Here is a 57,671-nt window from a genome sequence, read left to right on the forward strand (position 1 = left end):
CTTATATAAGTTATCTTCCTAAAAAATAAAGAGACCCCAAAAGCATTAAGCTTCAAGGGTCTCTTGGGTGTAAGTTTTATACTTTGACGGAATTGCTATCAGCAGTGATGCTGCTTAGTCCGTTTACGGTATATTCTTTGTCGTAGATAGTAATAGAAGCAGGGATATCAGTTTCATTCGTAACAGTAACTTGTGCATCCGTAACGCTTACTTTCAGACGGGAGCCGCGGAACATGATTTTAAAAGAGTAAGCGGTCCAGTGACCTGGGTTAGATGGGCTTAGTGTCAGTCTGCCGTCATGCACGCGGAGTCCGCCGAAACCATGTACGATTGACATCCAAGTACCAGCCATGCTAGTGCTGTGCAAGCCGTCTTCTGTATCATTGTTATAGTTATCAAGATCCAGTCTTGAAGTACGCAAGTACATTTCATAGGCCTTATCCTTATATCCCAGCTCACTGGCTAGAATGGAGTGGATACAAGGGGAAAGGGAGGACTCATGAACAGTGATCGGTTCATAAAAGTCGAAGTTACGTTTTTTGGTATCGAGATCGTAACGGTCACCCAGGAAATATAATCCCTGCAGAACGTCTGCTTGTTTAATGAAGCAAGAACGCAGGATACGGTCCCATGACCATTTTTGGTTAAGTGGCAGATGCTCACGTTCCAGATCTTTGACTTGAATGATCTCTTTGTCCAGGAAGCCATCTTGTTGTAAGAAGATACCCAGCTCTTCATCCGCAGGATAATACATCTTAGCAATGATGTCTTTCCATTTTGTAGTTTCGCTCTCTTGCAGCCCTAGTTTGTCAACTAGCTCAGCATAACGAGTAGGCTCATTTTCTTGCAAGTATGCCAGTGCTTCCATGGTATATTCCATAGTCCACGAAGCCATACGGTTCGTATACCAGTTATTATTAACGTTATTCTCATATTCATTCGGGCCCGTTACGCCGAGCATTACGTATTTGTCTTTGCGTGATGCATAGTGAACACGTTCTTCCCAGAAGCGGGAGATTTCCACGAGAACCTCAAGGCCATATTGTCCCAGATAAGCTTTGTCTCCGGTGTAGTTCACATAGTTGTAAATGGCGTAGGCAATGGCACCATTCCGGTGAATTTCTTCAAATGTAATTTCCCACTCGTTGTGGCATTCTTCACCGTTCATCGTAACCATTGGGTATAGCGCACCTTTTTTGAATCCAAGCTTACGGGCATTTTCTTTAGCTTTCTCTAAGTGCTTGTAACGGTAGATCAACAAATTGCGGGCAATGGAGGAGTCCGCCGTACTGAGATAGAAGGGAACGCAATACGCCTCTGTATCCCAGTAAGTGCTGCCGCCGTATTTTTCACCGGTAAAACCTTTCGGGCCAATGTTCAGGCGGTCATCTTCACCATTATAGGTTTGATTGAGTTGGAAAATATTAAAGCGAATCGCTTGCTGAGCCGAAACGTCACCTTCAATGATGATGTCGCTTTCTTTCCATTTTTCTCTCCAAGCTTCAATTTGTTCGGTCAAAAGAGTTACAAATCCGGCTTCCTTAGCAGCTTGCAGAGCAGTTTGGGCGGCGTCGACCAATTGTCCCAGACCGTGATTCCGAGAAGTAACATTGGCTACATATTTATAAATGACGATTTGATTGCCCGCTTGTGCGGTTACGTCCAGTTTGCAGGCTACATATTTCTCTTGTTCGATCGCTTCTGCTTCGGCAGTTACCTTCTCACCATTGACAAGGATATCAAAAGCCATAGCAGAGGTGACATGGAAGTCGAGTTTCTTAGTCTTAAGAGTGAGATGTCCATGATCAGGTCCCGCTTGTTTCTCAACTTCATTCCAGAATTTCTCGTCATAGTTGGAATCCTTGTTCTTCACATCACCATCAAGATAAGGAGTAATCGTAATCTTGCCTGAGAAATTAACAGGAATGATGGAATAGCGAATCGCGCCGATTTCTTGACGAGTCATGCTTACGAACCGGATACTTTCTACTTTAACTTCCTTACCATCTTCGAGAGTGGCAGTGAAGCTACGGGAGAGCGTTCCTTCTTTCATATTAAGTACACGGCGGAATTCGGAAACGGTGCACTTTGCCAGATCAAGGGGGGTACCCTCGATATCAATGTTGATACCGATCCAGTTCGTGCTGTTAAGTACTTTGGCAAAATATTCAGGATAGCCGTTTTTCCACCAGCCGACACGTGTTTTGTCAGGGTAGTAGACGCCCGCCATGTAGCTGCCTTGCAGGCTGTTGCCGCTATATTGCTCTTCGAAATTGGCCCGGCCACCCATAAATCCGTTACCAAGACTAAATACGCTTTCAGAAATTTCTTGCGTCTGTGGATCAAAGGATTCCTCAATAATGGACCATTCATCAATTGTTAAATATTGTTTCACGATAACCGCTCCTTTAAATATGTTAGGGGGATATATAAAATGAACAAATCTTTTGTTAAACTTCCGGTGATATAAAAGTGACTGCGATGAATCTTTGGACTTTCGATCGCTGTTATAATCAGATTTCTATATTTAAACCACATTTTGCAGATGAAATCTGATTATAAAGGCGAACGCTATGCTTCTACAGTTTCAAAATTCCTCTCCGTCACTTCATCACCAGAAAGTTAACGATTAATTATTAGTTCATTTAATCTCTGGTAGGAATGTCCATAACAACTCAAATCAGTACTATTTGAGTTCATTATGTTCACTATATTTATGCAAAAGATTCTTTGAGCATGGACACACTCATATGAGCGAGCGATGGAACCACAATATTCGCTGCACTGAGGGTTTCCGGCGAACCAATGCCAATACTGAACATACCGGCCCGGGTAGCAGCCTCAATTCCCGCTTCCGCATCTTCGAAGACTACACAATGTTCAGGTGCGGCATCCAGTGCTTTGGCTCCTAACAGGAACACTTCCGGATCTGGTTTAGCAGCACTAGTATGAGTTCCATCGATGATTGCATCAAAGTAAGGGGTTAATCCGGTATTATTCAAGATCGTCATAGCGTTTTTACTGGCAGAACCGAGAGCGACTTTAATGCCATTCGTACGGCACTCTTTTAGGAAATCAAGCGCACCTGGCAGAATCTCAGAACTGTCCATTTTCGCAATATATTCGACATAACGATTATTTTTCTGTTCCGCAAGCTTAGCTTTCTCTTCTTCAGCAATCGTTAGTCCACCGATTTCCAGCAAAATATTTAGTGAAGCCGTTCTGCTGACTCCCTTAAGGCGTTCGTTATCTTGTTCTGTGAAAAGAAACCCCAGTCCATCTGCAAGCTCTTTCCAAGCGATATAATGGTATTTGGCTGTATCGACGATTACTCCGTCCAAGTCGAACAAGCAGGCTTTAATTTCCGACATTGTAGTACCTCCTAAAAGTTTTGACAGCGTCGTGATCCAGCGGATGCCGTATTAGAATCTTATTAAACCGTTTAAACTTTGATTAAGATGTGTAAGTTTATCCTAACCTAAGATCCTAGAAATCACCCATAAAGAACTGGATCATTAAGTATTGTATGATTTAGCGCAAACGTTTGTACAGATTTTCAAAAAATAAATGAAGCGATTAAACGCTTCACTTATTCATTCGGTTTTATGCTTTGCCTGAGCGTGCATGGATGACTCTCTCACGATCAGACGATGGGGAATGACAAATCGGTTGGTATGACCTGAACCGTTATCCGGACTCTTGATATTTTGGATAAGTACTTGTGATGCGGTGTAGCCAAGATGATAAATTCCTATATCAATACTGCTGATCGGAGGACTAGATAATTCAGATAATGGAATATTGTTAAAGCTTACAATGGCGAGATCGTCTGGAACCTTGTATTTCAGTTCATTCAACCCGCGCAAAATTCCGAACGATACCATGTCATCCACCGCTACCAGCGCAGTGGGTCGATTCGGCAAATTCATGAAAAAGGACATCGCTCTATAGCCGCTATCCTGTAGAAATTCACCCTCTACAATCCATTCATCCCGCATTTCTAAACCGCTATTCTGCAATGCTTTACGATATCCGGCGAGACGGTCACGAGAAACGATTAGATTAGGTGGTCCACTTACGAAGCCAATACGTTTATGCCCCATGGAAATGAGGTGGTTCGTAGCATCGTATGCTGCCATCACATTATCATTATCGACTGATAAAATATTCTCATATTTATCACTCCGGCCAACAAGCACGAATGGATAATCGTTGCTCTCTAGAAAATCAATAACGGCATCATCCGTACGAGAGTAAAGCAGAATAACGCCGTCAACACGGCGACCCTTCAGAAGTCGTGAAACGGCTTCCAGTTCTTCTTTCTCGTTCGCTCCGGAGCTTATCAGCACATCATAACCGGAACGGCTGGCTTGTGTAACGATCCCGCGAATTAATTCCATAAAAAATAGATTAGAGAACAGCTCTTCAGCAGGTTTAGGAAGACTGAAGCAGATGCTGTTAGTAGTTTTCGACACCAAGCTCTTAGCCATCATGTTAGGGGTATAGCCCATATCCTCCATAATAGCTTTAACTTTGCGGGAAGTTTCCAGGCTGATTCTGGGATGGTTGGACAATACCCGGGATACCGTGGAGGGAGATACTCCCGCTTTCTTGGCCACATCCTTAATGGTAACTGTCATTGAAACCTCCTTATGGAACCGTTTGCTTTACACAGTAATATTAATCTAAGAGTTCTAAATTGTAAATAGATAAAGTCATTCAAAAGGAGGAAATTGCTACTTTTGGAAGGAACACAAGAAATTTCAATGCAATATTGTTGCTTTTCACCAAAAAAGTATGAATGATTCGGGAATTTTGATCTTAATATGTATAAATGCGGTCTGAATTTTGTGAAAAGAGCATTCGCTGAATGCAAACGTATGGCTTAAAGGATGCAAGAACTTAGCTGAAAGGAAGGGAAGAACAAGTTTCGTTTTTATTGCGGCTTTAAATTGAGCTTTTATTTTAGAAAATACTGGTTGACAATACCGTAAATTCGGCATTAGTATGTAAATCAAAATACAGCAAGCGTTTTCATTGGGTATTTTTAGGTTGTAATCAGTTGCACTAACGATCGGGTTTTATGGACTAGTGTTTGTGCATAGCTTTTTGCAAACGATTGCACTAATTTCGACATGATGTATCAAGCTTTTACTTTGATAGAAGGATGGTGACAGCGTTGAATTGGCTTGACGAGCCCTACATATAGACCTTCTTCACCTTCAGAAGGAATTCGCATGATTTATAATCTCATAAATTGGTGGGGTTTGTAAAATCATGTATCCGCTTGCAAAAAGGAATTCATAATTATGGGAGGTTTTGCAAAAATGAAAATAAGTTTATGGGGGAAGAGGGCATTTGCGATCTTTATGATCATTGCTCTCGTGTTCTCTGGTCTTGGACTACATCCTGTTAATGTTACAGCAGCAACGACGAAGGTTGTGTTGGTCGGGGATCTGCAGTCTAAATTTACATCGACAGATGCGGAAACGCCGGGTAAGGATTGGGATGAGACATCGGTAGTTACCCAAATGACCTATTCAGATAATGGCCTATATTCTTTTACAGGCACTCTGCCAGCAGGAGAATATAACTACAAGGTTACTCTAAATGATTTATGGGATGAGAATTATGGATTCACAAGTTACACCAATCCTCAGGGGAGCAATGATGGGGAGAATATCCATATCAAGCTAGAAACAGAGACTGCCGTGACCTTTTATTATAATGACTTAACTCATAAAATAGCCGATTCCACGTATTACACACCGATTGCTTCCGCTAAATTACCAAGATTGACAGGAAACCTGCCGGCAGAAGCACTTACCACATTATCTGATCCTGATTTTGATGATGTTTACAGTACGGTGGCTACCCTTCCTAAGGGAGATTACACCTACCAAGTTTCTGTTCCAGGAGACGGTGAAGCCGGGGATCAATTGTATCCCGAAACTGCTAATAATCTGAGTCTTCCTTCCGATCTGCCGGTTACCTTTAAATTTAATCCACTGGATGGCAGTGTGACAGCTGAATATAAAATTCCTTCTGAACCTGTTGAGGTTACCCCTGTTCCGGCTGGACACATCCGTATTCACTACAATCGGACAGCTGGTGACTATGAGAATCAGGGATTATGGACATGGGATGATGTTCAATCCCCTTCGGCAAATTGGCCAACAGGTGCAACTTCATTTCCTGAAGGGCAAATCGATTCTTATGGTGCTTATGTTGACGTGCCAGTGAAGGATGGGGCCAAGAAAATTTCGTTCCTTGTGGTAAACCGAGTCACTCAGGCTAAGGATGAAGGCGATAAACTCTTTGCCATTAACACGCCTGAGACGAATGAAATTTGGATCAAGCAAGGGTCAAATGATGTAACACCGTATGAACCAGTTGCACTTGCTCCTAATACAGTGCGAATTCACTATACCAGAGCTGATACAAATCATGATCAATACGGACTGTGGCTGTGGGATGACGTCGTAGCCCCATCCGAAAATTGGCCGTCTGGTGCCACTCCTTTTGTGGCAGATCAAACAGATCGTTATGGTGCATATGTTGATGTTCCGCTTATTGAGAACGCGAAGAAAATTGGCTTTATTGTGATGAAACCTTCGAACGGTGATAAGGACGGTGACAATAAAACCTTTAGCCTGCTGGATCGATACAATCAGCTATGGGTTAAAGAAGGAGACAACAATGTTTATGTTTCTCCGTTTGGAGAGACACCAATTGGCTTAGTATCCGCAGAGGTGTTGTCGACGAGCAAAATCCTTCTCGGCTTCACACTGACTGACGGTTTGGATCCAGCAGCCTTAAAGTCAGCAATTACAGTTAAGGATAAAGAGGGTGCTGCAGTCCCGATTTCTGCTGTAACCCTTACAAGCAAAACTTCAATCGAAGTGGATACAGAAGCTTTTGATTTGGAAAAAGTTCCGCTTAGCGTTACCTATTCAGGTAAAACAGTCTCCGCCGCAAGTGGCTGGAGAATGCTTGATGAAATGTACAATTATACAGGAGACGATCTTGGAGCTACGTATAATGCTGACAAAACAGCCACATTGAAATTATGGGCACCTAAAGCAAGCGGAGTCGTTGTAAATCTTTACGATAAGAATGACTCTAACGTGCAAGTGGGTAGTGTTGCTTTAACACTCGGCGAGCAAGGGGTTTGGTCAGTCCAGCTGAAGCCAGCTGATTTGACAGGCACAACGGCAACAGATGTAAGGGGCTTCTTTTATCAATACGAAGTAACGAATGACGGTGTAACCCATAAGGTCCTTGATCCTTATGCTAAATCAATGGCGGTATTCACTGTGGATACCACAGGTGCTGCTGGTGCCGGCGGGGATACAGTGGGCAAAGCGGCTATCGTTGATTTAAGCCAGACGAACCCTGATACCTTTGGGTATGCTGATATAAAAGGCTACGAAAAACGTGAGGACGCCATCATCTACGAAGTCCACGTGAGAGATTTTACATCAGATGTATCGATCGAGGATAGTCTGAGTGGGGAAAGATGGGGTTCTTATAGCGCTTTTGAAAAGAAACTTGATTATATTAAATCTCTTGGTGTAACGCATGTTCAGTTGCTTCCTGTGATGGCTTGGTATTACGGGGATGAGACGAAGATGGGGACTAGAGAGCCAGAGTATTCCGCAAAAAACAATGAATACAACTGGGGGTATGATCCTCACAGCTATTTCTCTCCGGACGGGGCTTATTCACAGAATCCTGCCGATCCAGAAGAGCGGATTAAAGAATTAAAAGGTTTGATTGATGCCGTGCATGAAGCTGGAATGGGTGTCGTTCTGGACGTAGTGTATACTCACATGGCTAAAAAAGAATTTTTAAACGACATCGTACCTAATTATTATGCCTTCCAAGATGCAAACGGCAACTTTATCGGGGGGTTCGGCAACAATTTAGCCACCAACCATAAAATGGCTGAGAAGCTGATGGTTGATTCGGTAAAATACTGGTTTGAAGAGTATAAGATCGATGGAATGCGCTGGGATATGATGGGCGATGCGACAGCTGATGCTGTTCAGCATGCTTATGATGCCGCGGCAGCAGTGAATCCGAAGGCACTCTTTATTGGTGAAGGCTGGAGAACATTCGGCGGCGCTGCGGCTGATCCTTCTCTCGCTGGGCAAGGTGCAGATCAGGATTGGATGGACAAAACGGATAGTGTCGGTGTTTTCTCCGATGAATTCCGTAATGAATTGAAGTCTGGTTATGGTTCCGAAGGTCAGCCTAGATTTATTACCGGTGGAGCACGTCCGATCGCTACAATCCTGGACAATATCAAAGCTCAACCTTCGAATACACCAGCAGATGATCCGGGTGATATCGTCCCATATATCGAAGCTCATGATAATCTGACACTTCATGATGTCATAGCACAATCGATCAAGAAGGATCCGGATATTGCTGAGAATGAGCTTGAAATTCAGCAGCGGATCAGATTAGGAAATATGCTCGTATTAACTTCTCAAGGTACAGCCTTCATCCATGCCGGTCAGGAATATGGGCGGACTAAGCAGTGGAAGGGCACAACGGATCCTGAAGATAAATTCACAGAGATGTTCGACAATAACAACCAATCGTTTGGCTATTTCATTCATGATTCTTACGATTCATCGGATGCAGTTAACATGTTTGATTGGACCAAAGCAACGGATGAATCTAAGTTCCCAGTACAGAACACGACAAGAAAATATACGTCGGGTCTGATGGAGCTAAGAAAATCAACGGATGCCTTCCGATTGGGCGATAAGGATTTGGTTGACTCTAACATTAACCTGATCCCTGCTCCAGAAATGAAGGATAACGATCTTGTCATCGGTTATTCCAACAAAGCAACAGATGGTACTGGCATCTATTATGTCTTCATGAATGGTGACAGCACAACTAGAAAGCTGACCTTATCTGAGGATTTGACGGGTGGTCAAGTGCTTGTGGACAACGATGAAGCTGGTGTTACAGCGATACCGGCTGCGCAGCAGACAGGTTTTATTTTGACAGCAAATTCAATTACATTAGAGCCTTTGACGGCTGTGATTATTCAAAAGGAAGCTGCACCAGTTACGCTGACCTCTTTGGAAACAGATAGTGCAAGCTACACGCTGGCAGCAGGAAATACGCATCAAACCGCTGTTTTTGCGAAATATGATGACAATAGCAGAAGTAATGTTACTAAGAAGGCTACTTACCTTTCCAATAAACCTGAAGTGGCTACAGTAACTGATAAAGGTCTAGTCAAAGCGGTTGGGCTAGGAACGGCAACCCTTACTATCTCTTATGAGGGTGTTTCCACAACCATCACCGTTAAAGTTACTGACAAACGTTATGTTCAATTCACTTATACCCGTAGCGATAAGGACTATAAGGATTGGAATATCTGGGTTTGGAACACCGGAGCTAAAAATGACCAGATTGATTTCACAACCTTTAAGAATGGCACAGCGAGCGTTCTGATTGAGGTTGCGGAGAATGCAACAAGCGTTGGATTTGTCCTGCGCAAAGGTACGGATTGGAACACGGGAAAACAAGACTACCCGGACGATCGTGTCATACCGTTGACCCCTGGTGAACCGTTCACTAAGGTATATGTAACCAGTATGGTTAAAGAGCTTGATATCAAACCAAGTATTAGCGGCCCTATTTTAAAAGATGGAACGATTACTTTCAGATACCGCGACGACGCTTTGTTCCGTAATGGAAATATGGACGCAATAACAGCTGCTAAAGTAAAAGTGAACGGCACTTCGTATCCAATGATCTATGATCCGGCTAACGAGTGGTTCACTTATACACTGGCTGATTTAAAAGAAGGTATGTATAAATATACTTTCTTGATTACTAAAGATGGCGTCACTACCGAAATTACAGATCCAAAGAATACGGTGAATGATGAATCTGTTATTGATTATCATCAACCTGTCGTTACGATTACGGCATCCGTAAGTCCAAAGGCAGTCACATCCAATCAGAATGCTGTTGTAAGCATCAACGCTTCCTCTTCGGAAGAAGTAACTTACTCTGAAGCATATATGGATTTAACCAATCTTGGAGGACCTAGCAAAGTTAAGCTGGATACGGAACTCTTGAAACAAACGGTTGCTGTGAAAGACACGGTGTCAGCGGGCATCAAGGATATTCCGATTACGCTCGTAGACCAATACGGCAATGCACATAAGGAAAAGGCTACACTTGAGGTAAAAGCAAGAACCTATACAGGGGATAAGCTGGATTTTGATTGGGATGAGGCCCGGATTTATTTCGCGCTTACAGACCGGTTTAAAGACGGTGACCCAACGAATAATGAGAATGTAAATAAAGATCATCTGGAAGCTTATCATGGTGGAGATTTCCGGGGGATGATCGACAATCTCGATTATTTGCAAGAGCTAGGAATTAACACGTTATGGATCACGCCAATCGTAGATAATATTGATTTTAACAAAGGCGTTGACTTTGGCAGCGAACAATATGGATACCATGGGTATTGGGCAAAAGATTTTACCAAGCTCGACGAGCATCTTGGCGATATGGCAACCTTCAAGGAGCTGATCGAAAAGGCGCATGACAAAGGGATCAAGATCATGGTTGACGTTGTACTCAATCATACGGGTTACGGTCTGAAAGCTGAGGATACCTATCCGACAATTACAGCTGAGGATAAAGCACGTTTCGAAGGGATGCTGCGCACGGATGGTGTATCCGCAGATACAGATCCAATTAAGGGTGAGCTTGCTTTCCTGCCAGATTTCAAGACGGAAGATCCAGCCGTTCGTGAAAAAATTATCGCTTGGCAAGCAGGCTGGTTAGACAACGCACGTACGGAACGTGGAGACACGATTGATTATTTCCGTGTGGATACAGTCAAGCACGTGGACGATACGACTTGGAAAGCCTTTAAAAATGCACTGACAGCGATTGATCCAAACTTCAAAATGACCGGCGAATACTTCGGTGGAACCATTGATAACAATGGTGGAATGCTCGAAACTAGCCAGATGGATGGTCTGCTTGATTTTGGATTTAAAGATGCAGCCAGAGATTTTGCAAATGGTAAGGTAAACAGTGTGGATGCTTATCTGCAGGAACGTGAATTAAAGATCGATAATACGAAGATGATGGCTCAATTCCTGAGCAGTCACGATGAGAATGGTTTCTTGTCTGATTACGTGGGAGGCGATAAAGGCAAGCTGAAGATTGCTGCAGCTCTGCAAATTACCGCCAAAGGACAGCCGGTAATATACTACGGAGAAGAACTGGGGAATTCCGGAAGCAATGCTGGAAATATGTCTGAAGGTCAATTCAGTGAGAACCGTAAGGATATGCCTTGGGATCAATTGACGGCAGAGAAGCCACTACATGACCATTATCAAAAGCTGTTGAATATCCGTGCGAAGTACTCCAAAGTGTATTCCAAAGGTGCGCGCACGAAGCTCGCAGGTTCAGATGATTCAGGTTATTTAGCTTTCAACAAATCTTATGAAGATGAGAACGTAGTGACGGTAATCAATACTAAAACTAGTGAGAGTTCTGTAATGATTCCAGTACCGTTTGCTGCCAATTCATCGGTAACCGATGAATACAGCGGTAAAACATACATGGTTTCCGAAGATCAAAAGGTAAATATTGATCTGCCAGGCAGAGATGATGGAGGCACGGTTATTTTGGCGGAAGTATCGGATGTTATACCGACACCAACGCCGACGCCGATACCAACATCGACGCCAACATCGACGCCAACGTCGACGCCAACATCGACGCCAACGCCGACACCAACATCGACGCCAACGCCAACGCCGACACCAACGTCGACGCCAACACCAACACCAACATCGACGCCAACGCCGACACCAGAAGTAACACCGTCGCCTGAGGTGACACCAACGCCAGAAGCCACAGCGGCACCAACCTCTGGAGTTGTTGTTAACCCTAGCCCTACGCCGCCAGCGGATACTCAGGTTGTGAATGAGGATAGCTTGAAGAATGGTAAAGACGGCAAGGTGCAAATTGATGTTGCTGCCGGTAAGACAGCGGTACGCTTACCTTTACAAGCTGCACAAATACTAGGAACTAATGATCTTGTGTTTGAAATGGGAGATCTGTTAGTTACTATCCCTAGCCAGCTTTTAAGTACAATGCCAAGTTTAGCTTCAGGTATTGATGGGGGAGGTGCCCAAATCTTGCTTGAACTGAACCCACTGGCGCAGTCTGCTGCGAAAGCCATAGTAGACGGTTTAAACAAAGACAGTGCTCATATTAGCTCTCTTTCCGATGTATTTGAATTCAGACTTAGCGTGCTGATGAAAGACGGTACTCGGATTGTAATTAAGCAGTTCGATGAGCCGATTACGATCTCATTCAAGATTAAAGGGCAATTCAACAAGGACTTAATCGGAATCTATTATTTAAGTGATAATGGCGGGTTAGAGTACGTGGGAGGACAGCTGAATGGAGATGTGATCACGGCACAAGTCACACATTTCAGTAAGTATGCTGTGCTTGAAATCGATAAGTCGTTCAAAGATGTTCCTGCAACCTATTGGGCATTTAAGGCGATTCAATCACTTGCCGCCAAACAAATTGTGTCAGGGGTCACTACCTCTGAGTTTGATCCGAAAAGTAATGTTAGCCGTGCGGAATTTACAGCACTACTAGTACGTGCACTTGGCTTAAAAGCGGAAGGGCAGGTCCTGTTTACTGACATCAGGTCAGATGCATGGTATGCCTCATATGTAGCCACAGCTACTAAGCTGGGTATTGTTAGTGGACGGAGTAATAATATTTTTGCGCCGAATGCATCAATTACCCGTGAGGAAATGGCTGTTATGGCGATCCGCGCACTTGAAGTGAAGTCTGGTAAGAAGCTTGAACCTGTAGCAGCCTCTACGGCATTTACTGACGCTTCAAGTATTAGCAAGTGGGCGGAAGCCTATGTGAAGACTGCAGCAGACTTAGGACTCCTGCAAGGCCGAGAGAACAATCGATTCGCTCCAAAAGCATGGATGACCCGCGCAGAAAGCGCACAGGTTATTTATACGCTGCTGAGCAAGTAGGCTAAACTAAGGTGTGCTGAATTCTGGCACCCCTTAGTTTGAGCAGCGGTTAGCATTTTAGTATGCTCCAAAAGAAAACAGGGTATCCCGAAGCGATTATCGCTTGCGAGATACCCTGTTTTGTTATGCTGTATGGCTGGGCAGTGGGAAGAAAAGAAATCTTTTAGATGATTGCCTTTAGGATAGCGAATCCATAGGCTGGCATTTTCACGATCAGCTTGCTGCGTTCTGTGCGCATTGTTTCGCCTGTAAACAAGTTCTCCCAATCCCGCTCGTCTACGTCAATACGGAAGGTCTGAGCGGTCTCTTCACTGTTGATTAGTACCACAATCGTCTGCAGATCCAGCCGGCGCTCATAGGCTAGCTTGCTGCCTTGTTGTCCTGCCTCAAGGAAGGTAAATGTACCTGTGCGGAGAGCAGGGTGGTCATTGCGTATTTTAATAAGCTGACGATAGAACTCGAAGAGCTCTCGATCCTGCTTTTCAGGGTTCCACTCCATGCATTTGCGGCAACCAGGGTCACCTTCACCGTCCATGCCGATCTCGTCACCGTAATAGATGCAGGGAGTGCCCATAAAGGTGAATTGGAACAGTGCCGCTAATCGCATCTTGTTTTTGTCTCCAGCAGCCAGCGTAAGCAGTCGTGGAGTATCGTGGCTGTCCAGCAGATTAAAAGCAACTTCACTAGCCTGCAGCGGGTAGCGTGATAACTGTTTACCAATGGAATTGGCGAATCCTTCAGCATCAAGAGTGCCATGCACAAAAAAGTCAAGGACGGCGTCAGTGAAAGGATAGTTCATAACGGCATCAAATTTATCGCCTTCTAGCCAAGGTGCAGATTCATGCCAGATTTCCCCCAATATGTAGGCCTCAGGATTAGCACGTTTAACCACCTTGCGGAATTCCCGCCAGAAATCATGATCCACTTCATTGGCAACGTCCAGACGCCAGCCATCGATCCCGACTTCTTTGATCCAGTATTCTGCGACTTTCAGTAAGTATTGTTTAACTTCAGGGTGTTCTGTGTTTAGCTTTGGCATTAGCGGTTCAAAAGCAAAGGTGTCATAAGTAGGGACACCGTTTTCAATCTGAAGCGGAAACTTGCGAATATGGAACCAATCTTTAAAGGCGGAAGCCTCTCCTTTTTCTTGAACATCTACAAAAGGAGCAAAGGTTTTGCCAGAATGATTGAATACGGCATCTAGCAGGACACGAATCCCACGTTTATGGCAGCTATCGACGAGCTTTTTTAAAGTCTCAATATCTCCAAAATGCGGATCGACTTTCATATAGTCTTCTGTATCGTATTTATGATTAGTAGTTGCATCAAAGATAGGTGTGAAATAAATAGCAGTGATCCCAAGCTCGTTAAGATGATCTAAATGATCAATAACCCCTTGCAGGTCGCCGCCAAAAAAATTGGTTGGTGTTGGTTCGGAGCCCCATGGCTGAACATTTTCCGGATCAAGGCTCGGGTCACCATTTGCAAAGCGTTCTGGGAAGATCTGATAAAAAATAGCGTCCTTTACCCAGGCAGGCGGAGCAAATACATCAACGCGGTTAATGAAGGGGAATTCGAACAGCTTGTTTGGGTTTTCCGGCCGCACCGTTTGAAAGTCACTTTCGGTCATCCAAATTCGTTCGTTATCTTTTTGAAGTAAGAAGCCGTATTTCAAGCGGCGGTAGAGAGGTACTGAAGCACATTCCCAATAGTCAAACATAGCATCGGAGGTGAAGAGGGTCATGGGAATTAGCTCTTTTGTGGTATCCCAAGCATATTTATCTCCAGCAAAGGCGAACACTTCGGTTAAATCCCCTTTTTTAGCGCGTAGACGCAGGTGAATCGTACTTTCATTATAGGCATAAGACCAATTTAACCGCGGACGATGATACACTGCTTCCAGTAACATGATAAATCCTCCTAAAGTTTTGTTAGCGTTACTTCCTCGGATACTTCGGCAAAACCACATCGAAAGCATAGGCTAAGTTTTGTTAGCGTTACTTCCTCGAAAACATAAACTATTCCCGGACGATACTCCACAGAGCGCGTGGAATGTAGAATGTCGCTATTGTTATTGGTTGCACAGTTTTTTATGCAACATGCACTAAATCAGTAGCAGAGTAGCACATAACAAAGAGGCACAACCACCGCGAAGTAGCTTGCCCGAGGTTGTACCTTTGATAAGTAACATTGCCTTTTAATTATATAGAACAGGAGGCAGACAAGGGATGTTGTGCTTCATGCTGGACAGCCTCTTAACGTTTTGGATTATAGCATGGAATAAAAGGGCTTTCAATACTCTTGTTCAAACCATTGCACTAAATTTCACTAAAGTAAACGAGCATTGTGAAGGGCAATTTATGAGAAATCTCTTGAAATAGAGAAAATGTGGCATATTAGGGGCAAATAAAATAGATATTCCAATAATAAACACATGAATTATCGACTAATTAAAAGATATCATGTGAAAAATGGAGATATATGCCTATAATGTATATCAAATAATGGAAAATGACCCAATACAGTATATGCAAACGTTTTTAAAAACAATCGTTACTGTTGTATGATGTACTCATGAATGAAGCGCTTTCTTACCTGTGAAATGCAGATACAGAAGGAGCAAGCTAAAAGAAGAACTTTTTTTTTAGCCTTTCTGAAATCGTTTGCGCAGATTGCAGCACTACTATTTTCCATCTTACGTTTTTAAAAATTGGGAGGGGTTAAAGTAATGAAATTGAAAAAAATGATGGTTATCACCGCAGCTTTCTCAATGGCTCTGTCCGTTACAGCATGCGGTTCCAACAACAACAGTACGAATAACGGGGGCAACAACGCAGCAAAAGCTACTAATAATGCTACTACAGAGACTGCAGCGCCAGAGAGCACAGATGCAGCAGCAACAGATGAAATTGTACCTGAAGATGGCGCAACTCTAGTGGTATGGGAAAGTAAAGAAGAAAGACCTTTTGCAGATGAGATTGCTAAACAGTTCACAGCAAAATATAACGTTCCAGTCAAGGTTGAAGAATTGGCACCACCAGATCAAGTCACTAAACTTACTCAAGATGGTCCTTCAGGATTAGCGGCAGACGTTATTCTTATCCCTCACGATAACTTAGGTAAAGCGGCAAGCGCGAGCTTGGTTCTTCCTAACGATGTCTTCGGTGAAGAAACAAAAGCTAACAATACTGAAGCTTCGATTATCGGATCTTCGTACGAAGGCGAATTGTATGGTTACCCAAGAGCAGCAGAAACTTATGCATTGTTCTACAATAAATCGCTTGTTAAAGAAGCACCTAAATCATTTGATGATGTTCTTGCATTCAGTAAAACATTCACGGATAAATCGAAAAATAGATATGGGATTATGTGGGAAGTAGGAAACTTGTACTTCAACTACATGTTTATCGCTTCCGATGGCGGATACCTCTTCGGTAAGGATGGTACGGATAAAGATGATATCGGTCTTGCTAACGATGGCGCAATTGCAGGACTTAAAGAATTTGTGAAACTGAAGGAAGCATTGCCAATTAAGAGTGGTGATATCAACAGTGATATCAAACGCAGCTTGTTCAACTCTGGTGATGTAGCTATGGATATCACAGGTCCATGGGAGCTTGGAGGATACAAAGAAGCTCTTGGTGACAACCTTGGTATTGCTCCAATCCCTACAGTGAATGGCAAAACAGCAATTACATTCTCTGGTATTAAAATTTTCGCAGTTAACTCGTTTACTCAATATCCGAATGCTGCTAAATTGTATGCGAATTTTGCTTCAAGCAAAGACGCTCAGCTGTTACTGAACAAAACGATTGGTTCGGTTCCTACAAACAACGAGGCGCTTCTTGATCCACAGATCTCTAGCGATCCATATGTCTCTGTTTTTGCAGAACAAGCTAAGAACTCCCAACCGATGCCTTCTATTCCTGAAATGGGTAACGTATGGAGCCCAGTGAATGCTGCCCTTCCAGAAATTTGGGATAAAAATGGGGATCCAAAAGCAGCAATGGACAAAGCTGTACAACAAATCAAAGATTTGAATAACAGTGCATCCCAATAAGGATCATAATTCACTGTCTTAACAGCATACAGTGAATCAAGCTGCCCGCCGCATGTTTAGCGGCTGGCAGCTTCTTATTTTCACTCGGAGAGGAGAACGGAAGCGAAATGCAACGACATCGCACGAGGGCCGCAATACTGTCGACGATTTTTATGGGATTGGGACAAATATATAACCGCCAATTCGTTAAAGGAATATTATATTTAGCCGTAGAAGCTGTAGCCGTTTTTTATTTTATTGAGAACCTTGCCAACTCTTTATGGGGCATCGTAACACTAGGAGAGAATCCGAGTCGTCTGGTTAAAGTGAAGGGGATCGCCAAGATGGTTACCGGTGATCACTCGATTTATATCATGATCCAAAGCTTGATCACCATCCTTATTCTTATTCTATTGATTATCGCGTGGTATTTGAATATCAGAGATGCTTACAAGATTGGAGAAAAACGTGATAACGGTCTTCAGGCAAACACTTTTAAACAAAGTGTTCGTTATATCCTGGATTACAAGTTTGCTCAAGCGTTTCTAGTCTTGCCGGGCATTGGTGTTCTATTCTTTACGATTATGCCAATTATCTTCATGATCCTGTTGGCCTTTACGAACTATTCCGCACCTGATCATCTTCCACCCGCCAAATTGGTGGACTGGGTTGGATTTCAGACCTTTCGTAATTTATTGGTCCTTAAGACATGGAGCCACACTTTTTATGGTGTATTAACATGGACAATTATATGGGCAGTTCTTTCAACCATTACTACATACTTCGGAGGACTGTTGGTCGCTTTGCTGGTGAGTCAGAAGGGCATTCGCTTCAAAGGAATGTGGAGAGTAATTCTGATTGTGCCTTACGCGGTGCCACAGTTAATCTCGCTTCTGCTCATGCGCAACTTATTTAACGGTCAATTCGGGCCTATCAATCAATACATGGGGTATTTTGGATTGGATGGTTTACCGTGGCTGACTGACCCATTCTGGGCTAAGGTTACCGTAATTATCGTTAATATGTGGGTAGGTATTCCTGTTTCTATGCTGCTTATCATGGGCGTTCTGACTACTATCCCACGGGATATGTATGAAGCTGCTGAGGTGGATGGAGCATCGGGTTATCAGAAGTTCCGTATCGTAACGTTGCCGATGGTTTTGTTCTCTACAGCACCAACCTTGATTACGCAGTTTGCAGGTAACATCAACAACTTTAACGCGATCTTCCTATTAACTGGTGGTAGTCCGGTAAATGGTGACTATCAATATGCCGGTTCTACGGACTTGCTAGTAACCTGGTTATACAAATTAACGCTAGATCAGAATAAAAACAACATGGCTTCGGCAATAGGGATTATTATCTTTATCATTGTCGCTTCATTCTCCCTGTACAATTACCGCCGGACGAAGTCATTTAAAGAGGAGGATATGATCCAATGAGCAGAAAAGTCGCGAACTTTATTCGCTTAGCAGGTAGTTATATTATCTTGATTGCTTTGTCGATAGCTGCACTCTATCCTGCCCTTTGGATTCTTTTAGCTTCTTTCCGACCTGGTAAATCATTGTACAGCAAAACGTTTATTCCCGAGCAATTCACTTTATCACATTACAGAGAATTGTTCACATCACCCAGCTATATGTTTGGGACTTGGTATGCCAATACCTTGAAAATAGCTGTGTTCTCGATGCTTATCGGGGTAGTTCTTACTTTGTTAACCAGTTATGCCGTATCCAGATTCAGGTTTAAAGCGCGTAAAACAGCGTTATCCACCGTATTGATTCTTGGTATGTTCCCTGGTTTTATGAGTATGATCGCTATTTATATGCTGCTTAAAGAGTTTAATTTGCTGGATACACATATTGCGTTAATTATTGTTTATGCGGCCGGGGCGCCGCTGGGAGGGACCTTTATCGCCAAAGGTTTCCTCGATACGATTCCTCGTTCCTTGGATGAGGCCGCTCGTATTGACGGGGCGAGCAATTTCGGAATATTTATGCGAATCATCTTACCTTTGTCACGTCCTATGATCACATATATGGCGCTGACTCAGTTTGTTGGACCATGGGTGGACTTCATTTTTGCGAGACTCATTCTGCGGACTAAGGAGAACTGGACAGTTGCAGTGGGGATGTGGGATATGGTTAACACCAATCAAAACACTAACTTTACCTTGTTCTCTGCGGGTGCGGTTTTGATCTCCATTCCAATTATGATTTTGTTTGTATTCTTGCAACGTCTGCTAGTAGATGGCTTGACAGCAGGAGCTAGTAAGGGGTAAACCCATTCGCTCGCTTCATGCTAATAAATGATCAGGGTACAGCCTTTATACAGAAATGGAGGGCTGTACCCTTATTTCGTCATGGGGAGTGAACTTAATGAAAAAGTCCTGGACTCTATATTTTAAATCTGTTGGAGTTAAACTGTTCGTTATTTTATTTAGTTCTATAGTTCTCTTATCCTCCGTGCTAGGATTGACTTCCTATTTTGCCGCTAAAAATATCATTACGAATGAGGTTGCTGCAGCCTCCACACAATCTGTAGTTCAGGCAGCGGACAAGCTGGATTTTGTGCTGGCAGAGTATGAGGCACTATCAAGGCAGTTTGCACTCGACTCTGTGTTAAAGGGTGATTTAGAAAAAATAAATAGTGGCGAGCTTACAACTGTGGCCAAAGCCGGTGCTGAAGATCGGATTCGCAGAAAGCTGGACTTGGTAAAAGGGTCTGATGAGCGGATGTATGGCGTCAGGCTGGTATCCAAGAGCTTGGTAGACTCAGAATCTTATAAGTCTGCTGGCATAAGTGGGATTCGTAGTGATGAAGGCATTTCCGCAAGATTAGAGCAAATTGCCGCAGCTAAAGGAGAGCCAGTCTGGTTTCCCGTTCGTGAGAAAGGCTTTTTTGATGCTTATACTGAGCCCTCCTTAACTATGGGGAGATTGCTACGTAATCTTTTACATCCCGAAGCGGAGTATTACATGCTAATCGAAGTGAAAGGGAAGGCCATGACTGAAATGCTGTCTAACCTTCAGATTGGGATGACCGGTGAAATTCGTATCTTGAGTGCGGATGGCAGCATTGTGTATGGTGCGGATCATGCCAAGCTGGGTCAACCCTCTTACATAAAAGTTTCAGAAGAACAAGGGAAAGAGCAAAATCATTCATTTACAGCGGAGGATGAGAACAGAAGTTCTCAGCTTGTTGTATACCAGCCCCTGGCGACTGCCAAGTGGATGCTTATGGGGTATGCTCCTGTCAGTGATTTTACTAAGTCTGCGGACAAGCTTTTATATATCACATTTTCTGTGGTGCTGGCGGCAGCCTTAATAGCACTACTAATTGGTTATATTCTTGTTCGATTGGTAGGGCGCCCGCTGGGTAAGCTGGCAATCTTGATGGAGGAAGGAGAGCGTGGGAACCTACAGGTACGAACCAATTTCAAGGGCAAAGATGAGATTGGCCGCTTGGGTCAAAGCTTCAACAAAATGATGGAGCAGATCTCCTTACTTGCAAGACAGAGCGGGAATTCGGCAGATGAGGTCCTCCTTACTTCGGAACAATTAGTACAAGCATCAAGTACAATCTCCCTCCATGCCAGAGAGGTTGCGACCGCTACCGGTGAGATTGCAGCGGGGTCAGCCAGCCTCGCTGTTGAAGCCGAACGCAGTTATCACAATGTTGAGATTATCGGCAACAAAATGAGTGAAGTGACGGAAATAAATACAGTGATGGACCATTCAGCAGAACGGGTCATTGAGGTTAGCAATCAAGGTACAGAGCTGATGAAACTGCTGGTAGAGCAGAGTGAGTCTACGGTAGAGATGATCAATCGAATTCAAGATAATTCTACTAAGCTCAGAGAAAGCACTCATTTAATTCGCAGTATACTCAGCCCTATGATTGCTGTGAATAAGCAGACCAATATTTTGGCACTAAATGCTACCATAGAAGCAGTTAGAGCAGGTGCGGCAGGTAGAGGGTTCATAGTGATTGCTGATGAAATCAGGCAGCTCGCTAACCAGTCGAATGAATCGATTCAATCGGTCTCCAAGATCACGGAAGAGATTGGTCTACATATCGAGAACACCGTTAAGGATATCAATGAAGCCGCTCCTAAGTTCCGTGAACAAATCTCTTCTGTAAGAGAGTCGTCAACGATATTCGCGAGTGTCAAAGAGGAAATGGAACATTTCATGAGACATATTAGTGAATCTTCTGCTTCTGTCCTCGAACTGATTGAGTTCCAGCGTCAACTCGGTGAATCCATGGCCAGCGTAAGCTCCATCGTCCAGCAAACCACTGCTTCGACGGAGGAGGTAGCTTCTATGTCATCTCAGCAATTCACGGTTAGTGAGGAATTGGTTGCCCTATCGGAAAAGCTGGAGGGCTTGGCCGCCGATCTTAAGCACTCTTTGGTTTCTTTTCAAGTATGACAATATTATTCTAATAGAGACGGGCAATTTTCCAATATAATGGAGAGTTGCTCGTTTTTGTTGATTGATTGCTATCGGACGTTATCTTGTCTTCGAAGTGGCTAAAGAGATACACTTGTATTAAGTAATAAATGAAGAAAGTAGTGATCCATTGACGAACTTAAATCTGAGCCCCAGCGGGAGTCTTTTTCAGCAGGTTTTAATCGAGGGAGATTATAGTCCTCATTTTTTTGCTTACTATTATAAACAGTGGAATAACTACAATATGTCTTACCATCAGCATAATTCAACGGAAATCATGTATTTGATCTCAGGAAGTTGTATCGTAGATGTCCGTCCAAGCTCAGGAGGAGAAGAGAGAGTTCGGCTGAAGCGGGGAGAATTGATCATTTTAGACGCGAATGTTCCGCATAGGCTGATTGTTGAAGAGGGGGCACCTTGTCGGATGCTAAATGTGGAATTTGGGTTCATGGAATATAGAGGGGTTGCACCCTCTGTCGGCAAGCTAGCCCGTGAAGAAACGGCGCTCACAGAAATGCTGCAGCTTCCTTTTTCCAGTTTAGTAATGCCTGATCCGGAGGAAATCTATCATGTTCTAAAGGGACTTGTGTTAGAGCTTGATCAGAGCGGCGGAAAGGGTGGAAGTATGGTTGATTTATTATTTTGTGAGCTTCTGTTGCGGTTATCCAGACTTCGGCAAGAGCAGCTTCATACCAGCCAACAGCCCTCGCAGCTTTATGTGCGCCGGAGCATTGAATTCCTGCATCAGAACTATGACCAGAACATTCAGGTTAAGGACATCGCTGCCGCAGTTAATCTGCATCCCGGATATTTGCATCGAATTTTTAAGAGCCATACGGGTCGGACGCTCAGCGATTACTTGAATATGCTGCGAATGGAGAAAGCGAAGATGCTGCTTGGGCAGAGCGACATCCCGATTGCTGAAATTGCAGATTACGTAGGAATTAGCAGCAGGCAATATTTTCACCTTCTTTTTAAAAAATTCGCCGATTGCACGCCTGTAGAATTCCGCAATTCCATTGAGCGTCACGCCTGGAGTTATGAAGAGCATGATTTTCAGTAGATAGGTTAGGATTTTTGACACCTTCTTTCAAAAGAGGTCATGATATTGGTTACGTTTTCCTTAGGTCCCTTGCTACAATGGACAGGAACAACCAATTCATTACCGGAGGATGATAACCATGTCATTTAAAGTGTCTTTTATAGGGGCAGGCAGCATTGGATTTACCCGTGGATTGTTGCGGGACTTACTAACTGTACCGGAATTTAAAAATATCGAAGTCTCATTTATGGATATTAACAGCCACAATCTGGAGATGGTCACGGAGCTATGCCAGCGTGATATTAAGGAGAATGGTTTAAATATACAAATTCAGGCGACAACGGATCGCAGAGAAGCACTGAAGGATGCCAAGTACGTATTTTGTACTATTCGGATGGGTGGGCTTGAAGCCTTTGCTACGGATGTGGACATTCCCTTAAAATACGGAGTCGATCAGTGTGTGGGAGATACTCTGTGTGCGGGTGGCATCATGTACGGGCAACGCGGAATTGCGGAGATGCTGAATATTTGCCGTGATATTAGGGAGATGGCAGCACCGGATGTGCTTTTGCTTAACTATTCGAATCCGATGGCTATGCTGACCTGGGCCTGCAATAAATATGGTGGTGTTCGGACCATCGGTCTATGTCATGGTGTACAGCATGGGCACCAACAAATTGCGGATGTGTATGGTCTTAAGAAATCCGAAGTTGATATTATCTGTGCGGGCATCAATCACCAGACCTGGTATATTTCAGCAAGTCATGAGGGGAAGGATCTGACCGAAGGTCTTTTAGAGGCTTTTGAGAAACATCCGGAATTCAGCCGTACGGAAAAAGTGCGCATCGATATGCTTCGTCGCTTTGGCTACTATAGTACAGAATCCAATGGACACTTAAGTGAGTACGTGCCATGGTACCGTAAACGCAGTGATGAAATTATGGATTGGATCGATCTGGGGAGCTGGATTAACGGAGAAACAGGCGGTTATCTGCGTGTCTGCACGGAAGGCCGGAATTGGTTCGAGACCGATTTTCCAAACTGGATGAAAGACCCGGCATTGGAGTATACGAAGGAGAATCGCGGGGAAGAGCACGGCTCTTATATTATAGAAGGATTGGAAACGGGACGAGTGTACCGGGGGCACTTTAATACAGTGAACAATGGTGTAATCTCTAATCTGCCAGATGATGCCATCATCGAAGCACCGGGATATGTAGACCGGAACGGGATCTCCATGCCATTGGTAGGTGAATTGCCGCTGGGTCCTGCCGCCGTATGTAACGTGAGCATTTCAGTGCAACGTCTGGCGGTTGAAGCAGCTGTACACGGCGATGATAAGCTGTTACGTCAGGCATTTATGATGGACCCACTCGTTGGTGCCGTATGTAACCCAAAAGAAATCTGGCAGATGGTCGATGAGATGCTCGTCGCAGGGGAACAGTGGCTGCCTCAATACAGCGAAGCTATTGCTAAGGCCAAGGAACGTTTGGCTTCAGGAGAGCTTATCCCAACGAACGCTAACAACGAGGGCGCTGCTCGCCTGAAGGTGAAGACGGTGGATGAGATGATGCAGGACCGGGAAGCAGCGAACAAAAATGCTGGTGAGTCTGATAAAGGCAAGGATAGAGAGAAGGTTCAATAAGGTGTAGCATTGAAAGCTTTTTAACTATAAATAACCTCCACATTCCAGAGTTTGGGATTGGAGGTTTTTTTAGGATGGAAGTCTAAGAGGGGAAAAACAAAACAGCAGTCATAGCTTACGAAAACAAGCTGACATGGGTGGGGAGTACAAGTTTATCGGTACCGATCCAAATTGTGAAATTAGGTTTATAGTAGGAGTTATTATGTAACTGAAAAAAGAAAGTTAGTTTAATTTCACTGGCTTATTTTTTTATCTATACCGTAGCGCCGAGGGCTACAGTAATCCCACACAGTTGCCCTACATACTATACTGACGCATTCCCTGATCTTGCGGACTCAGATGAGCAATTTGCCCATCCCCGATACTTGCGGACCCAGATGACGCTATTTAGCAATTTATCACCTTTGGAGCGTATTATCGGACTCCAGTGCAGCTATTGCTCAGAATGAGGCTCGTTTTTGGTATTTTTCGTGCTAATAGTAGCTATGGGGTCCGATAGCAATCCAAATGTGCGCTAAAGCTACTTATAAGGTCATCTGTGTCCGAAAGCGCCGATCCCCCAGTAATCCCTCAGTTGCCCTAATTGGATTTCCAGCGCATTCCCTGATCTTACGGATCCAGATGACGTTATTCGTCCATTCCCTGATCTTACGGATCCAGATGACGCTATTCGTCCATTCCACGATACTTATGGACCCAGATGACGCTATTCGTCCATCCACGATACTTATGGAACCGGATGACGCTATTCGCCCATTCCACGATACTTATGGAACCGGATGACGCTATTCGCCCATCCCCCGATACTTTCGGACCCAGATGACCCTATTTGCAAATTTATCGCCTTTGGAGCATATTATCGGACTCCAGTGCAGCTATTGCTCAGAATGAGGCTCGTTTTTGGTTTTTTTCATGCCTATAGCGGCTATGGGTTCCGATAGCAAGCCGAATATGCGCTATAGCTACGTATAAGGTCATCTGTGTCCGAAAGCGCCGATCCCCCAGAATCCCCCAGTTGCCCTACATACTATTCTGGCGCATCCCCGATACTTACGGACCCAGAGGGCGCTATTCGCCCATCCCTCGATCTTACGGACCCAGATGACGCACTTTGTCCCTCCCCTGATACTTGCGAACTTAGATGACGCAATTTACGAAGTTTGTTGTTTTGTTCAAGAAGGAGCAACGCCAAAAACGCGGATGTCCCATCAGCCATTTTTGGCTTTTGGGATACCCGCGTTTTGGAGTGGGGGATTAAGAATTAACCGTACCCTTTGGACTAAAGAAGGTCTTCAGCGCCTGATACACTTCTTTTTTGTCTTTAATGACGTAATGCATGAATTGTTCGTGTTTCAGGTGGCGATAAGCTGACATCAAGGTACTGCTACGATTGTATTGGTTCACCTCACCGTAACCGAACATATTGCTTCGTTTCAGCAGTTCTCCGATCAGCTTCACGCAACGTTCGTTGTCGGAGGTGAGATTATCACCATCGGAGAAGTGAAATGGATAAATATTGTACTGCGCAGGCGGGTAGCGGCTATCGATAATTTCAATCGCCCGCTGATATGCCGAGGAACAAATCGTTCCCCCGCTTTCGCCACGGGTGAAGAAATCATGCTCACTGACTTCCTTAGCCTCCGTATGGTGGGCGAGAAAAACAATCTCTACCTTCTCATACTGGCGGCGCAGAAAACGGGTCATCCAGAAGAAGAAGCTGCGGGCGCAGTATTTTTCAAACGAACCCATCGATATGAGTGCGCCAAGATTAACTAAAGATAAATTAAAATAATAATAAAGGATATCTATCAGTCATTAGGTTTCTGATATGTTATTCTTATAGCATAGAAAAACAAAGAGAACAGTACCCGACACAAACATCTGTCAGCTGAGGCGGTTAGCCAAAGGACAGCATACACGGGCCGACTGTTCTTTTTGTTTTCTTAGATGTGGTGGCGGAATAGGTAGACGCTTAGACATAAGGCAGATACGACTCGGTGAGCCCCGGCACAACTGACAGGCGTGGAGAGAGAAAGCCGAGCTCCCACTGAAGGGCGTAGAACCGGATAAAGGCCAGGGGAACCATTTGGGGAAGTCAGGGACGCTGCTACCCGTTGCGGGAAATGCTGCTATGCAAGGTGCAAATCCTTGCCCACATCATTAACGCCTCCTGTCACACCGTCTGAGGGCGCGTACCACGCGTTTTAGGTAGTGATGGGACAAATACACTCCCTGTAAGTACAGGCTGTACGAAACGCCTTCGTGCGGTCTGTCAGGGGCTATGTGGGGTTAGTGTAACGGTAGCACCTCGGCTGGTAACGGTTGATAGTGGAGGTTCGAATCCTCTTCTCCGCTTAAAAATATTGGAGGGATGTACATTGGAACAACCGTTGTTAGAAAAATATGAGTGTCTGTCAGAAGAGTGTGGCGGTCAATTCTTAGTTAATATGGAAAAGTCGAAGGGAAAGAACCTTGCTTGTCCGTTTTGTGGAGGAACCGCTGAAGCAACGGCTAGCGAAAATCCAGAAGCTGAGGAACGTGGCTTAGTGTATGGCTGTCTGTTTCCTCGCTAGATTACCAAGCGTTAGCCAACTTGGAGGGAATTCTTATGAATTTCACAGAAGCGATTAGGCTTTCAAAGAAGTATGCTGAGTGCCCAAAGTGTGGGAATGGAAATATCGGAGCAGGTGAAGGAACAGTCGACATTGACGAGAACTCATTTGAACGCACCTGCAAGTGCGGCTGGAACATAACGGTGAAGGACAAACAGAATTCATAACTCTTTACAACTTCCTGAGAAATAGGAGAATGCTAGTATCGCTTTTACGGTGTAGAATAGTCTCATATTACATCGAAGGAGCGAATACACAACATGGATAATGACCCTTTTCTTCAAAAAAAGCTGAGTTGGCTAAAAAGACAGAAGGAGATTCCTGTGATACCTCTTTCAGGTTCTGGCGTTGTTTCCATACAAGGTAGGGATATTCTTTATTTGCAGTATGAGGACAATGGTGCTCTGATGGCTGTGACCGAAGCAGAGGACTTTTACTTAATCCCAGCGCATCAATATGAGAAAAAATAGTCTTAAGGAAAATTCGCCTTACCCAGGGTCGCTGAAAAGTGGCTCTTTTTTTGTGCTCAAACCAAATTGAGAGGATGTTTATCATGCCAAATCCACAAATCGAGAACAATTTTAAGTACCATGCTCCTAAACTAGGACAGCCTGAAATCTATGAGGAAATCCGCAACAAGGCGAAAGAGTTGGCTGAATTGATTGATGAGAAAGTACCGAACAGCCGCGAGAAGGCTTCAGCTCTGACCAAAGTAGAAGAATCTGTCTTTTGGGCAAACGCTGGAATTGCGCGTAATTAGGCAAACACACAGTCTGGATAATGAACACTCCGGAAACTAAATAAACAACACATAAAGCCATCCGTAAAAGAGCGGCTTTTTTTGTATTTAAGAAAGGAGTGATCAAATGAAAAGGACATATGAACAAAGAGCCGATGATCTGAGAATAGCAACCTCTCCAATAAGAGATAAAGCGATCAGCATAGTAACTCCGATAATAAGACGCTTGAATGATAGGATTTTGTACTGCTCCTTATATATAGATAAGCAAAGGATGGACAAGAAAGGGCGAATGGCATGAATCTCTATCAAGTATTCAATGGCTATATGGCTAATGGTCCTGTATTCGTTATCGTTCTAGCCGAAGACGAGGAAAAGGCAAGGGTATCTGCTTCAGAGGCATTCAAGAAAGACGCCTTTTGCCCGGCATGGAACCAATACCGATATCCAGAATCGTACTGGACAAGGCTTGAAGTGAAGTTTTTGTCCGCTGCTGATGTGCCATTTGTCAGTGAAGTAGAGGAAGGGTGAGCGAAGTGGATTTTAGTATGAACTTCAATCAGAGCGTCAAAGTAAAGCTTACTGATTTCGGTGAGCAGATACTGAGGAGCCGACATGAAGAGTGGAACCTGCATTATCTTGAACGAGGGGCTAAAGATATCGGACCGTATTTATCAAAGGCTGACCCCGAAGGATACACCAGCTTTCTAATATGGGAACTTATACAGAAATTCGGTCCGTATATGTCTCTTGCTAAACCTGAACCATTTAAGGGAGAAATGATCTTCCTGAAGGGAGATCCAATAGAACAGCCCATAATCTAAACCCCAAAAGCTCAGAGGTGAGAGCGAACTAAGGTACATGGGCTATAACAAGAAAGGGTGAAATCAGTGGAGAAGCCATTTCAGATCATTGACGAGTATCACGATCATCCAAGACCCGGGTTGATGGTTCCTGTATGGAGCCGAGAACACGGAGGCTACTTTATACAGGTGCCGCCCATCCAGCAAAAAGACGAAGAACTATCACTTGATCGTAAATGGTCAAGAGAAGAAATCTGTTCTTACCTTGTAGTGCCGGCAGAAATGCTGAAGACTATCAAAGCTAATGAGCGCGAGTCTGAAGAGATGTACAAGGAGTGGCTCAAGAATAATAGACCGTATCTCATCGGTGTGGACCTTGCGTCCAAGCCAGATCAAACCGTAATCAGAAAGGTTGACGGAAATGGTAGAACAATTAACGGAGAATGAGCTTTACCAAAAGCAAATGTCTGTATGGTTTGAAGAACATAAGAGAATAGGCAAACAAATCGAAAGAGCGATTGAGCATCACACAGAGATAGCCCAACTAAATCAAGAACAGTTATCGCTACACAATAAACGTATGGAGATAGCCGTTGCAGAGTATAACGGCTGGGCTACTGACAATAAACTCCCGTTACATGTTTCAGATTAACGCTGTAACGAGAAAGGTGGATACGAATGAAAAGGATGAAATATGTCTGCATTGATTGCGGTTGGGTTGGCTACAGAGATGAACCTAAAGATGGAGTCACGTGCACCTGTGGCGGAAAGCTTGAAGCATCTGGTTGGCTAGAAATTGGGTGTATAGGACAAGAGGGGCCTTATACAGGTATCAAACTAGATACAAAAGAAAGGGTGAAGACAATGTTAAGAGTGCAGACCACAGTAAGTATGGGAGAGCACTACATTGAGCGTGTGCTTGAGGTAGATGACATCAGCGCACTAACGGATGAGGAAAGAGCTTCCATTATTGATGGAGCAATTTCTCCAGTTTTTTATGACCATGAAGATACTGGACCGGATGTTTTCATGTTTGATGGTGAACAGGCAGAACATCAGAGTGGAGTGCCTGCTGCTGTAGGTGGCATCAAGGTCAGCGTTGACACATCAGAGGTGCAGGACGCACTGAAGGATGTTGAACGTTTGTCAGAAAGCTTAGCGGAACTTGAAGGTAGGGGCAGCGTGGAGGATAAACTAGAATACCTAGACAAGCTTATTAAAATTGCACACATCTCAAGCTGGGGAGAAGTTAAAGGTAGAGTATCTATCGTTTGCAATAGCATCCAAGAAGGTCTTGGGATATCACGAGTAGACTCGCATGATGCGTCTTGAAACCTTGGGCTAGGAAGTTCTACAACTCTAACGCATGGAAGACATGTAGACTATCTTATATAGCTAAGGTATTTGGATTATGTGAACGTTGTGGCAAGCCAGGGAAGATCGTTCATCATACTGTGTACCTTACGCCATACAACATCAATGATCCTGATGTCTCGCTTAACCATGCATTGCTAGAGTATGTATGCCAAGACTGCCACAACGGTGAGCATCATGGGAGTAGTGAAGAGGTAGTAGGGGAAGGGCTGATGTTTGATAGTGAAGGGAATCTAGTGAGGAGTAAGCCCGCTGAAGAGATGTGTGCACATGGCCCGTATTGTGAACTCTGCCTTTAGAGAGAAGAGAGCCGGCTTTGTTCTTAAGCTAAAAAAATAAACTTCTTACTTTAAGTTAGTTCTTACTAAAAGTAACCCCCCCAATTAAAAAAATAAAAAAATTATTTCGAAGACCGATGTGCCCCATTCAAATAACACACGGGATTCGCGCATGACCCCCCTACCCTGAAATGAGGTGAAATCATGGAGGAAGATGAAGAAAAGAAACTTGCTGATGTGGCTGATAAAAAGAAAAAATCCGCAAAGAAACGCCGGATTACCGCCGAAGAGAAGAGACTTCGCGAGAGTTACAAGAAGATCCCTGATGATCTCATGAGGGTAGCGGATGGGTTGATTCGCAGGGCTGCTTATATGCGTGTGACGCTTGAAGACTATGAAATTGACCTTGATAATGGCGGTTATGTAGAACAATTTACTCAATCTGAGAAAACAAAAGCATATGAGAGAGAGCGTCCAGTTGCTAGATTATACAATCAGATGAATCGTAACTTTCAACAGATCATCAAACAATTAACCGATATGCTGCCTAAGCCTGATCCAGAAAAGGACTCACCTAAGGATGATGGGTTTGAGGCATTTGTGATTAACCGATGAGCTCGCTTAGAAAGCAGTATTCATTAGCGTATAACCCAATACTGGAATATTGGGAGCAGATTGAAAACGGCAAAGTCATCGTCGGTGATAAGGTCCGTCGGATATATAAGAAACTCGCTGCTGATGTGCGTAAGACGGATTGGGAATATGAATACAGTCCAAGTCGTGCCAATCATGCAATTGAATTTATAGAGAATTATTGTAAGCATTCAAAAGGCAAGTGGGGCGGCAAGCCCATTGACCTTGAGCTTTGGCAGAAGGCTTTCTTAGCAGCTACCTTTGGTTTTATAAGTACTATTGACGGCACCCGTAAATATCGCGAGGTGCTATTAGTCGTTGCTCGTAAAAACGGAAAGTCTACCATTGCATCTGGAATGGGCTTATATCTCCAGATAGCGGACGGAGAACCTGGGGCTGAAGTATATGCCTGTGCTACTAAAAAGGATCAGGCAAAGCTTGTATGGGCTGAGGCTAAGAGGATGGTCAATAAATCACCATCTCTCAGGAGCCGCATAAAGCCCCTTGTAGCCGAGTTAGTAAGTACATGGAATGATAGTTCGTTTAAGCCTCTGGGAGCCGACAGCGAGACGCTGGATGGTCTCAACGTGTCCGGTGCACTGCTAGATGAAATACATGCTTGGAAGGATCGCAACCTGTATGACGTAATTGTCGATGGTACAAGTTCGCGGGAGCAACCATTGATCGTTATGATCACCACTGCGGGTACGGTTAGAGAAGCCGTATATGACCTGAAATACGAAGAAACTGAATCTATGCTTAATCATATTGGGCAGGAGTACGAGGAGGGTGAACTTGATCCTTATGAGCACTTCCTGCCCATAGTCTATGAGTTGGACAGTCGTCATGAATGGTCAGACCCTGCATGCTGGGCTAAGGCTAACCCCGGTCTTGGTACCATCAAGAAGATTGACCAGTTGGAGACGAAGGTAGCTAAGGCTAAGAAGAACGCCATGCTGCTCAAGAACCTTCTCTGCAAGGACTTCAATGTTCGGGAGACTTCGACAGAATCATGGTTATCGTTCGAGGACCTGAACAACGAAGCCACATTTGATGTAACGGAACTTGGGTTTAAGTATGGCATCGGCGGAGCGGACTTATCTGAAACTACTGACCTTACAGCAGCTAAGGTTATTGCAATGAGGCGAGATGATCCGATTGTGTATGTGTTCCAAATGTACTGGTTGCCGGAGGATCTGATAGATAAGAGATCAGAAGAGGATAACATTCCTTACAATCTCTGGCGGGACCGTGGATTGTTGAGGACTACCCCGGGAAACAAGGTTCACCATCGCTTCGTAACTGAATGGTTTGTAGAAATACAGACGGAGTTGGGGATTTATATACCGTGGCTGGGTTATGACCGTTGGTCTGCTGATTATTGGGTTGAAGAAATGGCTGGCTACTTCGGAAATAATGCAATGGAGCCTGTAGCACAGGGGAAACAGACGTTATCTGGTCCAATGAAGTTGTTAGGGGCAGACCTAACTGCCAAATTGGTCAATTACAATAACAACCCAATCGACAAGTGGTGTCTATCGAATACGGCTGTTGACCTTGATATGAAGAATCAAACCATTCAGCCTCATAAGGGTAAAAACCAGCGGCGCCGCATAGACGGAACAGCCGCTCTTTTGAATGCCTATGTAGCCCTTGAACGGCATCGTGAGGAATATATGGCTCTAATCTGATAGGAAGGGGGTGAGAGATTGTTTCAAAAGATATTTGGAAGGTTCGCTTCGGCTGTGGGTAGCTCTTTGAAGTTGCGTTTCCTAGGTGGATATACCCCTGTTTTTACACCTTTTGGTGATAACACATATGAGAGTGATGTTGTCCGGTCAACTGTCGATGCTATCGCTAGAAACGCTGCAAAGATCAAAGCTAAACATATTCGAACGGTTGATGGCAAGATACAGCACGCTAAGAGTCCTGTAGAGCGTCTTTTAAGTGTTAGGCCTAATCCTAAGGAGAACGCCTATATATTCACCTACAAGGTCGTCACACAGCTTCTGTTGAGGTCTAATGCTTTTATTATCATTGATAGAGCAGGAGCTATGGAGCGTTATAGAATTCGCGGCTTTTACCCTGTCGATTGTGTATCGGCTGAAATGTTAGAGACTGAATCAGATCGGTTCATTCGATTCCGAACAAGACAGGGCCAAGTATATACCGTACCTTATGCCGACGTGATCCACTTACGTCGGTTTTATTATTCTGACTCTGATTTTGGTTCAAGTAATGAAATTCCTTTGCTTCCTACACTGGAGTTGATTCAGGCATCGAATCAAGGGATTATCAATGCGATTAAATCATCAGCGTTCATACGCGGGATACTCAAGTTCACACAGAACTTGAATCCTGCGGATAGAAAGAAACAGACAGACGACTTTATCAATGATTACTTAAACCCTGAGAATGGTGGAGGAATTGCAGCCACAGATGTTAAGGCGGATTTTACACCACTCAAGACTGAACCCGTCATGGTTGACGCTAAACAAATGGCGCTTATTGAACAGAAAATTTACAAGTACTTCGGCGTTAATGAAAAGATCATCACCTCTAGTTATGACGAGGATGAGTGGAATGCTTTCTATGAATCAGTCATTGAACCTATCGCGATACAACTGAGTTTAGAAGTCACAACAAAGGTGTTTAGCGAGAATGAGCAGGCTCATGGAAATGAGATTATCTATGAGGCAAACAGACTGCAATATGCCAGTGTGAAGACAAAGCTTGAACTGATGCAAATGGTAGACCGTGGAGCTATGACTCCAAACCAATGGCGCGAGGTTATGAATATGGCGCCAGAAGAAGGTGGAGATGAACTCGTGCGGCGTTTGGACACGGCGGTAGTCGATTCTAAGCCGGTCAAGAAAGAACCCAAGAAAGTAGATTCCACGAAAGGGGGTGAAGAAGAAGATGACGATGAAGACGAAGACGGGGATTCCTGAGTCCCGGTGGAAAGATCGAGATTATCGGGAGTTTAAATTTGAAGTTCGTGCGGCTTCTATCGGTGAGGGTGAGGATAGTCAACAAGCCCTATACGCTGAAGGGTACGCTGTGACTTTCAATCAACCGACTGTGCTCTTTGAATACGACGGTATTGAGTACAAGGAGCAAATTGACGACAGAGCGTTCTCAGAAGCGGATATGAGTGATGTGATTTTTAATTACAACCACTCTGGAAAAGTTATGGCGCGGACGCGGAACAACACTCTTGAGCTTACGGTTGATAGTAAAGGTCTATTTGTTCGAGCGCGTCTAGACGGCACCGATGAGGGACAAAAGATTTATAAAGAGATCAAAGGCGGATACATTGATCGAATGTCCTTTTCGTTTTCGACCAAAGAGGCTCCTTATGATTCAGAAAATCACATGAGGACTGTCCGCAAGGTAAAGAAACTGTATGACGTCTCGGCGGTGGACATCCCTGCTTACGATACAACTTCAATTTCTGCACGTTCAGCCTTTGAGATGGAGATTGAGAAGGTGAAAGAAGAGGCTGCGGCTGCTGAACGGCGGAAGAGATTGGTGCTCCAGACGTACTTATAAAATTATAAAATGGAGGTTTTTATATTATGAAAAAAAGAAATGGTTCTTTGGCTTTGAATTTGCAATTGTTTGCTGAGACAGAAGCAGAAAAGCGGATGCGCGAAATCGGTGAACGTCGTGGCGCTATTAGAGTTCTTCTTCAAGGTGATTCAGAAATTAAGATGGATGAACTTGAGACTGAACTGCGCGCACTACAAGACGAAGAAAAAGAAATTCGCACCCGTGAGAAACGCGCTGCGCTTGCTGCTGGCATTCAAGGAGAGACGGTTGAAACTCGCAAATTGGACGAGTTTATTCCTGGCGGTACTCCGGATCCAGCGAAAGAAGAACGGAAGCTTCGCGAACAACGTGGCAAGGCACTGAAAGAAAATCGTTCGGTAACTGTGGGTTCCGCTGGAATTATTCTGCCACGGCATCAAGCAGACGATATCCGTCCAACGTTTAATGAAGTCTCCAGCCTAATTGATCGCGTGACTATCAAACCACTCATGGGTGGAGAAAGCTATAAGCAACCTTACATCAAGGGATACGGTACTGGTGGGAATACTCTCGAAGAAGCTGACTACGCAACTGCTGAACCGGTATTTGGATACGCAGAAATGAATAAATCCAAAGTCACAGCTTACGCTGAGGACTCTGAAGAACTCCAAAAGCTACCAGCAGCGGATTACGACGCTGAAGTAATGAAAGGCGTAACTATTGCGTCACGTAAACAAATCACACGTCAAATCCTTATTGGGGACGGACTGACAAATCATATTTCCGGTATTTTTTCGGCTACAGCAACAGCGATTGATACAGCGTCAGACAAAGGAATTTCCACAATTGACAAAGATACTCTTGATGAAATCGTGTACTCCTTCGGCGGTGATGAGGATGTCGAAGATGCAGCAGTCTTGATCCTTAATAAAATGGACCTGAAAGCCTTTGTTAAACTTCGCAGCACTGACGGGAAAAGATTGCATACGGTGGTTTCTAACGGAAATACAGGAACAATTGACGGTATTCCATTCATCATTAATAGTGCCTGCAAAGCTGTTTCCGATGCTGATACTGCAGTTGGTTCTTATTCCATGGCGTATGGACCGTTGTCCAATTATATGCTGACAATCTTTTCAGATATGGATGTGCAACGTTCAACTGACTACAAATTTAAACAAGGCATGATCGCTCACCGTAGTTCGGTGTTCCTAGGTGGTAATGTCGTTTCGCACAACGGATTCCTTCGCGTTAAGAAAGTTGCGGCGGTGTAATATGATCAAACAATTCGAGGCTACAGTAGTTCAAGAGTTCCAGTGCAAGGTGTCGGGACAATTCTTTCCTGTTGGAAGTAAATATGTGTCTGACGAAGAACGTGTGAAGTACCTAAACGCGGCTGGATATGTGGAAGGAGTGACTGAGGTTGCTCCTTTTTCCATTAAAGGCGATCCGAACGGCACTGATCCTGACGGTTTAGATAATAAAGGGGTGGGTGATAATGCCAAGCCTGAACAGCGTAAAGGTAGCACTAAGGATAAGTCTTAGTAACTTAGCATTCGACGAAGAGATAACGGATCTAATTGCAGCTGCTAGGGATGATTTGCGTCTATCGGGTGTACTTGCAACAAAAACGGTTAGCGACGATGATTCTCTTATTAATCGTGCAGTTAACACTTACGTCAAGGCTAATTTTGGCTTTGACAATCCGGATGCTGAACGCCTGCAATCATCTTATGAGTCTATAAAGGCGCATCTCACCCTATCCCAAGAGTACACGACAGAAGGTGATGCTTAATGTTGTGGCGGGATCAAGTTGGATTAATATCTGTGACCACAGAAAAGAACAAATATCGAGAAGAAGAACAGATTGATTCTGAACCACGCATGGTCTTTGCTAATAAGAAATCTGTTCGTCAATCGGAGTTCTATCAAGCTGCTGCTGTTGGGAAGAAACCTGAAGTTGTTTTTGAAGTTCAGACAATCGAGTACAATGATGAACCGAAGCTAGTCTTTGGTGAAATAACGTACTATATCACAAGAACCTTTTCGAAAAATGCAGAGCGTACCGAACTGGTATGCTCTCGTTTTCCTATGGAGGGATGATATGGCTCGTAGAAGCGATATTGTCGGGATGAAGGAGCTTGAGAAGGCATTTAAGAGGCTTGGTAAGGTTCCGCAGACAGTAGCAACAAAAGCCGCTAAAGCTGGAGCGCAAATCGCTTTCAAGGCGGTTAAGCAAAACGCGCCGGTAGATGGTGGGGATTTGAAGAGCGGGGTTATTTTAAAAGCTGAGCGCCGAGTGAAGGTTGGTAAAAAAGTATACGACATCATGATGGATCCAACTAAGAATGATATTTTCGTGAAAACCTCAAGAGTAGGTAAGCGATCATATTATCCAGCGTCTCAAGAGTACGGATTTATGACTGTAGATGGTGGGTACGTCCCGGGGTTTCGGTATTTGCGTAAGGGTATTACCGAAAATAAACGAGCAATCGAAAACAAAATGGTTGATGTAGCTGGTAAAGCGGTGGACAAGGCTCTGAGTGCGAGGTGATCGGTTTGGAGTTTGAAGACGCATTGTCTTTTGAATTAGAAAGCATGAATGGATTTAGAGATAAAGTATACCCCGCATTTGCGCCAGGGACACCAGTGCCATACTTAGTGTATATCTCAAGTGAAGGCGTAAGAGTAAAAACCCTTGAAGGGTTTACAAGACGACGGCGAATAGAAGTAGAGTTAAATATCGTCACTAAGTTGTACCGGGAGATGAAAGAATTTAGCAAAGTGGCGATCGATAAATTGATAAGTATGGAGGGGAGGGTCATCGGAGAGGATGGTCCTTTTATCCAAGAACTGACCTACGAAAAACCAGTAGAGATTTATGAAGAGGGGCCGAAGCTATATCGGTGCCTGATTGATTTTACAGTACACATTTAGGAGGTGCTTTAATGACTGAAGTAACACGCGCATTGGGGACGGTATTGAATATTGGGACGAAAAAGGTTGCGGGGTTGACCTCTATCGGTGGTCTAGAACTCTCAGCCGATACGATCGATACAACCACACTGGATAGTGACGGAGGATATCGTGAGTTTATCGGTGGCTTTAAAGATGCTGGAGAAGTGAGCGTTTCTGGATTTTTCTTGCCAGGTGATGACGGGCAAACAGCGATATATGCAGCGTTTGAAAGCGGTGCGGTACAGGCATGTAAGATTATATTTCCACTCTCTATGGGTGCCTCATGGGAGTTCAACGCAGTAGTTACAGGGATTTCAACAGGTGCTGAATTGGAAGACGCTGTATCCTTCGAGAGTACTCTTAAGGTGTCTGGGAAGCCAACTCTAATCTTGCCAGCTGGATAGTAATGTTCAAATAAGCGAAATTGCAAGGCCGGAGATAACTCCGGTCTATTTTGTTTGAGGAGGAATTTGAATTGAGTAATAACGACAATAACGATGTGGTGATTTTGGATTTGGATCGTCCGCGTGAACTGCGCTATGGACATAAAGCACTAAAGAAATTGGTTGCTATCACCGGAAAAAACATCGAAGAAATAGACACTGAGAATTTTGATTTAGCAGAGATTGAAAAATATATTTATTGCGGTCTTTTGAGTGACGCAACTGCGAACGGTGAAGTCATCACTTTGGAGCAAATGGAGGATCTCCTTGACCAAGCTCCTAGTTTTTCACATATTGTCGAGCAGATGACAAAGGCGTTTAATGTATCGTTTGGAGCGTTAGCGGAGACGGCTGAGGGAAACCAACAAGCGTCGGGGGAGACGGTGGTATATGGGACTGGCAAGACAGTTTAAAGGCTGGTATCTCAATAGGGTTGAGCTTGAAAGAGTACAACGAGATGACTCCTCACGAACTTAATTTATTTATCCAAGCTTACAATGTCCGGATGAATGCAGAAAGTGACGAACGGATGACCTTGGCGTATTTGAATGCCTTCTGGCATCGCGCTAAGAAAATGCCAGACCTAAAGAAGCTACTGCAGAAGGAAAAGAAGAAAATCAAGCCTCAAACACCTGAGCAAATGCTTGAAGAAGTGAAAAAACTGAACGCTGCTTTTGGTGGCGGAACAAGCGGGTGAGATAATGGCAGTTGTTAAAAATCTATTGATTCGGGCAGGAGCGGATTTTTCGTCCTTGCGGACTGCTACAAGACAAGCGCAACGTGATCTAAATGGATTTAAAAGTAGTGTGGCTAAGACGGTTAAGGGTATAGGAGCCTTGCTGGCAGGCATCGGCGCTGGGATGGCGGTTGGTGGGGCTGTTAAGGATGCTATGCTTTATGAGGCAGCCTTAATGCAAATCAAGAGGACGCTAGGAAGTAGCGCAGGAGCTTTTCGTGATTGGGCCAAGGAGAATGCACAAGCTTTTGGGATGTCTCAGCTCGAAATGATGAAGTACGCTGGGGTATATTCAAACTTGATTAGTGGATTTTCAGCAACAACAGCAGAAACAACTCAACGTACACAAGCTCTGCTTAAGGCTTCAGCCGTTGTGGCAGCTGGCACAGGACGGACCATGGAAGATACAATGGAACGCATACGGTCCGGCTTACTTGGAAATACCGAGGCTATCGAAGATCTTGGTATCAACGTCAATGTGGCACTACTCAAATCAAGTCAAGCTTTTCAGGATTTTGCAGGTGGTCAGAAATGGGAAAACCTAAGTTTTCAAACTCAGCAGCAGATCCGACTTTTCGGTATTTTGGAGCAGGCGACGGCGAAGTTCGGGAACGAAATTACACAAAACACCATTTATAGACAGTCACAATTCATTGCTCAGTTGAAAAACACACGGCTTGCTCTCGGGCAAGCCTTTTTGCCGATTTACAATTCTATCCTTCCTGGTTTGACCCGATTCGCGGCGGCGCTGGCTCGGGCTATGAACTTTGTTGCTCAATTTACTACTGCTCTATTCGGGGGAGGCAGCGCTCAGAAAGCGCAGGTAAAGGCGACAACCGCGCAAACGGGAGCAGTGAGTGGAATGGGTGATGCCTATAAAGACGCTGCTAATCAAGCCTCAGCAGCAGGAGACGCAGCAAAGAAAGCAGGTAAAAAGGCGAAATCTGCTGTAGCTGGGTTTGATCAGATCAATCTAGTGGGAGGAACTACAGGATCTGATACAACTGGAACTAATGATGATGCTGCAACTACAGTGCCTGAAATGAACGTAGACACTGGTGCGGGAGATGGTCTTTTTGGTGGTATTGGTGATGGTATGGTTGAAGTTTCTGAAAAGGCAAAGGCAATGGCTGCAAAAGTAAAAGCAGCATTTGTAACTATGAAAAATGCTATATCAGAAAATAAAGAAATCATCATCGCAGTTTTGGCAGGTCTAGCTACTGCTTTTGCGGGATTTTGGTTAGCGGCCAATTGGGGCAAGATGGTCGCTGCTGTCCAAGCTGCTGGGAAAGCTATAGGAGCTGTTCTAGCAGGGATATCATGGCCTGTAGTTTTATTGATAGGTGTGATCGCTGCGTTAGTAGGCGCGTTCGTCTATTTCTACCAAACCAACGAACAGTTCAGAGATACTGTACAAGCCATTTTTCAGAAGATCAAGGATGTAGCTGTGATGTTGTGGCAGGATGTTATGGTGCCATTCGGAGAGTGGTTAGCAGCTGAGTTACCTAAAGCTTGGGACGCCGTTGCTGATGCGGCAAAATCATTATGGGACAATGTACTTGTTCCTTTTGGTAGCTGGCTTGCAGATGTTCTCCCTAAAGCTTGGAAAGTTGTATCTGATGCAGCTATGTGGCTCTGGGATAACGTCCTGAAACCATTTGGTGCTTGGCTCATGGATGTCATGCCTAAAGCGTGGGAAGCTGTTCAGAAGGCTGCAATGTTCCTGTGGAATGAAGTGTTGAAACCACTAGGTAATTTCTTGTTGTGGTTTTGGAAAGAGGTTATTGTTCCTTTGGCAAAGGTGCTCGGCGACGCACTGGGGTTAGCATTTAAGGTGGTTGCGGACATTGCAAAATCATTCTGGAAGAATGTATTGGTACCACTGGGATCTGCGCTGTCTGAAATGTTAAAGCCAGCAGTCGAAGCGGTTTCGGCTGTATTGGAGTTTCTATGGAAGAACGTATTTAAACCGTTAGCTTCATTTCTGGTTGCTACTGTAAAGGTGGCGTTTGAGGCGATTGTTACAGTGGTTACGTTCCTCTGGAAAAACGTATTGAAACCTGTGGCTGAGTTTGTTGGCGGGGTATTCTCCTCTGTATTCGATTCGGTATTTAGGTCAATAGGAACTATCATTGAAGGTTTAAAAACAACATTTAATGGACTAATGACTTTTATCACTGGGGTCTTTACAGGTAATTGGACAAAAGCATGGGAGGGAGTTAAGGATATTTTCAAGGGAGTATTTGAATCTCTCTGGGGTATCGTTAAACTGCCACTGAATCTAATAATAACCGGCATTAATGCTCTCATCGGTGGTCTGAATAAGATCAATATCGATGTACCTAAGTGGGTCGGGAAAATACCTGGCATACCTGATAACATCTCGTCGTTTGGTTTTAATATTCCAACAATTCCGAAACTCGCTAAAGGCGGACTTGCTTACGGACCAACACTAGCTATGGTAGGGGATAACAAAGGAGCTTCACTGGATCCGGAAGTTGTAGCGCCGTTGTCGAAGCTAGAAGGAATGATCAATAACGGAGGAGATAATCGGGAAGTTGTATCCGCAATCCATGAACTTATCCGTACAGTCAAAACAACTGGCGGAGATGTTATTTTGCAAGTAAGCAATACTGAGCTTGGTCGAGCTGCGGCAAAAGGAATAAATGAAATCCAGCGGCGGACTGGTGTATCTCCGTTGACTATATAGAAGGGAGGCGAACAGATGGAACTACGAATAAACGGTTCACCAATTGTAGCCAGACCATCAGAATTCCAAGTCGAGATATTGGACTTAGACGATGCCGATTCCACCACACGAACTGCAGATGGGACACTTAATCGCGATCGGGTAGCTGTAAAGCGACAGATTCAGATCAGTTGGCCAGCGCTATCAATGAGTAAAATTTCAGCATTGCTCAAGCAGATGTCTGGAGTCTTCTTTGAGTTTTATTTTCCTGATCCAATGGCTGGTGGTTATGTCACAAAAACAATGTACGTAGGTAACCGCCCGACGCCAATGGCTATTGAAAAAAATGGGGTGGTCTGGTGGGATGGGCTTAAAGTAACCCTGACGGAGAAGTGAGGCTATGTATCCAATATCGGCAGTGTATGAAGATTATTTAAAACGCCATGACCGTGAGTTTCTGGTTCGAGCGACAATAGGTGCGGATACCTATGACAACACACGGATAGTAGATTTTCAAATTGAGAACAGTCTATCTTTGACGGAGGCATTTGAAATTGGCACAGCTATTCCTTCTAAGTTGACCATTCGATTGCGGACGCAGGAAGAGATTCCTGCTAATGCACGGATCGTTCCTTATTTGGCATTATCTACAGCTGATCTTACATGGGCGCAAGCTCAATACCCTTGGTTAGGTGCAGGCATTACTTGGGCTGGCGGTGGTACGGAATGGCTTCCACTAGGGGAGTTCTTTGTAGATAGTCGAGAGCGGATAAATGATGTTTGGGTGTTCACCTGTTACGATAAACTCATTTGGGGAGATGCACTTTATATATCTTCTCTTGCATTCCCGACTACTCAGCGTGCTGTGTTCGATGAAATTTGTAGCCGGCTCGGATATGCCTATGATAGCAGTATAGTCATTAACCCTAGTTTTGTGATTGCGTCAGCACCTACAGGATACACAATGCGTCAAATGTTGGGATACATTGCATCAGCAAACAGCGCATCTCTTTTCACTAGTAAAGACGGCACTGTTAAATTCAAGAGATTCAAGGTAGCTGATCCAGCGGTGATTCAACTCACTACAGCAGATTACATCAGAGTGGTGCAGACTAACCCTGTTAAATCCTATACCCGGGTAGTTGTCACATATGATACCGAAGATGGACTGACTTACGAAGCAGGTAGTGGCGATGAAAACCATACTTTGAATATAGAGAACCCTTTCGCAACTCAGGAAATCACAAACTCGATACAAGCTACATTGAGCGGCTTTGCTTACCAACCATTGACCATGGACTCGCGTGGATTCCCTCACTTTGAGCAAGGAGATACATTTAACTATGTTCGTTATGAAGGAAGGACGTGGCTGGAATCCCAAACTGCTTGGAATAACACAAGCGTTCCTTGGGACGGGTTAAACCAGTACCAGTCAATCATTCTGCACCAAGTATTAAGTTTCAAAGGTGGACTTAAACTTACTATTGAGGCACCCTCTGAGTCAGAGCAACAGAGTGAATTTCCTGTTCCTGGCACATTAACCGAGGCTGTTAATAACCTGAATAAGACAGCAATCAAAGAAGGGAAAAACTACTACGGAGCTACCATTACACGTGAAGATGGGTTAATCGTAGAACGCGTAGGTGGTGGAAGTCGGGCAGTATTCAATTCAGATAAGCTTTCCTTCCAAGCTGGAGGAGAGGATAAGATTTATTTTGACCCTGTGTCAGGGAAATATAAATTTAATGGCACTCTGGAAGCTACAGACGGCGTCTTCAGCGGCTCCTTGTCAGCTGCTACAGGAACCTTTGCAGGAGACCTATCGGCGGCAGGCGGAACATTCAAAGGAGCGCTGCAAGCGGCTAGCGGTTCGTTTACAGGAGAGCTGGTTGCAGCAACAGGTTCCTTTAGCGGTGATCTTAATGCGGCTGGTGGAACCTTCCGAGGAGCTTTACAGGCAGCATCCGGTACCTTTACTGGGAATCTATCTGCTGTGGGAGGCACGTTTACCGGAAATCTATCAGCAGCAGGAGGGACATTTACTGGGACGCTGGTCGGGGTAGATGGGAATTTCAGTGGAGCCATTACGGCATCCACTATAAGTGGAGGAACAATCACAGGTGCATTGATACGGACCGCGGCTAGTGGCCAGCGGATTGAAGTAACGCCTACCGGGCTGAGGTCCTATGATTCTAGTGGGGTTAAGCGGGTTGCGATTTCAGATGAAGGTCGCGGGAATTATGCCGGAGTCGGGTTTTTTGGTTCAAATGGCAGTGAACTTGCTGGTATGTATACAGAGGATAATTTTTCATTCCTTTATGCCGTTGGCCCTCTTCAAATCTTTTCTTTCAGTGACAGAGTTTTCTTCAGTAGCAATGTTGATTTCACATCTGCAACTGCCTATGGATTAAAGATTTCGAGCGTTATTGATTTACAGGGTACACTTGATACAAAAGCGACTAACATGACCTTTGATCCTACAAGCAGGAACTTAAAGCTTTGGAATAGTAATGGGGGATTGCTTGCACAAGTGAACATTCCAAAGTGATATTGAAACTTTTAACGTTTTATGACGATAATAGGAGTAGAAATCATTTCCAGAGGAGTGTTCACTTTGAAAAAGTTCATATCGGGTGTAATTGTTGGGGCGTTGCTGTTTGCTGGCACTTCCGTTTTTGCAGATTCAGTTGGATTAATAGGGCAAAAGGTACAGGGGCTATTCACAATTGAGAAATCAGGCGTAAAGGTAGCGGATGCGGTTATTATAAATGGATCGGCTTACGCTCCTGTGAGAGCTGTGGCTGATGCGACTGGCTCAGAACTGAAAGTGGAGGGGAAAAAAATCATTATGTCTGATTCTTCAAATAAAACGGTGGATATTAATGGCGAAGAAGTGAATGTAGGCATCCGCATCAAATATCTTCAGGATCAGATTAGGTCATATCAGGAATCCATTTCTAGCGATAAAACGCTCATTGAAGAGAATCAAAAGAATAAAGATTCCGTTACATCGGAAGGTAGCAAAGAGATATTCCAGTTCACAATTGATAATTTGCAGAAACGGATTAACGAAACGCAAGTAAAGATTGACGCAGCAAACAAAGAAATCACCGCTCTACAAGCTCAAGTCACAGCGCTCGAAAAATGATTTTTCATTTACGAGAGTGTAGTCCAATGGTAGGATAGTATAAAAATACCATTTGGGGGATGTAAGATGAAAAAATTTGTAGTAGGTTTTGTATCTGGGGCTATGATTTTTAGTGGCGCGACTGCCTTTGCAGCTTCAGGACTACTAGGGCAGAAAGTCCAGAGTGTAGTAACCATTGAAAAAGCCGGGGTTAAAATCGCCGATGGTGCTGTAATCAATGGATCAATATACGCTCCAGTTCAGGCAATGGCAAAAGCCACTGGAACAACAGTGACTATAAAGGACAAAAGGGTTACCATCGGTAGCCCTTCCGCTACTAATAATGTCTCAACCTCTAGCCGCGCTAATCCTACTGAAGTAGGAAAAACCGTTAACTTCAATTACAAAGATGGTGGTTACACCGGAACTGTAGCTGTTACACAAGTCCTCAGAGGTGCAGAAGCTTGGGAAGCTGCAAAAGAACAATATAGTGATTTTGCAAGCGAACCAAGTACAGGCTATGAGTATCTATTCGTTAAAATCAAAGTGAGCATATTAAAAGTGGACAAGGTTGGGGCAACGGCTGACTTAAACCAGTTTGATTATAGGCTAATATCGACATCTGGAACGGAATATGGTACTGATATTGTTCTATCGCCAGAACCATCAATAAGCACAAAAGTGTATGCTGGATCTTCTCATGAAGGTTGGGTTGGCTATAAAGTGAAGACGAGCGATACTTCTCCACTGATTGCTTTCTCCCGTAACTATGACGGAACTGGCGGAGTATGGTTTAAAACAAAATAACATATCTCATATACAGAGTCTCGCCAAAACAGGCGGGGCTTTTTGTGTTGGAGCCAAAGGAGAGAATATCATGCACAACCTGAGAATTGAGGGAAGGAAAATTTTCCTGGACGGGTTCGAAGTGAAGGGCGTTAACGGTTATGAACTGAAAGTAAATGGTGAGGAGCAAGGCGCGGAGCTGATTCTGAAACTAACTGTCCAAGATGCATAAGTGAAGCCGAAGCCCTTTATTGGTAGTTCTGGCTGTGTTACTTACGCCGATACCTTAGCTACTGTAGGGAATGGTAATCCGGAAAGAGTCGTGCCTGTGGCTGAATTGGAAAAGTTGCTTCAGCGTCATTTCGGCAATGATGTGACGATTAAGGTAGACGGAGTAGAATTTGGACGGGCGGCTATCAAGGCTATCAACGAAGTGAAGCGTGATACCAACAGCGACCGCTGAAAATCTAAGGGAGGAATTGCGATGCATAAGAAAAGATGGCGCGATTCACTTCCGTACTTTGTGAATCGCGAATTCTTCATCCTCTTGTTGGCTGCCGTTGCGGTTGTACTTAATCTTGTTGTTTTGATTATGGAGTAGAAAATATAAATTTGGAGGGAATGAAAATGGAAACAAACGGAACACGAACAGGTGTGCTTGATGCTAGTGGATTCAGTGAATCTACGAAAGAATTGATCAGGGAGATTGTAAGAGAGGAAATTGCTGCCCACAAGGAACAGCTAATTCAGGTTGATGCAGATGAATTTGCGAAACAGCTTGCGGTAAATGTTGATAAAACGCTCAGAGACATCTTCGGAAAAGACCATGATTCAGAAGGCACAGAAAAGTTAGCAACTTCTGAATCATGGTCCGACTTGTCTACGACATGGGAAAAAGAATCTGACAAGGGTACTACTTGGAGTTAATTAATTCCTGAATACTCTCCAAAATCTTTTTATTGTTCTCAGTAATTGCTTCAGTGATAGCCGTTCTTACGAATACATTGGGTTGAACGAAGAAAAGAAAAAAATGGTTAACTGAACAATGGAAATCTAAGGGAGGTTGAGAGGATATGCTATTCACAGGTTTCGTACAAGCAGCTTCGGGTAAATTTGAGAAAACCATCAAGGCTAATATTGTGACAGGAAATATTGAATGCGCTCGTCAGGCGTTTGTGAAGAAGAGCGAGGAGATCCAGATAAAACCCTCCTGCTCTTCTGAGGAATAATACTTACTTTTCCTTTTGGACAATTTTAATATTCCCTGACAACGGATCAATGAAGGTCTGTTTATTCACCCAATAGGAATCCTTTTTTCCCTTCCGTTCTATTTTCACGATCACAGTTTCATCTTCAAAATGATGAATAGTCACTTTTCCGTCCGGGATATCATAGGGGTAAACGTCTACCCTCTCATCGGGATACTCAAAAACTGCATCATCATAATTCACTTTCAAAACCTCCTTTTAGTTGAAATAGGCCCAGCAGCCTATCCTTTCGACAGAATAGGAGGTTTTTCCTGTGGAACACCAGTTCGAAATAAGGAGGACTTATGAGAATAAGAGAAATATTAGAGTTATCTGTTGATCTTGCAGATCCAGTTCGCGAAACATCACTTGTGATTCGGGCTGTGTTAGATAGATTGCGGAACCCAGAAGATCAAGCGGGAATGCTCCGAGTTCTTGGGGCTGACATAGATTCAATGTTGAAAGGAGTTGAACGAATTGACAAATCGCTATACGAACCTGGACGGAAATCAGAAGATCAGTGAGTCCTATACACAAATCAACGATGGTTTTGATCATGTAGAACGTGATATAGATGGACATGCGGCAGCTGCTGTTTTAGCGCATCCAGATGGATCGGTGACCACATCAAAATTAGCCGATAAAGGAACTACGCGGGCAAAGATAGGTGATAAAGCCGTTGGGACTGGTCAGATCGGAGATAAAGCTGTAACGACTGGACAATTAGGAGATAAAGCAGTTGGTACAGCACAGATAGCAGACGGAGCAGTTACTCAAACGCAACTATCTTTTGATCCAGCAACACAATCAGAACTTGATGCAGTCGCGGCAGCGAAAGTAGATAAAGCTGCAGGTAAGCAATTATCCACTGAGGACTATACCTCTGCCGAAAAGACAAAGCTTTCCGGAGTTGCAACAGGCGCAGAAGTCAATCAGAATACTTTTGCGATTGTAGCTGTCACAGGGCAGTCAGATGTTGTGGCAGATACCAAAAGTGATACTTTGACTCTTGCTGGTGGAACTGGAATCACCATTACTACTGATGCCAATACGGATAAAGTAACCATAACAGCAACAGGAACCGCTACTCCTGGCGCTCATGCATCCAGTCATTTAACTGGTGGATCTGATCCTATTCCTGTAGCCACTATTACTACACCGGGGCTTATGAGTGCAGAAGACAGAAAGAGAATGGATACCGAAGCTACTACAGCAGTCGTCCTATCAGCTGGTCAGCAAATACTAAACGCAACAAAGAACGCTAGACTACAAGGATTAAAGGTACAGGGTAGGACGTTAACAGATTTACTTGGTGGGGCTGGGAGTGGAGAGAGTTTAACGGGGTGGACACAAAATGGAGCTACCGCAACCACCCTATCATCTACTCAAAAACGTAGTGGTAGCACAGCCTTTAAATTTTCGCCGTCTGCCGGTGCCGTATATATAACAAAAGACTTCACTTCACCATTAGATGCGTCAAAATACTATGTGATGGCGGGTTGGGTGTTTATTGAGTCCTATGTAGATGGATCTCTTAACCTCGCATTAAGAGATGTAGGCACTATGACTGGTAGGTATACTATGTCAATCAATGCCTCATTGATAGGTCAGTGGCAGTTTGTATATTTAAAAATACCCACTAACAACACGTTATTAGGTACGGGATATAGATTAACAGCAGGGTCTACGGGAAGCGGGACAAACGTAACATACATGGATGAGATCCGCCTATACGCCGTATCCGCAACAGACTATGCAGCCATCGGAACCACGATCACAGGTGCTGCTATTGATGCTCTATTGCCTTATGTACCTCCTGGTATTAATGGAGTAGATGGGTTATGGGTTAGACGGTATGGACGTAATCTGTTGCCACCATTTACAGATAAGGCATGGTCGTTTAACCCGAACGCTAAGGCAAACGGACCATATCAGAGCGTGTTAACAGCTACTGCTGAGTGGCAAGCAATCAGTTGCGCTGTTCCTGTAATACCAGGAAAAACGTACTATTTAAGTATTGAGGGTATAACGGCTAATAGTGGGGCAGTAGGAAGTTATTTGGATAGTAACAAAAAGAATGACTTAGCTGTTCTTAGTGGTGGATGGATTCAAAATCAGCCACTTACTGTACCAGAGGGTTATTACTATATATTAATAAATTTGGCAAGTAACCAGATAGGGACATACAACTTCAACAATCCACAACTCGAACTAGGCAGTGTCGCTACACCATTCCAGCCCCGCGAAGACTCTCTTATCGCCTTTGGTGGAGTAGAGTTACACGCTAACCCAACGGATGGCAACGAACCGGATATACTGCGTGAGGTTAACGGACGGTATGAGGTGACGAGGTTATGGCGTAAATCCAATCTTGTGGGTGACTGGTCGTGGTTATTCGATACGAATTACACAGGTTTCAAACGTGTACGCGTTATTTTACCAACTTCTAGTGGCATAAACGCATCAGAACGAGTGACTAAGTATAACGGATACCCTTTATATCCTTCAGCGGGTGTTTATTCAGCTGCTGATCAATCAACACTTTACAATGGCGTATTATACATTACTATTGCCAACACAGACTCCGGTTGGGGGGACTCCTACACTCCTACACCTGACGAAATTAAGGCTTATTTTAATGGCTGGCGGATGTACAACGGCGCTAGTGGAGTGGCTACAAATCCATATAACGGTACGGCCGGACAAACAAAAGGATGGGTCGAGATTTTGAGTGCTGGCAATCCGGTAGGAGTATTACCAACAACAATACCTTCGGGCTGGACACCGTATCAACTTCTATACCGTCTAGCAACACCGACCACGGAGACGGTACAAGAGGATGGCGCTCTTTCTCTGCTCGAAGGCGATAACTTTATCGAGCTAGGCAGTGGTTATATATCGAGGGAGCCTGCGAGACCAAAGAAAAATGCTTTATCAGACGTGTACTACATTGGACTCAATGACGCAGGCAATGGTGGAGATTCTAGCCTGAAAAAACGCGCCTCCGAAATTAAACAAGTTTTTAAAAACAGTCTGCCTGATTTTTGGAATATTGATAAGTTAGCAGACGGTACACGTTATGCATGGACGGATAATTACGATACAGCTACTTCCTACAGCGTCTCTTACATCAAACTAGATAAATCACCAGTACCTTCGGTATCAGGAGCGTACGCCGCCACTGAGAAGATGCAAATTCATGATTTAACAGATGCAGTGACAGAGATAAGCTCAACCGTTAGTGTGTTAGCTGCCAAGAAAGCGGAGAAGGATGCAGGGCCTTGGATTACACCGTCCGCAGTGCTAAGCGGATTTACTGCCTTCGATTTAGCTTATCGCGTGAATAAAGGATTTATTGAATTTCGTGGGTACGTATATTACAACATTACTGACGTACCAGCGGGTACAAAGATTTTTAATTTGCCGACGCAGTTTCGACCTGTGCGAATCACTAGAATGCTTACATCCTCATGGACATCAAAAGTAGATCCAACGTCGAGCGCAGTGTCAGTAGGTGTAAATGGAGATATAACAACAGAGGTCAACGTAAAGCAAAATATTATATTTGATGGTCTACGGTTTCCGTTAGATTAAAGGAGGCGATATCATGAGAAAAGCAGTATCGAAAGTAGACCTAAACGGACTGTATATAGAAGATGTAGAACCGGACGACTCTTTAATAGGGGTCGTCCCTATTTATGCCCAGCCAGTGCAGGAAGAAGCTCCTGAGCTGCCGGGAGATGAAGAGATCGAAGATGAACCGGACACGCCAGAAGAACCAGAACAGCCAAGAGAGATCATCGGTTATCTTGTAGGTGTTCCGATGCCCACAGGATTGTATCATCCTCGATTTGATCTATTAGCATGGGAAGCATATCAGGACGCTGTACTAGAGGCACAGAGCGACTATGCCGACGAGCTACACGATTGGCGGGAGAGTTATGCAGAAGGCGAAGAACAAGGCGAGCAGCCTATCTATATGCCACCTATGATGCCAGATAACCTTTGGGTCGAAGGCTTAACACCAGAAGAGATTGCGGAGTTGACGAAGCCCGGGGATCAGACGGAGCTCGAACAACTACGTGCCGAGAATACAGAACTCAAGCTTGCTCTGACGGAACTTGCTGAAGCTCAAGAAGCTGATAAAACAGAGATGCAACTAGCACTCGCTGAAATCGCTGGCTTGATCGGAGGTGAGTAATGTGGTCAAAGTATATTTTGATTTGATCCAAAAGGATTTAAAGACAATCGATGACGTTCCACTGCGATGGAAGAGTGGCGTACAAGAGTTATTAGATAGCGCCACATAGTAGGCGTTTATTTTGCCCTCGGAGCTGCTTCGGGGGCTATTTATATTGAGGGGGAAACGGGTGTGGAGCCTACAACAATCGTAGCAATGATTGCGGCAGTAAGTGGGATTGTCTTGGGCTGGATGGGGAAAACCCAAGCATTTAAAAAGGATGTTGCACAAGAGGCTGGTAATGGTGCGTCACTTCGTACTGACGTTGAGTACATCAAGCGGGGTGTGGATGATATGCGTTTAGAGCAGCGAGCACAGGGGCAGAGATTTGATTTACTTTCAGAGCGTGTGACTCGTATTGAAGAAGCTTCTAAATCGTATCACAAGCGGCTTGACCGATTTGAAGAAAATAGAAGAGGTGATTCGTAATGGAATGGAATGCAGTTATGGAGTTTATTAATCCCGAATTAATGGCTGTCGTTGTAGCTTGTTGGATCATAGGCTATGTTTTGAAAAAAACGCCGAAAGTGCCAGATTGGAGTATTGTATACATCGTTACGCTGATGGCCATCGTATTTGCTGTACTGATGTTAGGGTTTGTCATTACAAGCTTTATACAAGGCATCCTATGTGGTGCTGTAGCTGTATATGGTAACCAACTGGTCAAGCAGTCTCGTAAAGCGGGTGATGAGTAATGAGTCGCAAAATTTCGCAAGTGGGGATTTCCCTTATCAAGTCTTTCGAGGGCTGCCGTCTCACATCGTACAAGCCTGTGCCAACTGAAATTTATTATACTATCGGGTGGGGACATTACGGTCCAGATGTTAAAGCGGGAATGACCATTACTCAGGCACAGGCTGATAGTATGCTTGTATCCGATCTGGAAAAGTATGAGGCATATGTTAATGATCCAGTCTATGTGCCGGTTACAGCGTGGCTCAATCAAAATCAATTTGATGCACTCACAAGTTTTTGCTACAACTGCGGCAACGGCAGCTTAAAAAAACTTTGCGTAGGGCGGACGATAACAGAGATCGCTCAGAACATTACTAAGTACAACAAAGGCGGCGGCAATGTTCTGGCTGGTCTAGTAAGACGGCGTAAGGCGGAACTCGATCTGTTCAATAAAGCAGACGTATCAATCAAAGAATCCGAAAATACCAAGGAGGAAGACACTTTGGAACTGTCAACGTATCAATGGACAACGCTACGCACTCAAGTTAAGGCTCTGCTGGACGCTAAGACGATCTCGGACACATCTTGGTTAACTAAGATCGACAAAAAGACATTGACGACATCAGAACTTGCCTGGCTGTCTTTTATTGTTTCTAAGAAATAACTAGACCCATATAAAGTGTAATCGTAAAAGCCCTACTAACCTATAAATGGTTGGTAGGGCTTTTTTTATTTATCGTTAGCATCTCCGGCACTGAACATAATACCGAATTCTTTGGAAGCCTGAAAATGATATTCTATACCGTTTCGTATAACTGATTTGTTTATTTTAAGGAAATCAGCCCCTTCGTCCAACATCCCCAATTCTTTCACAATTACTGACGGTTCAGTTGTAGGTAGTTCAGGGTTACTCGCAAGAATCAGAACTCCCATTCCGATGAGAATATCAGAAACGGATTTCGAAGTTCCGTCTGTTGTGCCAATTAACAAAACATCGCGTATAGATCCATCTTGTTTATTCACTGTTCCACTCAACATTAAAGTATTTGTGAATTTATACGAGAAGGTGTTTTGCACAGCGCCATCTTCAACAATTAATTTGTTGATTTTCAGATCTGTACCTATCTCTTTTGCTTTAGCGTTAAATGAATCTTTGAATTCTTCAGGACTCATACTTATAGTTCCTGGTATTGGTTGTTCTGTCGGCTTGGCAGTAGGAGCTTCAGTGGGTTTAATAGTGGCTTCAGCTACAACAGGTTTTATGGGTTCTGCGCTTGCTGAAGGTGTTGCCTGATCCGTTGATTCACTATTGTCACCCATATTCCCAATCGCACCAATGACAAGAATTAGTACGACCCAAAACCACCATTTCTTATAAATCGGCTTCTTCATGATGTTCCCCCTAATTTTGATAATAAATGACAAAAACAGTCTACCATTAGCAGGGAATTTTTACTATCTATATTCTGTTTTTACTTAATCCCAAAAATCATCAGCTTTCACATTGTATCCATATTTTCTTAAGGCAGAGATCACTTTTTGTTTTGTAGCTACACGTGGATTAATAGACAAGCCGCCGTCACACAAGCCTGAGATAGTGTCGCGGTTCAGCTTGGTTTTATTCGTAAGCCATTCCTGGTCAATCCCCGCATTGTCTAAGAATTTCCCCAAACGAGTTCTTCTTTTTCCTAATCCAAAACCAAACAAATTGACCACCCCCTACTATTCAAGGGTGGACAATCTATGAAAATATTATTCACAAAACTCCGAATTTTGGTCAAGCGGTGCTGAATAGATATAGAAGCAGATACGAAACCACAGGCTCCGGGGCTAAGTGTTTACGTAACCAGACACGTAAGGAGTGGTGCAGATGATAGCAGCCATAGATGCTGGTAACTACAAAACGATGTACTACGATGGGCAGGATTTTAAACAATTCCCCTCTTACATAGGGGAGTATCGCGAGCGAAATATAAGGCAGCAACATGGGCAATCAGACTTTGAATGGGAGTATGAAGGACAACGAGGATTCGCGGGGACTCTTGCTCAATATGAGAGTGAATGTGCGGAAAGCCAGAAAGGAGAAACTAAGGCACATCCAGATGCTAGGCTGCGAATCTTGTTGGCACTACATCAGTTTTCAAAACAGACAGAGAACAAGATAGTGGTGGGCCAGCCGATCAGCACTCACACACCTGATGAAAAGATGGCCATTAAGGAAATGATCCAAGGCCGGCACGAAATGACGGTCAATGGGAATAGACGATTGATTGTCATTCAACAATGCGAGGTAGCTGCTGAAGGAGTTACTGCAGGCTTATTAATACCAGGAGGCGGCACGGTAAGGATTATCGACATAGGCAGTGGTACGGTTAACTTTGGAACTCTTATAGATCGGAGATTTAGTGATAAGGGAAGCTTTACTTTAGGTGCAGGGATGGAAAGTAATCGGAATGTCCATCCTTCAGCTTTCGGAAGGCAGATCGCACTTCGAGCACTTGCAGCTGGCTGGAAAGCAGGTGACGCAGTCTATCTCTGTGGTGGTGGGGCAGAAGAGCTGCTTCAGTATTTGTTACCTTACTTTCCTACTGCAAAGCTAATACCGGGTGATCCGGCCAGTGCAAATGCGAGGGCGTTTTATCTGATTGCGAGGAAGCTATATGCCTAGAGATGTGGAGATTAAGGTAATACAAGTCACATTTAATGTTCTGGATCCAGAACAGCGGAGAGCTTACGAGCACGCATACAGTAAGTCTAATTCGTCGGGCTATATTAAACGCCTGATCGACAGGGATATATCGGGGGTAGCTCCAGTTATTGTGTCAGCTCAGACCAGCATCCCAAGCAAGCTATTGGGGGACAATTTTGAATTTGAGGCTGAAAGTTTTGTCTAACCCAAAAAGGAGTGATCAACCATGAAAGAAGTTAAGCCACAAGCAGCATGTACGAAGTGCGGTAAGCCATTATCTTCTGTCCGTATTTGTGATCAATGCGTTAGCGATATGTTCAAACCAAAGGATGGATGGAGATGATTGAACCATTCGTAAAGCTTGGCATTGTAGGCGTGGCAGGACACGCGCTTGAGAGACACTTGGAGCGATCCGGGCGTCCTGGAGCTGTATTGTATGTCAAGATTGGTACTTATGTAGTTTGCGGTCTTATTGCAGCAGTAGAATGGCGTCATTTTTTCAGGGTTCTTGGAGGCATGTTCGGGTTTTATCTGCCTTGGTAATTGCAAAGGAATCTACTGATGTTTTATTACAACGGTAGTACATGTCTAATAGGCTTTACTACGCTTATTTCTATATCGAAACAATAGGGAGCGTGATTTTATTTTGATTTCTTCTTCGTTATTATCAGCAGGGGCGTGTGTGGCTGGTGCTATTGCCGTTCATCAGTCATTCCCCGAGAAGGTCATGAGACGTAAACTAGGGGCGCTTTTAAGGACTAATGACTTTCACAGTAATCTAACAGGGTACAATGGAAAGGCGTACCGTGTACAGCCTGCGGTGAAGTCTGTGAGGATGTATCTGGATCGGAAAGAAGCTATGTTCCAATTGCCTGTAGGCAGTGACCCTCAAGAGGTATTCAAAAAGTCATGGATCTTTCAACAGGTGTTCGGACTTGAAGCTGAGTTAAGTATGATTGATGCTCGAACATTTATGATGTCCATTTACACAACCTCGGTACTGTCGTTTATGTATAACGCCGTTGAAATCGATCAGAGTTTAGGCATCCACAGACTACCGGTATATGTGGGCAAGGATCGGCAAGGCGATGTGGTCTACGACATGGTGGAGCATCCTCACTTATTGGTGGCTGGAGAAACAGGCAGTGGTAAGAGTGCGGCTCTGAGATCGATCCTCACAACACTAATCCGGAACGTAGACAATCTGGATTTGTATTGTGCAGACCTGAAGAGATCAGAGTTTCACTTATTCAAGGGTGTAGCTCGTACAGTCGTCTATGAGACTCATGAAGTCCTTGCCCTTGTAACAATGCTAAGGCTTGAAATGAGACGACGTGGGGACATACTGGAAGCCGCAGGAGTGGCACATGTGGATGATTTAAAGGAGTCCTTAAACTATATTATTTTAGCTATTGATGAGGTGGCTTTACTCAAAAAAGAAAAGGATATCATGCAAGGTATTGAGGAGATCAGCACAATTGGTAGAGCGTTAGGGGTTTATCTTGTACTCTCCATGCAGCGCCCTGACGCTCAAGTATTGGATGGTAAGCTGAAACAAAATTTGACGGTGAGAATGGCGCTGAAGCACGCCGATGGGATAAACTCACGCATAACAATTGATAGTGTGGACGCAGCTAATATTAAGGACAGTGAAAAGGGACGAATGGTATTAAAACTGAACGGGTTGAGATATGTACAGGGACCGAATCTGGGCTTGTCTGAGGCGAAGGAGCTACTAAAAGGATATAAGTCTCCACTGGAAATTAGACAGCCGCAAAGAGCCTCACAGGAGTCACAGGACGACATCATTGAGCTAGGAGTGTTGTGATGAATACGCGTGATAAAGCCATCGTCGAGGATATCCAAAAGTTCCGTGTGCTTAGTAGGGATTTAATAGCTGATCTTCACTTTCAAAATGTCAAAAACAAAGTCACAGCTGCTAATTACGTACTTAAGAGGTTAAGGAGGGACAAATATATCTCCTGTTCCGATGACCGCAGACAGTATATTTACTTTCCAGCTGATGGAGCGATCAAGAAGGACTCTACTAAAATTCCACACTTTTTAATGATTGCAGACTTCTATAAACAGATAGCTCAGATAGAGAAGCCGCGGGTATTTATAGTGGAGCCTAAGTACAGCAAAGGAATGCCTGAACCTGATATTTTTATGGTCTGGAAAGGTATGGCGTGGCATGTAGAAATCCAAAGATCGCTGTACAGTGAGAAGCAAATGAAGGAGAAATTGATTCGATATGACCACTACTTTCTGAGTAATGAATGGCACAAAGAAGAATGGCAGCGAGAGGATAAGAAGATATTTCCGTATCTGTGGATTAGTGGTGTTGGTAAGTACGCTATTGGCACAAGATCATATAGGGTGTTTCAAACAGATGTGCAAGGAATGTCGGAGCTGACCATGAGAAAATAAATAAGTATTGCTTTATTTGAAAAGTTAATTTATTCTAGCTTTATAACCTAATATAGTAAGTAAGAGTGTGGCAATGCCCATCAATTGATGATGTCCAAGGCCGCTGTAACAGTACAAGTAAGATCAATCACTACTTTTAAAAAAAGCATTTTTAGGGCGTACTCTATAGATACGTTACTAAAATACTTTTGTGGTGAATTAATCTACCATACTGTTTGCAGCGGCTTTTTTGCGTCTTTATTTTATTAAAATAAGGAGGTGTTTGTTAATTATTGTATGATTTTACAAGTTAGCAGTTCGACAATTAGTGACAACAATTCCCAAGGATAAGATGTACAATTATCTAACAGTTAATCGCCGTATAGGGCGATTTTTAATCCGAGGGAGGACAGCGTTTTAGCTGTCAGAAGCCTCTTTTTCAACCCAATAACAAAGTGCATCCATAGGACAATCAACCACACGAGAGATCGTGTAAAGTGCATCAGCTGACATTTTTAATTTATTTAGCGCGAACTTCGAAATTGTTTGAGGCGTATAACCAGTTCGCCGTGCAAGTTCAGCCTGTGTCATATTAATGGATTCAAGTTGTTCAATGAGCCGGCTCTCCCCTCGGATGAAGGGCATACTGTGCTCCTTTCATTAAGTTTTAATTAAAGTATATCATCATGGGAGTGGATCATGTATGAGGGAATTTTACTACAAAGTTAACGACAACAGTATGTCAGGGGATCGTATTTTTTTTAATGATGAAGTGTTGATAAGGGAAACGACTGATGTATCAATAAATGATATTTGCGCGATCGCGAATGAAGTAGATATTTCAAAGTTGGACCTCAGAAGAATCGAAGAACGGGATGGAGAATTCTTATTAACTGCTTCGAATTCTGAGGTAAAACCTGAGATAAGGAGTTCTATTCTTCTTGTTGGAAAAATCATAATGACTTATAAAAACACATAAGAAACAGCCCACCTAATAATGGTGGGCTGTTTCTCTTTTGATACGCCTAAAAATTAATTACAACTTTTTTTAGTTTTCCGATTATACGAATATTGGAACCTGACTCGCCACAGATAATTGGTGGGTAATCAGGATTAGCAGATTGCAATACAAGTGTGTTCCCTTGTCTATAGACTTTCTTTAGTACTGCTTCGTCATCGATAAGTACCGCTGCAATTTCTCCATCTTCAACTTCTTCTTGTTTTCTGATTAACAGTAAATCCCCTTCAAAAATTCGAGCTCCGTTCATACTATTTCCTCTTGCCCTTAGGTAAAAATATTCACCACCATTGATCCAAGAACGAGGTGTTGTTTCATATCCCTCAATGGATTCATACGCTAAAACTCCATTCCCGCAGGAAATTCTTCCTACGATCGGCAAACTTATGTTTTCAGTTTCAGTTTGTTCTTCACCCATATATGTATAG

General features: G+C 43.9%; 61 protein-coding genes and 1 pseudogene (1 of these 62 running past the window's edge). 52 read left to right on the plus strand and 10 right to left on the minus strand.

Annotated elements, in window-relative coordinates; all coding sequences use genetic code 11:
• Positions 1–76: 76 nt before the first annotated feature.
• The 3 genes from NYE58_RS09660 to NYE58_RS09670 all read right to left on the minus strand — a co-directional run bounded on the left by NYE58_RS09660 (position 77) and on the right by NYE58_RS09670 (position 4,640).
• Complete coding sequence (locus tag NYE58_RS09660; RefSeq protein ID WP_341001612.1) at positions 77–2,395, minus strand: glycoside hydrolase family 65 protein; 2,319 nt, start codon at positions 2,393–2,395, stop codon at positions 77–79.
• Positions 2,396–2,714: 319 nt separating this feature from the next.
• On the minus strand, positions 2,715–3,371 hold the full coding sequence (gene pgmB / locus NYE58_RS09665) for a beta-phosphoglucomutase (protein WP_076218408.1): 657 nt from the start codon (positions 3,369–3,371) through the stop codon (positions 2,715–2,717).
• 222 nt (positions 3,372–3,593) lie between these two features.
• Positions 3,594–4,640, minus strand: coding sequence for a LacI family DNA-binding transcriptional regulator (locus NYE58_RS09670; protein ID WP_076218409.1), 1,047 nt, complete (start codon positions 4,638–4,640; stop codon positions 3,594–3,596).
• A gap of 687 nt (positions 4,641–5,327) precedes the next feature.
• On the opposite strand from NYE58_RS09670, the gene NYE58_RS09675 reads away from it, so the two are divergent.
• Positions 5,328–13,076 carry a pullulanase gene (locus NYE58_RS09675; protein ID WP_341001613.1) on the plus strand — a complete coding sequence of 2,583 codons (7,749 nt, stop codon included), beginning with the start codon at positions 5,328–5,330 and terminating at the stop codon, positions 13,074–13,076.
• 163 nt (positions 13,077–13,239) lie between these two features.
• Here the strand turns inward: NYE58_RS09675 and NYE58_RS09680 are convergent, their stop codons facing one another.
• Complete coding sequence (locus tag NYE58_RS09680; RefSeq protein WP_341001614.1) at positions 13,240–14,985, minus strand: alpha-glycosidase; 1,746 nt, start codon at positions 14,983–14,985, stop codon at positions 13,240–13,242.
• 819 nt (positions 14,986–15,804) lie between these two features.
• Here NYE58_RS09680 and NYE58_RS09685 point away from each other — a divergent pair.
• The 7 genes from NYE58_RS09685 to NYE58_RS09715 all read left to right on the plus strand — a co-directional run bounded on the left by NYE58_RS09685 (position 15,805) and on the right by NYE58_RS09715 (position 25,039).
• Complete coding sequence (locus tag NYE58_RS09685) at positions 15,805–17,136, plus strand: sugar ABC transporter substrate-binding protein (protein ID WP_076126469.1); 1,332 nt, start codon at positions 15,805–15,807, stop codon at positions 17,134–17,136.
• Positions 17,137–17,243: 107 nt separating this feature from the next.
• On the plus strand, positions 17,244–18,557 hold the full coding sequence (locus NYE58_RS09690; RefSeq protein ID WP_036684375.1) for a sugar ABC transporter permease: 1,314 nt from the start codon (positions 17,244–17,246) through the stop codon (positions 18,555–18,557).
• Positions 18,554–19,396, plus strand: coding sequence for a sugar ABC transporter permease (locus NYE58_RS09695; RefSeq protein ID WP_076126471.1), 843 nt, complete (start codon positions 18,554–18,556; stop codon positions 19,394–19,396). Before NYE58_RS09690 ends, NYE58_RS09695 begins: the two co-directional genes overlap by 4 nt.
• 97 nt (positions 19,397–19,493) lie before the next feature.
• Positions 19,494–21,548 carry a methyl-accepting chemotaxis protein gene (locus NYE58_RS09700; RefSeq protein WP_341001615.1) on the plus strand — a complete coding sequence of 685 codons (2,055 nt, stop codon included), beginning with the start codon at positions 19,494–19,496 and terminating at the stop codon, positions 21,546–21,548.
• 151 nt (positions 21,549–21,699) lie between these two features.
• Positions 21,700–22,632, plus strand: coding sequence for an AraC family transcriptional regulator (locus NYE58_RS09705; RefSeq protein ID WP_341001617.1), 933 nt, complete (start codon positions 21,700–21,702; stop codon positions 22,630–22,632).
• A 118-nt stretch (positions 22,633–22,750) separates the two neighbouring features.
• On the plus strand, positions 22,751–24,256 hold the full coding sequence (locus NYE58_RS09710) for an alpha-glucosidase/alpha-galactosidase (RefSeq protein WP_076126474.1): 1,506 nt from the start codon (positions 22,751–22,753) through the stop codon (positions 24,254–24,256).
• Between the two features lie 660 nt (positions 24,257–24,916).
• On the plus strand, positions 24,917–25,039 hold the full coding sequence (locus tag NYE58_RS09715; RefSeq protein WP_341001618.1) for a hypothetical protein: 123 nt from the start codon (positions 24,917–24,919) through the stop codon (positions 25,037–25,039).
• A gap of 471 nt (positions 25,040–25,510) precedes the next feature.
• On the opposite strand, the pseudogene NYE58_RS09720 reads toward NYE58_RS09715, so the two are convergent.
• Positions 25,511–26,008, minus strand: a pseudogene (locus NYE58_RS09720) (DUF444 family protein); the annotation flags it as partial.
• A gap of 626 nt (positions 26,009–26,634) precedes the next feature.
• Here NYE58_RS09720 and NYE58_RS09725 point away from each other — a divergent pair.
• The 31 genes from NYE58_RS09725 (at position 26,635) to NYE58_RS09880 (ending at position 46,194) form a co-directional block, all read left to right on the plus strand.
• Complete coding sequence (locus NYE58_RS09725) at positions 26,635–26,829, plus strand: hypothetical protein (protein ID WP_076275247.1); 195 nt, start codon at positions 26,635–26,637, stop codon at positions 26,827–26,829.
• Between the two features lie 35 nt (positions 26,830–26,864).
• Positions 26,865–27,035, plus strand: coding sequence for a DUF3797 domain-containing protein (locus NYE58_RS09730; RefSeq protein WP_076275246.1), 171 nt, complete (start codon positions 26,865–26,867; stop codon positions 27,033–27,035).
• A 93-nt stretch (positions 27,036–27,128) separates the two neighbouring features.
• Positions 27,129–27,338, plus strand: coding sequence for a hypothetical protein (locus NYE58_RS09735; RefSeq protein WP_341001620.1), 210 nt, complete (start codon positions 27,129–27,131; stop codon positions 27,336–27,338).
• 83 nt (positions 27,339–27,421) lie between these two features.
• Positions 27,422–27,628: an Acb2/Tad1 domain-containing protein gene (locus tag NYE58_RS09740; RefSeq protein WP_076274352.1), complete on the plus strand. Its 207-nt coding sequence runs from the start codon at positions 27,422–27,424 to the stop codon at positions 27,626–27,628.
• Positions 27,629–27,904: 276 nt separating this feature from the next.
• Complete coding sequence (locus NYE58_RS09745; protein WP_341001621.1) at positions 27,905–28,138, plus strand: hypothetical protein; 234 nt, start codon at positions 27,905–27,907, stop codon at positions 28,136–28,138.
• A 17-nt stretch (positions 28,139–28,155) separates the two neighbouring features.
• The gene (locus NYE58_RS09750) at positions 28,156–28,431 is read left to right on the plus strand and encodes a hypothetical protein (protein WP_341001622.1); all 276 of its coding nucleotides are present in this window, start codon (positions 28,156–28,158) and stop codon (positions 28,429–28,431) included.
• A 66-nt stretch (positions 28,432–28,497) separates the two neighbouring features.
• Positions 28,498–28,857, plus strand: a complete 360-nt coding sequence (locus NYE58_RS09755; RefSeq protein ID WP_341001623.1) for a hypothetical protein — start codon at positions 28,498–28,500, stop codon at positions 28,855–28,857.
• Positions 28,832–29,062 (plus strand): hypothetical protein, encoded by a 231-nt coding sequence (locus NYE58_RS09760; RefSeq protein WP_341001625.1) that lies wholly within the window; start codon positions 28,832–28,834, stop codon positions 29,060–29,062. The genes NYE58_RS09755 and NYE58_RS09760 overlap by 26 nt, the downstream gene beginning before the upstream one ends.
• 26 nt (positions 29,063–29,088) lie before the next feature.
• Positions 29,089–29,742 (plus strand): hypothetical protein, encoded by a 654-nt coding sequence (locus NYE58_RS09765; RefSeq protein WP_341001627.1) that lies wholly within the window; start codon positions 29,089–29,091, stop codon positions 29,740–29,742.
• A gap of 524 nt (positions 29,743–30,266) precedes the next feature.
• On the plus strand, positions 30,267–30,677 hold the full coding sequence (locus tag NYE58_RS09775) for a hypothetical protein (RefSeq protein WP_341001631.1): 411 nt from the start codon (positions 30,267–30,269) through the stop codon (positions 30,675–30,677).
• Positions 30,674–32,386 carry a terminase large subunit gene (locus tag NYE58_RS09780; protein ID WP_341001632.1) on the plus strand — a complete coding sequence of 571 codons (1,713 nt, stop codon included), beginning with the start codon at positions 30,674–30,676 and terminating at the stop codon, positions 32,384–32,386. Before NYE58_RS09775 ends, NYE58_RS09780 begins: the two co-directional genes overlap by 4 nt.
• An 18-nt stretch (positions 32,387–32,404) precedes the next feature.
• The gene (locus NYE58_RS09785; protein WP_341001634.1) at positions 32,405–33,646 is read left to right on the plus strand and encodes a phage portal protein; all 1,242 of its coding nucleotides are present in this window, start codon (positions 32,405–32,407) and stop codon (positions 33,644–33,646) included.
• Entirely contained in the window at positions 33,615–34,247 is a 633-nt protein-coding gene (locus tag NYE58_RS09790; protein ID WP_341001635.1) for an HK97 family phage prohead protease, read from the plus strand. Before NYE58_RS09785 ends, NYE58_RS09790 begins: the two co-directional genes overlap by 32 nt.
• 95 nt (positions 34,248–34,342) lie before the next feature.
• Positions 34,343–35,500 (plus strand): phage major capsid protein, encoded by a 1,158-nt coding sequence (locus tag NYE58_RS09795; RefSeq protein WP_341004239.1) that lies wholly within the window; start codon positions 34,343–34,345, stop codon positions 35,498–35,500.
• Between the two features lies 1 nt (position 35,501).
• Positions 35,502–35,771, plus strand: coding sequence for a hypothetical protein (locus tag NYE58_RS09800; protein WP_341001637.1), 270 nt, complete (start codon positions 35,502–35,504; stop codon positions 35,769–35,771).
• Positions 35,725–36,021 carry a phage head-tail connector protein gene (locus NYE58_RS09805; protein WP_341001638.1) on the plus strand — a complete coding sequence of 99 codons (297 nt, stop codon included), beginning with the start codon at positions 35,725–35,727 and terminating at the stop codon, positions 36,019–36,021. The genes NYE58_RS09800 and NYE58_RS09805 overlap by 47 nt, the downstream gene beginning before the upstream one ends.
• Positions 36,021–36,329: a hypothetical protein gene (locus NYE58_RS09810; RefSeq protein ID WP_341001639.1), complete on the plus strand. Its 309-nt coding sequence runs from the start codon at positions 36,021–36,023 to the stop codon at positions 36,327–36,329. The genes NYE58_RS09805 and NYE58_RS09810 overlap by 1 nt, the downstream gene beginning before the upstream one ends.
• Before the next feature lies 1 nt (position 36,330).
• Positions 36,331–36,780, plus strand: a complete 450-nt coding sequence (locus tag NYE58_RS09815; RefSeq protein WP_341001641.1) for an HK97 gp10 family phage protein — start codon at positions 36,331–36,333, stop codon at positions 36,778–36,780.
• Complete coding sequence (locus NYE58_RS09820; RefSeq protein ID WP_341001642.1) at positions 36,777–37,163, plus strand: DUF3168 domain-containing protein; 387 nt, start codon at positions 36,777–36,779, stop codon at positions 37,161–37,163. The genes NYE58_RS09815 and NYE58_RS09820 overlap by 4 nt, the downstream gene beginning before the upstream one ends.
• Before the next feature lie 11 nt (positions 37,164–37,174).
• Positions 37,175–37,588 (plus strand): phage tail tube protein, encoded by a 414-nt coding sequence (locus tag NYE58_RS09825; protein WP_341001643.1) that lies wholly within the window; start codon positions 37,175–37,177, stop codon positions 37,586–37,588.
• 71 nt (positions 37,589–37,659) lie between these two features.
• The gene (locus tag NYE58_RS09830; RefSeq protein ID WP_341001645.1) at positions 37,660–38,040 is read left to right on the plus strand and encodes a hypothetical protein; all 381 of its coding nucleotides are present in this window, start codon (positions 37,660–37,662) and stop codon (positions 38,038–38,040) included.
• 44 nt (positions 38,041–38,084) lie between these two features.
• A complete protein-coding gene (locus tag NYE58_RS09835; RefSeq protein ID WP_341001647.1) occupies positions 38,085–38,324 on the plus strand; it encodes a hypothetical protein in 240 nt (79 codons plus the stop codon).
• Between the two features lie 4 nt (positions 38,325–38,328).
• A complete protein-coding gene (locus NYE58_RS09840) occupies positions 38,329–41,073 on the plus strand; it encodes a phage tail protein (RefSeq protein WP_341001649.1) in 2,745 nt (914 codons plus the stop codon).
• Positions 41,074–41,088: 15 nt separating this feature from the next.
• On the plus strand, positions 41,089–41,448 hold the full coding sequence (locus NYE58_RS09845; protein ID WP_341001650.1) for a DUF6711 family protein: 360 nt from the start codon (positions 41,089–41,091) through the stop codon (positions 41,446–41,448).
• 4 nt (positions 41,449–41,452) lie between these two features.
• Positions 41,453–43,600 (plus strand): hypothetical protein, encoded by a 2,148-nt coding sequence (locus NYE58_RS09850; RefSeq protein ID WP_341001651.1) that lies wholly within the window; start codon positions 41,453–41,455, stop codon positions 43,598–43,600.
• A gap of 66 nt (positions 43,601–43,666) precedes the next feature.
• On the plus strand, positions 43,667–44,200 hold the full coding sequence (locus NYE58_RS09855) for a hypothetical protein (protein ID WP_341001652.1): 534 nt from the start codon (positions 43,667–43,669) through the stop codon (positions 44,198–44,200).
• A gap of 66 nt (positions 44,201–44,266) precedes the next feature.
• Positions 44,267–44,986, plus strand: coding sequence for a hypothetical protein (locus tag NYE58_RS09860; RefSeq protein ID WP_341001653.1), 720 nt, complete (start codon positions 44,267–44,269; stop codon positions 44,984–44,986).
• A gap of 70 nt (positions 44,987–45,056) precedes the next feature.
• Positions 45,057–45,197 carry a hypothetical protein gene (locus NYE58_RS09865; RefSeq protein ID WP_341001654.1) on the plus strand — a complete coding sequence of 47 codons (141 nt, stop codon included), beginning with the start codon at positions 45,057–45,059 and terminating at the stop codon, positions 45,195–45,197.
• Complete coding sequence (locus NYE58_RS09870) at positions 45,198–45,428, plus strand: hypothetical protein (RefSeq protein WP_341001655.1); 231 nt, start codon at positions 45,198–45,200, stop codon at positions 45,426–45,428.
• Between the two features lie 164 nt (positions 45,429–45,592).
• On the plus strand, positions 45,593–45,892 hold the full coding sequence (locus NYE58_RS09875) for a hypothetical protein (protein WP_341001656.1): 300 nt from the start codon (positions 45,593–45,595) through the stop codon (positions 45,890–45,892).
• Between the two features lie 146 nt (positions 45,893–46,038).
• The gene (locus NYE58_RS09880) at positions 46,039–46,194 is read left to right on the plus strand and encodes a hypothetical protein (protein ID WP_341001657.1); all 156 of its coding nucleotides are present in this window, start codon (positions 46,039–46,041) and stop codon (positions 46,192–46,194) included.
• A 3-nt stretch (positions 46,195–46,197) separates the two neighbouring features.
• Here NYE58_RS09880 and NYE58_RS09885 read toward each other — a convergent pair whose 3' ends face one another.
• On the minus strand, positions 46,198–46,416 hold the full coding sequence (locus NYE58_RS09885; protein WP_341001658.1) for a hypothetical protein: 219 nt from the start codon (positions 46,414–46,416) through the stop codon (positions 46,198–46,200).
• A gap of 101 nt (positions 46,417–46,517) precedes the next feature.
• Here NYE58_RS09885 and NYE58_RS09890 point away from each other — a divergent pair, with 101 nt between their 5' ends.
• From NYE58_RS09890 to NYE58_RS09920, 7 genes are all read left to right on the plus strand, one after another.
• Entirely contained in the window at positions 46,518–46,736 is a 219-nt protein-coding gene (locus NYE58_RS09890; RefSeq protein WP_341001659.1) for a hypothetical protein, read from the plus strand.
• Positions 46,690–49,806 carry a hypothetical protein gene (locus NYE58_RS09895; protein ID WP_341001661.1) on the plus strand — a complete coding sequence of 1,039 codons (3,117 nt, stop codon included), beginning with the start codon at positions 46,690–46,692 and terminating at the stop codon, positions 49,804–49,806. Before NYE58_RS09890 ends, NYE58_RS09895 begins: the two co-directional genes overlap by 47 nt.
• 13 nt (positions 49,807–49,819) lie before the next feature.
• Positions 49,820–50,413 (plus strand): hypothetical protein, encoded by a 594-nt coding sequence (locus tag NYE58_RS09900; RefSeq protein WP_341001663.1) that lies wholly within the window; start codon positions 49,820–49,822, stop codon positions 50,411–50,413.
• A gap of 1 nt (position 50,414) precedes the next feature.
• Positions 50,415–50,522, plus strand: coding sequence for a CD1375 family protein (locus NYE58_RS09905; protein WP_256721924.1), 108 nt, complete (start codon positions 50,415–50,417; stop codon positions 50,520–50,522).
• A 62-nt stretch (positions 50,523–50,584) separates the two neighbouring features.
• Positions 50,585–50,881: a hypothetical protein gene (locus NYE58_RS09910; RefSeq protein ID WP_076179187.1), complete on the plus strand. Its 297-nt coding sequence runs from the start codon at positions 50,585–50,587 to the stop codon at positions 50,879–50,881.
• Positions 50,881–51,147, plus strand: coding sequence for a phage holin family protein (locus NYE58_RS09915; RefSeq protein ID WP_339815073.1), 267 nt, complete (start codon positions 50,881–50,883; stop codon positions 51,145–51,147). Before NYE58_RS09910 ends, NYE58_RS09915 begins: the two co-directional genes overlap by 1 nt.
• Positions 51,147–51,791, plus strand: a complete 645-nt coding sequence (locus NYE58_RS09920; protein ID WP_341001666.1) for a lysozyme — start codon at positions 51,147–51,149, stop codon at positions 51,789–51,791. Before NYE58_RS09915 ends, NYE58_RS09920 begins: the two co-directional genes overlap by 1 nt.
• 65 nt (positions 51,792–51,856) lie before the next feature.
• Here the strand turns inward: NYE58_RS09920 and NYE58_RS09925 are convergent, their stop codons facing one another.
• Complete coding sequence (locus NYE58_RS09925) at positions 51,857–52,519, minus strand: hypothetical protein (RefSeq protein ID WP_341001667.1); 663 nt, start codon at positions 52,517–52,519, stop codon at positions 51,857–51,859.
• Positions 52,520–52,603: 84 nt separating this feature from the next.
• Positions 52,604–52,834 (minus strand): XRE family transcriptional regulator, encoded by a 231-nt coding sequence (locus NYE58_RS09930; protein ID WP_341001669.1) that lies wholly within the window; start codon positions 52,832–52,834, stop codon positions 52,604–52,606.
• 163 nt (positions 52,835–52,997) lie between these two features.
• On the opposite strand from NYE58_RS09930, the gene NYE58_RS09935 reads away from it, so the two are divergent.
• The 5 genes from NYE58_RS09935 (at position 52,998) to NYE58_RS09955 (ending at position 56,246) form a co-directional block, all read left to right on the plus strand.
• On the plus strand, positions 52,998–53,795 hold the full coding sequence (locus NYE58_RS09935; RefSeq protein WP_341001671.1) for a ParM/StbA family protein: 798 nt from the start codon (positions 52,998–53,000) through the stop codon (positions 53,793–53,795).
• Positions 53,788–54,021: a hypothetical protein gene (locus NYE58_RS09940; protein WP_341001673.1), complete on the plus strand. Its 234-nt coding sequence runs from the start codon at positions 53,788–53,790 to the stop codon at positions 54,019–54,021. The genes NYE58_RS09935 and NYE58_RS09940 overlap by 8 nt, the downstream gene beginning before the upstream one ends.
• A gap of 134 nt (positions 54,022–54,155) precedes the next feature.
• Positions 54,156–54,359, plus strand: a complete 204-nt coding sequence (locus NYE58_RS09945) for a hypothetical protein (RefSeq protein WP_340970306.1) — start codon at positions 54,156–54,158, stop codon at positions 54,357–54,359.
• A 139-nt stretch (positions 54,360–54,498) separates the two neighbouring features.
• Positions 54,499–55,644: an FtsK/SpoIIIE domain-containing protein gene (locus tag NYE58_RS09950; protein WP_341001675.1), complete on the plus strand. Its 1,146-nt coding sequence runs from the start codon at positions 54,499–54,501 to the stop codon at positions 55,642–55,644.
• Positions 55,644–56,246 carry a hypothetical protein gene (locus NYE58_RS09955; protein WP_341001678.1) on the plus strand — a complete coding sequence of 201 codons (603 nt, stop codon included), beginning with the start codon at positions 55,644–55,646 and terminating at the stop codon, positions 56,244–56,246. Before NYE58_RS09950 ends, NYE58_RS09955 begins: the two co-directional genes overlap by 1 nt.
• Before the next feature lie 396 nt (positions 56,247–56,642).
• Here NYE58_RS09955 and NYE58_RS09960 read toward each other — a convergent pair whose 3' ends face one another.
• A complete protein-coding gene (locus tag NYE58_RS09960) occupies positions 56,643–56,870 on the minus strand; it encodes a helix-turn-helix domain-containing protein (RefSeq protein ID WP_341001681.1) in 228 nt (75 codons plus the stop codon).
• A gap of 58 nt (positions 56,871–56,928) precedes the next feature.
• Between NYE58_RS09960 and NYE58_RS09965 the strand changes: the two genes are divergently transcribed.
• Positions 56,929–57,204 carry a S24 family peptidase gene (locus NYE58_RS09965; protein WP_341001683.1) on the plus strand — a complete coding sequence of 92 codons (276 nt, stop codon included), beginning with the start codon at positions 56,929–56,931 and terminating at the stop codon, positions 57,202–57,204.
• Positions 57,205–57,250: 46 nt separating this feature from the next.
• Here the strand turns inward: NYE58_RS09965 and NYE58_RS09970 are convergent, their stop codons facing one another.
• Positions 57,251–57,671, minus strand: partial view of a LexA family protein gene (locus NYE58_RS09970; protein WP_341001685.1) — the 3' portion only. It continues 227 nt past the right edge of the window; 421 of the gene's 648 nt are visible here — the last part of the coding sequence; its start codon lies off the right edge, out of view; it ends in the stop codon at positions 57,251–57,253.

Source organism: Paenibacillus sp. FSL L8-0708 (assembly GCF_038009325.1).
Classification (GTDB): domain Bacteria; phylum Bacillota; class Bacilli; order Paenibacillales; family Paenibacillaceae; genus Paenibacillus_AQ; species Paenibacillus_AQ odorifer.

Bases quoted from the DNA above. Each gene is read 5' to 3' on its own strand.
- NYE58_RS09945 (WP_340970306.1), top strand. From the start codon at position 54,156: ATGATTGAACCATTCGTAAAGCTTGGCATTGTAGGCGTGGCAGGACAC.
- NYE58_RS09935 (WP_341001671.1), top strand. From the start codon at position 52,998: ATGATAGCAGCCATAGATGCTGGTAACTACAAAACGATGTACTACGAT.
- NYE58_RS09805 (WP_341001638.1), top strand. From the start codon at position 35,725: ATGCCAAGCCTGAACAGCGTAAAGGTAGCACTAAGGATAAGTCTTAGT.
- NYE58_RS09940 (WP_341001673.1), top strand. From the start codon at position 53,788: ATGCCTAGAGATGTGGAGATTAAGGTAATACAAGTCACATTTAATGTT.
- NYE58_RS09775 (WP_341001631.1), top strand. From the start codon at position 30,267: ATGGAGGAAGATGAAGAAAAGAAACTTGCTGATGTGGCTGATAAAAAG.
- NYE58_RS09850 (WP_341001651.1), top strand. From the start codon at position 41,453: ATGTATCCAATATCGGCAGTGTATGAAGATTATTTAAAACGCCATGAC.
- NYE58_RS09835 (WP_341001647.1), top strand. From the start codon at position 38,085: ATGACTCCTCACGAACTTAATTTATTTATCCAAGCTTACAATGTCCGG.
- NYE58_RS09920 (WP_341001666.1), top strand. From the start codon at position 51,147: ATGAGTCGCAAAATTTCGCAAGTGGGGATTTCCCTTATCAAGTCTTTC.
- NYE58_RS09730 (WP_076275246.1), top strand. From the start codon at position 26,865: ATGAATTTCACAGAAGCGATTAGGCTTTCAAAGAAGTATGCTGAGTGC.
- NYE58_RS09780 (WP_341001632.1), top strand. From the start codon at position 30,674: ATGAGCTCGCTTAGAAAGCAGTATTCATTAGCGTATAACCCAATACTG.
- NYE58_RS09925 (WP_341001667.1), bottom strand. From the start codon at position 52,519: ATGAAGAAGCCGATTTATAAGAAATGGTGGTTTTGGGTCGTACTAATT.
- NYE58_RS09695 (WP_076126471.1), top strand. From the start codon at position 18,554: ATGAGCAGAAAAGTCGCGAACTTTATTCGCTTAGCAGGTAGTTATATT.
- NYE58_RS09955 (WP_341001678.1), top strand. From the start codon at position 55,644: ATGAATACGCGTGATAAAGCCATCGTCGAGGATATCCAAAAGTTCCGT.
- NYE58_RS09700 (WP_341001615.1), top strand. From the start codon at position 19,494: ATGAAAAAGTCCTGGACTCTATATTTTAAATCTGTTGGAGTTAAACTG.
- NYE58_RS09960 (WP_341001681.1), bottom strand. From the start codon at position 56,870: ATGCCCTTCATCCGAGGGGAGAGCCGGCTCATTGAACAACTTGAATCC.
- NYE58_RS09690 (WP_036684375.1), top strand. From the start codon at position 17,244: ATGCAACGACATCGCACGAGGGCCGCAATACTGTCGACGATTTTTATG.
- NYE58_RS09900 (WP_341001663.1), top strand. From the start codon at position 49,820: ATGAGAAAAGCAGTATCGAAAGTAGACCTAAACGGACTGTATATAGAA.
- NYE58_RS09865 (WP_341001654.1), top strand. From the start codon at position 45,057: ATGCACAACCTGAGAATTGAGGGAAGGAAAATTTTCCTGGACGGGTTC.
- NYE58_RS09735 (WP_341001620.1), top strand. From the start codon at position 27,129: ATGGATAATGACCCTTTTCTTCAAAAAAAGCTGAGTTGGCTAAAAAGA.
- NYE58_RS09715 (WP_341001618.1), top strand. From the start codon at position 24,917: ATGACGCTATTCGTCCATTCCACGATACTTATGGACCCAGATGACGCT.
- NYE58_RS09670 (WP_076218409.1), bottom strand. From the start codon at position 4,640: ATGACAGTTACCATTAAGGATGTGGCCAAGAAAGCGGGAGTATCTCCC.
- NYE58_RS09760 (WP_341001625.1), top strand. From the start codon at position 28,832: ATGGTAGAACAATTAACGGAGAATGAGCTTTACCAAAAGCAAATGTCT.
- NYE58_RS09880 (WP_341001657.1), top strand. From the start codon at position 46,039: ATGCTATTCACAGGTTTCGTACAAGCAGCTTCGGGTAAATTTGAGAAA.
- NYE58_RS09825 (WP_341001643.1), top strand. From the start codon at position 37,175: ATGACTGAAGTAACACGCGCATTGGGGACGGTATTGAATATTGGGACG.
- NYE58_RS09685 (WP_076126469.1), top strand. From the start codon at position 15,805: ATGAAATTGAAAAAAATGATGGTTATCACCGCAGCTTTCTCAATGGCT.
- pgmB (WP_076218408.1), bottom strand. From the start codon at position 3,371: ATGTCGGAAATTAAAGCCTGCTTGTTCGACTTGGACGGAGTAATCGTC.
- NYE58_RS09680 (WP_341001614.1), bottom strand. From the start codon at position 14,985: ATGTTACTGGAAGCAGTGTATCATCGTCCGCGGTTAAATTGGTCTTAT.
- NYE58_RS09675 (WP_341001613.1), top strand. From the start codon at position 5,328: ATGAAAATAAGTTTATGGGGGAAGAGGGCATTTGCGATCTTTATGATC.
- NYE58_RS09750 (WP_341001622.1), top strand. From the start codon at position 28,156: ATGAACTTCAATCAGAGCGTCAAAGTAAAGCTTACTGATTTCGGTGAG.
- NYE58_RS09890 (WP_341001659.1), top strand. From the start codon at position 46,518: ATGAGAATAAGAGAAATATTAGAGTTATCTGTTGATCTTGCAGATCCA.
- NYE58_RS09860 (WP_341001653.1), top strand. From the start codon at position 44,267: ATGAAAAAATTTGTAGTAGGTTTTGTATCTGGGGCTATGATTTTTAGT.
- NYE58_RS09915 (WP_339815073.1), top strand. From the start codon at position 50,881: ATGGAATGGAATGCAGTTATGGAGTTTATTAATCCCGAATTAATGGCT.
- NYE58_RS09745 (WP_341001621.1), top strand. From the start codon at position 27,905: ATGAATCTCTATCAAGTATTCAATGGCTATATGGCTAATGGTCCTGTA.
- NYE58_RS09790 (WP_341001635.1), top strand. From the start codon at position 33,615: ATGACGATGAAGACGAAGACGGGGATTCCTGAGTCCCGGTGGAAAGAT.
- NYE58_RS09765 (WP_341001627.1), top strand. From the start codon at position 29,089: ATGAAAAGGATGAAATATGTCTGCATTGATTGCGGTTGGGTTGGCTAC.
- NYE58_RS09795 (WP_341004239.1), top strand. From the start codon at position 34,343: ATGCGCGAAATCGGTGAACGTCGTGGCGCTATTAGAGTTCTTCTTCAA.
- NYE58_RS09840 (WP_341001649.1), top strand. From the start codon at position 38,329: ATGGCAGTTGTTAAAAATCTATTGATTCGGGCAGGAGCGGATTTTTCG.
- NYE58_RS09710 (WP_076126474.1), top strand. From the start codon at position 22,751: ATGTCATTTAAAGTGTCTTTTATAGGGGCAGGCAGCATTGGATTTACC.
- NYE58_RS09815 (WP_341001641.1), top strand. From the start codon at position 36,331: ATGGCTCGTAGAAGCGATATTGTCGGGATGAAGGAGCTTGAGAAGGCA.
- NYE58_RS09810 (WP_341001639.1), top strand. From the start codon at position 36,021: ATGTTGTGGCGGGATCAAGTTGGATTAATATCTGTGACCACAGAAAAG.
- NYE58_RS09965 (WP_341001683.1), top strand. From the start codon at position 56,929: ATGAGGGAATTTTACTACAAAGTTAACGACAACAGTATGTCAGGGGAT.
- NYE58_RS09740 (WP_076274352.1), top strand. From the start codon at position 27,422: ATGCCAAATCCACAAATCGAGAACAATTTTAAGTACCATGCTCCTAAA.
- NYE58_RS09800 (WP_341001637.1), top strand. From the start codon at position 35,502: ATGATCAAACAATTCGAGGCTACAGTAGTTCAAGAGTTCCAGTGCAAG.
- NYE58_RS09845 (WP_341001650.1), top strand. From the start codon at position 41,089: ATGGAACTACGAATAAACGGTTCACCAATTGTAGCCAGACCATCAGAA.
- NYE58_RS09875 (WP_341001656.1), top strand. From the start codon at position 45,593: ATGGAAACAAACGGAACACGAACAGGTGTGCTTGATGCTAGTGGATTC.